At 47.3% G+C, this 57,671-nt stretch carries 45 protein-coding genes (2 of these 45 cut by a window edge); 33 read left to right on the forward strand and 12 right to left on the reverse strand.

Annotated features, from left to right (window positions below):
- On the reverse strand, positions 1 to 138 hold the 5' portion of the coding sequence (locus JNUCC31_RS26445) for a hypothetical protein (protein ID WP_192266097.1). The gene continues 162 nt to the left of window position 1, outside the view; the window shows 138 of its 300 coding nt (coding positions 1-138); it begins with the start codon at positions 136 to 138; the stop codon falls past the left edge of the window.
- A 219-nt stretch (positions 139 to 357) separates the two neighbouring features.
- Between JNUCC31_RS26445 and JNUCC31_RS26450 the strand changes: the two genes are divergently transcribed.
- The 3 genes from JNUCC31_RS26450 (at position 358) to JNUCC31_RS26460 (ending at position 4,305) form a co-directional block, all read left to right on the forward strand.
- Positions 358 to 2,382 carry a Na+/H+ antiporter gene (locus JNUCC31_RS26450; protein ID WP_192266099.1) on the forward strand — a complete coding sequence of 675 codons (2,025 nt, stop codon included), beginning with the start codon at positions 358 to 360 and terminating at the stop codon, positions 2,380 to 2,382.
- Positions 2,383 to 2,522: 140 nt separating this feature from the next.
- Positions 2,523 to 3,461, forward strand: a complete 939-nt coding sequence (locus tag JNUCC31_RS26455; RefSeq protein ID WP_192266101.1) for an aldo/keto reductase — start codon at positions 2,523 to 2,525, stop codon at positions 3,459 to 3,461.
- A 67-nt stretch (positions 3,462 to 3,528) separates the two neighbouring features.
- Positions 3,529 to 4,305 carry a polysaccharide deacetylase family protein gene (locus tag JNUCC31_RS26460; protein WP_192266103.1) on the forward strand — a complete coding sequence of 259 codons (777 nt, stop codon included), beginning with the start codon at positions 3,529 to 3,531 and terminating at the stop codon, positions 4,303 to 4,305.
- 97 nt (positions 4,306 to 4,402) lie between these two features.
- On the opposite strand, the gene JNUCC31_RS26465 is transcribed toward JNUCC31_RS26460, so the two are convergent.
- Positions 4,403 to 5,953, reverse strand: a complete 1,551-nt coding sequence (locus JNUCC31_RS26465) for a DHA2 family efflux MFS transporter permease subunit (protein ID WP_192266105.1) — start codon at positions 5,951 to 5,953, stop codon at positions 4,403 to 4,405.
- Between the two features lie 8 nt (positions 5,954 to 5,961).
- Positions 5,962 to 6,597, reverse strand: a complete 636-nt coding sequence (locus JNUCC31_RS26470; RefSeq protein WP_192266107.1) for an HlyD family efflux transporter periplasmic adaptor subunit — start codon at positions 6,595 to 6,597, stop codon at positions 5,962 to 5,964.
- Positions 6,598 to 6,795: 198 nt separating this feature from the next.
- Here JNUCC31_RS26470 and JNUCC31_RS26475 point away from each other — a divergent pair, with 198 nt between their 5' ends.
- The 3 genes from JNUCC31_RS26475 (at position 6,796) to JNUCC31_RS26485 (ending at position 8,199) form a co-directional block, all read left to right on the forward strand.
- Positions 6,796 to 7,266: a hypothetical protein gene (locus tag JNUCC31_RS26475; protein WP_192266109.1), complete on the forward strand. Its 471-nt coding sequence runs from the start codon at positions 6,796 to 6,798 to the stop codon at positions 7,264 to 7,266.
- Between the two features lie 126 nt (positions 7,267 to 7,392).
- Positions 7,393 to 7,599, forward strand: coding sequence for a YwbE family protein (locus tag JNUCC31_RS26480; protein WP_192266110.1), 207 nt, complete (start codon positions 7,393 to 7,395; stop codon positions 7,597 to 7,599).
- Positions 7,600 to 7,620: 21 nt separating this feature from the next.
- Positions 7,621 to 8,199, forward strand: a complete 579-nt coding sequence (locus JNUCC31_RS26485; protein ID WP_192266111.1) for a DUF4269 domain-containing protein — start codon at positions 7,621 to 7,623, stop codon at positions 8,197 to 8,199.
- A 14-nt stretch (positions 8,200 to 8,213) separates the two neighbouring features.
- Here JNUCC31_RS26485 and JNUCC31_RS26490 read toward each other — a convergent pair whose 3' ends face one another.
- The gene (locus JNUCC31_RS26490) at positions 8,214 to 9,653 is read right to left on the reverse strand and encodes a hypothetical protein (RefSeq protein WP_192266112.1); all 1,440 of its coding nucleotides are present in this window, start codon (positions 9,651 to 9,653) and stop codon (positions 8,214 to 8,216) included.
- 420 nt (positions 9,654 to 10,073) lie between these two features.
- Between JNUCC31_RS26490 and JNUCC31_RS26495 the strand changes: the two genes are divergently transcribed.
- From JNUCC31_RS26495 to JNUCC31_RS26590, 20 genes are all read left to right on the forward strand, one after another.
- Positions 10,074 to 11,891 (forward strand): sensor histidine kinase, encoded by a 1,818-nt coding sequence (locus JNUCC31_RS26495; RefSeq protein WP_192266113.1) that lies wholly within the window; start codon positions 10,074 to 10,076, stop codon positions 11,889 to 11,891.
- Positions 11,866 to 13,485, forward strand: coding sequence for a response regulator transcription factor (locus JNUCC31_RS26500; RefSeq protein ID WP_192266114.1), 1,620 nt, complete (start codon positions 11,866 to 11,868; stop codon positions 13,483 to 13,485). The genes JNUCC31_RS26495 and JNUCC31_RS26500 overlap by 26 nt, the downstream gene beginning before the upstream one ends.
- A 174-nt stretch (positions 13,486 to 13,659) precedes the next feature.
- Positions 13,660 to 14,655, forward strand: coding sequence for an ABC transporter permease (locus JNUCC31_RS26505; protein ID WP_192266115.1), 996 nt, complete (start codon positions 13,660 to 13,662; stop codon positions 14,653 to 14,655).
- Positions 14,656 to 14,672: 17 nt separating this feature from the next.
- Positions 14,673 to 15,581: a carbohydrate ABC transporter permease gene (locus JNUCC31_RS26510; RefSeq protein ID WP_192266116.1), complete on the forward strand. Its 909-nt coding sequence runs from the start codon at positions 14,673 to 14,675 to the stop codon at positions 15,579 to 15,581.
- 192 nt (positions 15,582 to 15,773) lie between these two features.
- Entirely contained in the window at positions 15,774 to 17,291 is a 1,518-nt protein-coding gene (locus JNUCC31_RS26515) for an ABC transporter substrate-binding protein (protein ID WP_228469782.1), read from the forward strand.
- A gap of 120 nt (positions 17,292 to 17,411) precedes the next feature.
- The gene (locus JNUCC31_RS26520) at positions 17,412 to 18,110 is read left to right on the forward strand and encodes a hypothetical protein (RefSeq protein ID WP_192266120.1); all 699 of its coding nucleotides are present in this window, start codon (positions 17,412 to 17,414) and stop codon (positions 18,108 to 18,110) included.
- Between the two features lie 357 nt (positions 18,111 to 18,467).
- On the forward strand, positions 18,468 to 20,195 hold the full coding sequence (locus JNUCC31_RS26525) for a sensor histidine kinase (RefSeq protein WP_323374347.1): 1,728 nt from the start codon (positions 18,468 to 18,470) through the stop codon (positions 20,193 to 20,195).
- Between the two features lie 74 nt (positions 20,196 to 20,269).
- Entirely contained in the window at positions 20,270 to 21,895 is a 1,626-nt protein-coding gene (locus JNUCC31_RS26530) for a response regulator (RefSeq protein ID WP_192266125.1), read from the forward strand.
- A gap of 124 nt (positions 21,896 to 22,019) precedes the next feature.
- Positions 22,020 to 23,705, forward strand: coding sequence for a type 2 periplasmic-binding domain-containing protein (locus JNUCC31_RS26535; RefSeq protein ID WP_192266127.1), 1,686 nt, complete (start codon positions 22,020 to 22,022; stop codon positions 23,703 to 23,705).
- 246 nt (positions 23,706 to 23,951) lie between these two features.
- Complete coding sequence (locus JNUCC31_RS26540; protein ID WP_192266129.1) at positions 23,952 to 24,842, forward strand: ABC transporter permease; 891 nt, start codon at positions 23,952 to 23,954, stop codon at positions 24,840 to 24,842.
- A gap of 30 nt (positions 24,843 to 24,872) precedes the next feature.
- Positions 24,873 to 25,751: a carbohydrate ABC transporter permease gene (locus JNUCC31_RS26545; protein WP_192266131.1), complete on the forward strand. Its 879-nt coding sequence runs from the start codon at positions 24,873 to 24,875 to the stop codon at positions 25,749 to 25,751.
- 34 nt (positions 25,752 to 25,785) lie between these two features.
- Positions 25,786 to 26,895, forward strand: coding sequence for a glycoside hydrolase family 53 protein (locus tag JNUCC31_RS26550; protein WP_228469262.1), 1,110 nt, complete (start codon positions 25,786 to 25,788; stop codon positions 26,893 to 26,895).
- Positions 26,896 to 26,930: 35 nt separating this feature from the next.
- Positions 26,931 to 29,003: a beta-galactosidase gene (locus JNUCC31_RS26555; protein ID WP_323374348.1), complete on the forward strand. Its 2,073-nt coding sequence runs from the start codon at positions 26,931 to 26,933 to the stop codon at positions 29,001 to 29,003.
- A 464-nt stretch (positions 29,004 to 29,467) separates the two neighbouring features.
- On the forward strand, positions 29,468 to 30,907 hold the full coding sequence (locus tag JNUCC31_RS26560; protein ID WP_192266133.1) for an NAD-dependent malic enzyme: 1,440 nt from the start codon (positions 29,468 to 29,470) through the stop codon (positions 30,905 to 30,907).
- 1 nt (position 30,908) lies between these two features.
- Positions 30,909 to 31,634 carry an HD domain-containing protein gene (locus tag JNUCC31_RS26565; protein WP_192266135.1) on the forward strand — a complete coding sequence of 242 codons (726 nt, stop codon included), beginning with the start codon at positions 30,909 to 30,911 and terminating at the stop codon, positions 31,632 to 31,634.
- Between the two features lie 253 nt (positions 31,635 to 31,887).
- Entirely contained in the window at positions 31,888 to 32,955 is a 1,068-nt protein-coding gene (locus JNUCC31_RS26570) for an FUSC family protein (RefSeq protein ID WP_192266137.1), read from the forward strand.
- Between the two features lie 144 nt (positions 32,956 to 33,099).
- Positions 33,100 to 33,561, forward strand: a complete 462-nt coding sequence (locus JNUCC31_RS26575; protein WP_192266139.1) for a pyridoxamine 5'-phosphate oxidase family protein — start codon at positions 33,100 to 33,102, stop codon at positions 33,559 to 33,561.
- 276 nt (positions 33,562 to 33,837) lie between these two features.
- Positions 33,838 to 36,213: an RNA polymerase recycling motor HelD gene (gene helD, locus JNUCC31_RS26580; protein WP_192266141.1), complete on the forward strand. Its 2,376-nt coding sequence runs from the start codon at positions 33,838 to 33,840 to the stop codon at positions 36,211 to 36,213.
- A gap of 357 nt (positions 36,214 to 36,570) precedes the next feature.
- On the forward strand, positions 36,571 to 38,427 hold the full coding sequence (locus tag JNUCC31_RS26585; protein ID WP_192266143.1) for an adenine deaminase: 1,857 nt from the start codon (positions 36,571 to 36,573) through the stop codon (positions 38,425 to 38,427).
- A gap of 441 nt (positions 38,428 to 38,868) precedes the next feature.
- Positions 38,869 to 39,741 (forward strand): hypothetical protein, encoded by an 873-nt coding sequence (locus JNUCC31_RS26590; protein WP_228469263.1) that lies wholly within the window; start codon positions 38,869 to 38,871, stop codon positions 39,739 to 39,741.
- Between the two features lie 172 nt (positions 39,742 to 39,913).
- On the opposite strand, the gene JNUCC31_RS26595 is transcribed toward JNUCC31_RS26590, so the two are convergent.
- Complete coding sequence (locus JNUCC31_RS26595) at positions 39,914 to 40,828, reverse strand: AraC family transcriptional regulator (RefSeq protein ID WP_192266147.1); 915 nt, start codon at positions 40,826 to 40,828, stop codon at positions 39,914 to 39,916.
- A 172-nt stretch (positions 40,829 to 41,000) separates the two neighbouring features.
- Here JNUCC31_RS26595 and yicI point away from each other — a divergent pair, with 172 nt between their 5' ends.
- The 4 genes from yicI (at position 41,001) to bcbE (ending at position 48,863) form a co-directional block, all read left to right on the forward strand.
- Positions 41,001 to 43,319, forward strand: a complete 2,319-nt coding sequence (yicI, locus tag JNUCC31_RS26600) for an alpha-xylosidase (protein WP_192266149.1) — start codon at positions 41,001 to 41,003, stop codon at positions 43,317 to 43,319.
- A gap of 140 nt (positions 43,320 to 43,459) precedes the next feature.
- Positions 43,460 to 44,470, forward strand: a complete 1,011-nt coding sequence (locus tag JNUCC31_RS26605; RefSeq protein ID WP_192266151.1) for a phosphotransferase family protein — start codon at positions 43,460 to 43,462, stop codon at positions 44,468 to 44,470.
- 18 nt (positions 44,471 to 44,488) lie between these two features.
- Complete coding sequence (locus JNUCC31_RS26610) at positions 44,489 to 47,377, forward strand: glycoside hydrolase family 3 C-terminal domain-containing protein (RefSeq protein ID WP_192266154.1); 2,889 nt, start codon at positions 44,489 to 44,491, stop codon at positions 47,375 to 47,377.
- Positions 47,378 to 47,561: 184 nt separating this feature from the next.
- Positions 47,562 to 48,863 (forward strand): bacillibactin exporter BcbE, encoded by a 1,302-nt coding sequence (gene bcbE, locus JNUCC31_RS26615; protein ID WP_192266156.1) that lies wholly within the window; start codon positions 47,562 to 47,564, stop codon positions 48,861 to 48,863.
- 80 nt (positions 48,864 to 48,943) lie between these two features.
- Here the strand turns inward: bcbE and JNUCC31_RS26620 are convergent, their stop codons facing one another.
- Complete coding sequence (locus JNUCC31_RS26620; protein ID WP_192266158.1) at positions 48,944 to 50,275, reverse strand: MFS transporter; 1,332 nt, start codon at positions 50,273 to 50,275, stop codon at positions 48,944 to 48,946.
- A 30-nt stretch (positions 50,276 to 50,305) separates the two neighbouring features.
- Positions 50,306 to 50,728, reverse strand: coding sequence for a MarR family winged helix-turn-helix transcriptional regulator (locus JNUCC31_RS26625; RefSeq protein WP_192273364.1), 423 nt, complete (start codon positions 50,726 to 50,728; stop codon positions 50,306 to 50,308).
- A 240-nt stretch (positions 50,729 to 50,968) separates the two neighbouring features.
- Here JNUCC31_RS26625 and JNUCC31_RS26630 point away from each other — a divergent pair, with 240 nt between their 5' ends.
- Positions 50,969 to 51,439, forward strand: a complete 471-nt coding sequence (locus JNUCC31_RS26630; RefSeq protein ID WP_192266160.1) for an RbsD/FucU family protein — start codon at positions 50,969 to 50,971, stop codon at positions 51,437 to 51,439.
- 7 nt (positions 51,440 to 51,446) lie between these two features.
- On the opposite strand, the gene JNUCC31_RS26635 is transcribed toward JNUCC31_RS26630, so the two are convergent.
- Genes JNUCC31_RS26635 through JNUCC31_RS26650 form a run of 4 tightly spaced genes read right to left on the reverse strand, consistent with a single transcriptional unit; the run spans position 51,447 to position 55,431 of the window.
- Positions 51,447 to 52,565, reverse strand: a complete 1,119-nt coding sequence (locus JNUCC31_RS26635) for a GerAB/ArcD/ProY family transporter (protein ID WP_192266162.1) — start codon at positions 52,563 to 52,565, stop codon at positions 51,447 to 51,449.
- A gap of 15 nt (positions 52,566 to 52,580) precedes the next feature.
- Positions 52,581 to 52,787: a hypothetical protein gene (locus JNUCC31_RS26640; RefSeq protein WP_192266164.1), complete on the reverse strand. Its 207-nt coding sequence runs from the start codon at positions 52,785 to 52,787 to the stop codon at positions 52,581 to 52,583.
- A 47-nt stretch (positions 52,788 to 52,834) separates the two neighbouring features.
- Positions 52,835 to 53,986 carry a Ger(x)C family spore germination protein gene (locus JNUCC31_RS26645; RefSeq protein WP_192266166.1) on the reverse strand — a complete coding sequence of 384 codons (1,152 nt, stop codon included), beginning with the start codon at positions 53,984 to 53,986 and terminating at the stop codon, positions 52,835 to 52,837.
- Positions 53,986 to 55,431 (reverse strand): spore germination protein, encoded by a 1,446-nt coding sequence (locus JNUCC31_RS26650; RefSeq protein WP_192266168.1) that lies wholly within the window; start codon positions 55,429 to 55,431, stop codon positions 53,986 to 53,988. The genes JNUCC31_RS26645 and JNUCC31_RS26650 overlap by 1 nt, the downstream gene beginning before the upstream one ends.
- Positions 55,432 to 55,642: 211 nt before the next feature.
- Here JNUCC31_RS26650 and JNUCC31_RS26655 point away from each other — a divergent pair, with 211 nt between their 5' ends.
- Together JNUCC31_RS26655 and JNUCC31_RS26660 are read left to right on the forward strand one after the other, a co-directional pair.
- A complete protein-coding gene (locus tag JNUCC31_RS26655; protein WP_192266170.1) occupies positions 55,643 to 56,140 on the forward strand; it encodes a GNAT family N-acetyltransferase in 498 nt (165 codons plus the stop codon).
- Between the two features lie 49 nt (positions 56,141 to 56,189).
- On the forward strand, positions 56,190 to 56,810 hold the full coding sequence (locus JNUCC31_RS26660) for a TraX family protein (protein WP_228469264.1): 621 nt from the start codon (positions 56,190 to 56,192) through the stop codon (positions 56,808 to 56,810).
- Between the two features lie 103 nt (positions 56,811 to 56,913).
- Here JNUCC31_RS26660 and JNUCC31_RS26665 read toward each other — a convergent pair whose 3' ends face one another.
- A protein-coding gene (locus JNUCC31_RS26665) for a non-ribosomal peptide synthetase family protein (protein WP_192266172.1) crosses the window boundary here: on the reverse strand, positions 56,914 to 57,671 show its 3' end. The gene runs 2,950 nt beyond the window's last position; the window shows 758 of its 3,708 coding nt (coding positions 2,951-3,708); its start codon lies off the right edge, out of view; the stop codon is at positions 56,914 to 56,916.

The following is a 57,671-nucleotide window of genomic DNA, read 5'->3' on the forward strand; positions in this document are numbered from 1 at the left end:
AGCACAGCCTACTTTGGTCACACTGGTAATGCCGGGAAAACGGTTGTCAATCCAGAAATGAGTGAGATAGGCAAGCTCACCGCGAGATACACGATCTTTCCACTCGGCTAACTCCTGCCGTTTAATTCCAAATGCCATAGACACCAAGTTCCTTTCCAAACGAGTATTGTCCTGAGCATATTGTAACATCTTATATACAGAAAGAATCAATCAGAAATCTTCAACGATAGCTGATATTCCTTATATCTTCATTGAGAATTTGATATGACAACATTTTTATAACCAACCTCGGTTTATGTTAAAATAAGGGTACACACATTGCATCTACCACTACATAAAGCGGAAGGGATTGTCATCATGGAACTGTTTATTGCCGTACTTGTTTTGTTGGTACTGATCGGTTTATCGAATATTTTGAACCGGTTCGTGCCATTTATCCCCGTTCCGCTGATTCAAATTGTACTTGGTGTGGCAATTGCACTGCTGCCTGCTGGTGTTCATTTGCCACTGAATCCGGAATTGTTTTTTGTCCTCTTTATCGCGCCATTGCTATACAACGATGGCAAACGAACGCCAAGACACGAGTTGTGGAATCTTCGGGCACCAATCCTGTTGCTGGCGCTCGGGCTTGTGTTTGTTACTGTAGTGGTGGCTGGGTACGCAATCCATTGGCTTATTCCAACCATTCCGCTGCCTGCGGCTTTTGCACTTGCGGCCATTCTGTCTCCAACAGACGCTGTAGCCGTTGGTGCCATGGCTGGTCGAGTTCATTTGCCCAAAAGCATACATAGGCTGCTGGAAGGCGAAGCATTAATGAACGATGCCTCCGGTCTGGTTGCGTTCAAATTTGCGATTGCCGCAACGGTTACGGGTGTATTTTCCCTGGCACAGGCTTCATTCAGCTTCCTTCTTATCGCCATTGGCGGGTTGTTGATTGGTGCTTTGTTATCGTTCCTGCTGATTCGACTCGGCGTCTGGATTCGGCGTCTGGGTATGGAAGATGTCACCATTCATATGCTGCTGCAAATCTTGACGCCGTTCGTCATTTATCTGGTAAGTGAAGAGATCGGTGTTTCGGGTATCCTGGCTGTCGTTGCAGGCGGTATCATTCACGCGATAGAGCGTGACCGCACGGAATCGGTACAACTGAAGATGCAGGTGGTGTCTGCCAGCACCTGGTCTGTCATTTTATTTATTTTGAATGGATTGGTCTTTGTCATTCTGGGGGTACAGATCCCGGATGTGCTTAGTACCATTTTCGAAAATGTTTCATTTGATAACTTGCAAGTGCTCGGCTATGTGGGCCTAATTTCAGTGTTATTGCTGGTGCTTCGTTTTGTCTGGATCTATCTGTTCTGGCAAGGGAATGAACATTTCCTCAAGAAATCATCGATTGGAAAGCCCAGGTTGAAAGAAATCATGATCATTACGTTGTCAGGTGTGAGAGGTGCTGTAACACTGGCCGGGGCATTCTCCATTCCTTATATCCTCCAGGACGGGTCGCCTTTTCCCGAGCGGGACCTCATTATTTTCCTGGCAGCTGGCGTGATTCTGTTCACCCTGATCGCTGCAAGTGTGTTTCTTCCGATACTGGCCAAAAATGATGGGAAAGTGGAGGAGGGCACACCTCTAACCACAGAGCGGAAAGCGCAGGACATTATGCTTAATGCCGCCATTCGTGCAGTCAAGTCGGAGATGAATGATGAGAACAAAGCAGCTGCACTTGCGGTCGTTTCGGATCTCTCGAAATACATCAGACAAGCTGCTGGTGAACTAAGTGCCGGTAAGCGCAAAGACATTTTGAAACAGGAAACAGCCATTAACCTCATTGGTACACGAGCTGAACGCAAGGAAATCGAGAACATGATGGATGAAAATATCATTGCGTCCGAAGCCGCCTTTAGATGCAACAGCTGGCTGGATCGTAAAGAAATGATGCTTGCGAATCGTACCAACACCCAGATGATGTTTTCACTTAGTGAAATTGGGCGAATGCTTGGACATGTGTTTACGCATCGCTCTCGGAAGCCGGATCAGCCATTTATGATTGAGAATGCCGATCTGTTCCGTCAAGTGAAGCTCCGTACCTCTGAAGCGGCGATCAAGGCGATCCGTGCTCATATGAACGATAGTAACCGGATCGTAGCACTGTCGGTCATCTCCAAATATGAACGGGTTATTGCCAAATTACGAACTTGGAACCAGGGGAAAACCGAAGATCCATTTGATCAGGAGAAGCTGGAATTGCAAATGGTGGCGATTCAGGAACAGCGCAATACCATACAGCAGCTATACGAAAATGGTGAAATCAACCGGGATGTAGCCGCAAAGCTCCGTCGATTTATTAATGATGTGGAAGCCACTGCGCTGAAAAACACTTAATCCGATAAATCCGATATTTTAAATAAGCATAAGTCTTTGATATACTATTTAAGTTACCAAGAAAGTTGTGTAAGTTGGCTCTAGTGTTGATCTTAAGAAGTTCAATTTATCATAAGCTCATAAAAGGAGATGGATGAGACATGGCAGAACAACGTACTCGCTTGGGCAAAACCGACCTGATTGTTAACCCGATTGGGTTGGGGGCAAATGCAGTAGGAGGACATAACATCTATCCGAATATGTTGAACGATGAGACAGGTAAGGAAGTCGTTCGCACTGCTTTGAAGCAGGGTATGAACTTTGTGGATACTGCGTTCATTTATGGGCCTGAACATTCAGAACGATTAATTGGCGAAGTGCTGAAAGAAACAGGTCAGCGCCAAAACACCATCATTGCAACGAAAGCTGCGCATAAATTTGTAGATGGGAACGTCGTGATGGATAACTCATCTGCTTTCCTCAAAACATCTGTAGATGAGGCATTGAAACGTCTACAGACAGATTACATCGACCTGTTCTACATTCATTTCCCGGATGAACGTACTCCGAAGGATGAGGCTGTAGGTACACTGAAACGTTTGAAAGACGAAGGTAAAATCCGTGCGATCGGAGTATCCAATTTTTCCATAGATCAGTTGCGTGAGGCGAATCGTGATGGAGATGTGGATGTACTGCAGTCTGAATACAATTTGTTCAAAAGAGAAGCGGAGAAAGAATTGCTGCCCTATACGGCAGAGCATAACATTTCTTTTGTGCCTTATTTCCCTCTGGCGGCAGGTCTGCTCGGCGGCAAGTATAACCGTGATACTACATTCCAGGATGGACGTGCAAAGAACCCGCTGTTCACCGGGGAAGCCTTTATTCGGAATCTGGACAAGGTGGAGCAGCTGCGCAGCATCGCACAGTCCAAGGATGCAGAGGTCGCACATCTCGTTCTGGCCTGGTATCTGACCCAGCCTTCCATTGATGCGCTCATTCCGGGCGCCAAGAAACCGGAGCAGGTCATCAATAATCTCAAAACACTGAAAGTTGAGCTGACCGCTGAGGAAATTGCAGTCATGGATCAGATTTTTCGTTAAATAGTTCTGGTGAATCTGGAAATGCTAACAGGGAGTTTACGTTTGAAGATAAAGAGAGGACATCAACATGAACCTGAAGGCAGCCCGATTCATCGGATTGTGCACCCTGATTATTTTGCTTGGAAGCCATTCTGCCTACGCCAAACCTGTGCAGAAGAATCGACAGTATTACGAGGAACGGGGAGAGATTGTGTGGGAAGTCCCCACACATGACAAACTCATTGCCCTAACCTTTGATGATGGACCTGATCCGGTCCAGACCCCGCAGATTCTGGCTTTGCTCCAACAATATCAAGCCAAAGGCACTTTTTTTGTACTTGGCAAATGGGCGGAGAAGTTTCCTGAACTGATTAAGCAGGAGCAGCGAGAAGGGCATGAAATTGCCAATCATACGTATGGGCATATGTACGCGGTTCGATCGACCAGGGCGGATAAGTACAGCCGTGAAATGAACACAGCGGAGAAATCCATTGTGGAAGCGGGTGCGGAACGTCCCTTATTGTTCAGGCCACCAGGCGGCTATTATAATGACATGGTCATTCAGGTCGCGAAACAACAAGGATATACCATTGTGCTGTGGTCCTGGCATCAGGACACGCGTGATTGGTCTTCTCCAGGCGTATCAGCTATCGTGAACAAAGTGCTGAAGAATGCCCGTAATGGGGATATTGTTTTGTTTCATGATAAGGTGGAAGGCAGATCCCAGACAGTTACTGCGCTTAAAACGATTCTGCCGAAACTTCAGGAACAGGGATATCGTTTTGTAACCGTATCGGAACTTCTGGCTGTGAAGGCGAGAGAAGCGGCAAAAGGTAACATGTCATCACCACCGAAGCGTCCATAAAAAATGAAAACCGCAGGTCTCCAGAGAGACTTGCGGTTTTTGTTATGCCGATTAGGTCCTACCTGGAGAGTAACTGATGCAAAGAGGAATTGCAGCGTTAGCGGTCTGGTTTGACTGGGCGAGGCCGGGAACGCGCACGTCGCAGAAACAGCGACAGAAACAGGCCAATGATCGAAATCCAGGTGGCTACAATGAACGCATCATTAATGCCTTCAATCGTTGACGTCTGAACAGCGATACCATAAAGCTGCTGTAATGCGAGACTGGAACCTTGTTCTGCCGGCATTCCAGTGGCGGCAGCCATCTGTGTGCCGAGCATGCCCACCTGCTCCGTCAGCGCCGCATTGGTTGTTGTCACGGTGTTGCTGTAATCTGCCAAATGAATGCCTGCACGCGTTGCCATCACGGTGATCAGCAGGGCTGTCCCGATGGAACCTGCCACCTGTCTAACTGTATTGGACATGGCTGTGCCATGGCTGGTGAGATGAGGTGGTAACTGGTTCAGGCCCTCGGTCTGCACGGACATCATGAGCATGGACATGCCAAAGCTTCTGAATGTGTATAACATCATGATGTGGCCATAGGAAGTCTCACCCGTCAACTTGCTGAACTCATAGGTGGAAATGGCGGTAATGATCAAACCGACAATGGCAAGAGGGCGAGAGCCAATCCGGTCAAACAGGGCACCTGAGATGGGAGACATGACGCCCATTAGCAATGCACCAGGCAGCAACAGCAGACCGGATTGCAGGGGTGAGAATCCCCGTATGTTTTGCAGATATATCGGCAGCAGCAGCATCCCGCCGAAGAGTGCCATGTTTATCGTTGCACTGACAAGTGTGGAGATAGTGAAAATATCGTATTTGAACACCCGGAATTCCAGCAAAGGATTTTTCATGGCTGTCTCTCTGAGGACAAAGAAAACGATAAAAAGCACACCGATAATTAATGTCAGCAGCACCGTTGCGCTGGTCCAGCCTTTATCTCCGGCAGAGCTGAATCCATAGAGCAGAAATCCGAAACCGATGGTGGAGAATAGTGCACCATAGCCATCAAATTTCGGTGAAGTCAGCTTGGACACGTTTCTTAGCCAGATAAAGGCGAACAAGATATCGAGCAAGGCGAGCGGAATGACCATGTAGAACAGAATACGCCATGTGTAATGCTCCACAATCCAACCGGATAGGGTTGGGCCAATGGCCGGAGCGAACATCATGGCAATACCCATTGTGCCCATGGCCGTTCCTCTTTTCTCTGGAGGAAACACGGTCAGAAATACGTTCATAACGAGCGGCATAATAATACCAGCTCCACTGGCCTGAACAATTCGTCCGATAAGCATCACTGTAAACCCCGGACTGATGGCACAGATCAGCGAACCGACGGTAAACAGCAGCATGGCTGTTACAAACAATTTGCGAGTCCCATAGGACTCGATCAAGTAGGCGGTAATCGGAATAAGTACACCGTTCACCAGCAAATAAGCCGTGGACAGCCACTGCACAGTCGTAGCCGAGACGTTAAAGTCGTTCATCAGATGCGGGATGGCTACATTGAGCAAAGTCTGGTTCAAAATGGCGATAAAAGCACCAAGCAGCAAGACAGCGATGGTTTTCCCAAGGGGCAGTTGATGATTTTGATTGTCCATCAGCAGCCTTAAATATGAACGCGCACAGTAGCGCTCATGCCGGGAACGACACCCAGTCCTTTATATCCTTCTATAGTAATGATGATCGGAATGACTTGAGTGACTTTGGTGTAATTCGCATTGGTATTCGAAGTTGGCAGCAGTGAGAAGGACGATGCAGTGGCAAGTCCGATCTGGTCCACTTTACCAGTCAATGTGGTGTCAGGAAAAGCATCGACATACACATCCACGATCTGACCCGTTTTAATCTTATCAATTGCGGTCTCTTCCACATTGGCTGTTACATACAGGTTATTGAAATCATAAGCCCGTGCGAGGGGGGTTCCGGCAGATACGAGCGAATTTTCCACAGCAGTCTGCTGTACGATTGTGCCGTTAACCGGCATCGTTATAGGTGTTGATTTGCCAGCAACGGAGATGGTCCCAAGGCTATCGCCTGCATTAAAGGATGTACCAACCTTGCCTTTCCACGATCGAAGCTCGCCGCTTACAGCAGAAGCTACCGAGATAGGCTGCCCGGTTACAAGGGCATTATCGGTTTTAACATAACTGGTGGATTGGTTGTAATAGTAGATTCCAGCAGCTCCGGCACCCAGAATCACCAGAATCACGATAATATTGATCAAAATGGCACGCGAATTCATGCAGATCATTCCTCCTCAATTCGTTTTCTTTAATCTCCCCGCAATTAGTAAACACAGTCTTCTGCTGATATTCCTGTTTGGAGCATTCCCGCTACTTTGCCGCTCTATACGAATGAAGAAGAAATATTATTCGCAGAATAGGGGCACCAATATATTGAATAACGCTGCCTACAGGCGGACGATGAGGAGGATGCTCATATGTTGATTATTTTGGCGGTAATTGTTGTTATAGGAGTTGTATTTCTATTGATTTATAACTCCAGATCCTCCCGCAAGGCTGCAGAAGCACGAGCTTCCAAAATCGCTGAGGTTGATCAGGGGCCTGTCCTTCTGCATGAAGAAGATGAAGTACAGAAGAAGGATCGCAACCACGAATCGGCAAAACATACAGCACATTTGGAACATGGTGAGCACAGACAAGCGGAGGTTCACCCGACAGAAGAAACAATGGAAAAGATCCCCGCAGCTCAGAAAAAAGAAGCACGGGGGACAGATGGGGACCAAGCTTATCGTCAAGCGTTGCTTCATTTCCGTAAACCGACGGAAACGGGGGAGAAACTACCTCAAACCGATACCAATGAGGTAGAGAAAAGTGCAGATGAAGTCTACCGATCCGCGCTGAAAGCAATGAAAAACAAGTCAGAAGGCACTTCATCCGACCGAAAATGACCGTCCTGCTGAATACCTGAACTTGTGTCGTGCCTTTCGTTTTGAATCCAAAACGTCTACAATAGATGAAGCTTTGTGATTCATTGCAGCATGATATGGAATACTCGGAAGAGGAGAGTGAAGCGCATGAACGGTCAACAGAGAGTAAACATCAAACCGGGTCTTGAAGTGGACATCGTACTGAAGCAGGATCAACCTACAGGGAAGCTGACACGTGGCATTGTCAAGGATCTATTAACCAAATCCCCTACACATCCGCATGGTATCAAAGTGCGTTTGACCAGTGGACAGGTTGGACGTGTCAAACAAGTGATCACAAGTGTGTCGGAATGATCCGATTTCCGAGATCATGATATGATTACAACCGCGGATCTGGCCTCGGGTAATGAGCGACAGCAAGACGCATACCACACCTTACAGGGGAGTGGATTGTTACAAAGGTTAGCTGCTCACCAGCCTTATCCGGCGGGTACGGTCCCGATAGATATCGATATCCCGGGAAGTGATCTTGATCTATTATGTGAGGCAGCGGATCTGGAGGCATTCGAAACTCTGGTGCACAGCGAGCTGGGCGGGATGCAGGGTTTTCAATGCAAACGTGGGGATGGTCGTGCAGGCCAGCATCCTTATGTGACTTGTTGTGTGAAAGTTGGTAACTGGCCTGTGGAGATTTTCGCCCAAACGACGCCTGTAATCAGGCAGAATGCCTATGTGCATATGCTGGTGGAGTGGGAATTGTTACAGCTATGGGGTGCAGCTGGACATGATAAGATTCGCAAATTGAAACTGAAGGGATGGAAGACGGAGCCGGCTTTTGCTTTTGTGCTGGGTATCCAGGGAAATCCTTATGAAGAAATGCTGCGTTTAGCGACATGGAACCGGGATAAGCTTAGAAGCTGGGCCCGGTTGAATACATCCTTTCAGTTTGAGTAGATTAGTGCAACACATCAAATCAGAAAAATGGCTACAATTGTAGTTACGGTTAATCCCAGCAGTACCGGTTTCAAATTGCGGCGTGCCAGTTCGAAAGGACTGACCCCGCAGATGGCTGCCGCTGGAATCAAGGCCCATGGAATCAAGGTCCCACCGCCAACCCATATGGCGGCGACCTGACCCAGTGCCGTCAATACAGGTGCAGAATCAGCCGAACCTGCAAACATAGATGCAATGGAGCCGACCAGGGATATTCCCGAAAATCCCGAACCATCCATTCCCGTGATCGCACCGGTGACGGTCATCGTTATCGCGCCCACCGTATCATTCAGTGGCACCAACCCAGCCAGAGCAACCCCCAGATCGTTCACAATACCGTGTGACTCATTAGGCAGAGGATGGTTAAATAATTCTGTAATTGCAGCATCCCCCAGATAAAAGAAAGCAGCAATCGGAATGACTGGACCGAACACTTTGAACCCGAACTGAAATCCTTCTATTAAATAGCTTGTTGTTTCCTCAGGACCTGTATGACGATGCGCGGCAAGCGACACGATTATCAGAATGAGCACGGCCGTTCCACCGATTAGCGCTGTGGCATCACCGCCTTGTAGTTTTAACACAAACATCAGGATGACATCCACTGCGAATAAGAGCGGGATGATTAGAGCGAAAGCCTCTTGCAGACGTCGAGGCATAGATTGACGTTGAACCTCCACTTCCCCGGGCAGGAGTGCAGAATCAGTAACAAGGGCAGGAGGAGTGATCGTTGCTTGACCAGGTACAGGAACGTGCAGATGAACAGCGGAACCAGACTTCATCTCTTTGCGCAGCATCCAGAATGCTGTAAATGTAGACACTGCTCCCATAACAATGACCAACGGGATGCTTGCGGTCATCACAGAGGTTACGGGAATACCAGCTGCATCGGCCGTAAGTTTGGGAGCCCCTTGGATAATATAATCTCCTGACAATGCGATTCCATGTCCGAACAGGTTCATGGCAATGGCGGCGCCAATAGGAGGAAGACCCACACGTACCGCTACAGGAAGAAGCACAGCTCCGATCAGGGCGACGGCGGGTGAAGGCCAGAAAAACAAGGATACGACCATCATGATCAGTCCAATTCCCCAATACGCGACCTGTGGAGAATGGATAAAACGGGTGAGTGGTGACACCATGACCTCATTAATTCCCGTCCGAATAAGCACTCGGCTCATCGCAACAATAATTGAAATGATAAAAATGGTACTGAGCAGTTCCTTGGTGGCATAGATAAAACTGCTGAAGATGCCGGCAACCGATCCGCTTAATGTTTCTGTCGCCAGAAGTCCAATGGTCATGATACCTGTGATACAAACGATAGTTGTATCTCTGCGCCGGACCATAACGGCAACAATCAGGATGATAAATGCAAGGTATACATAATGCAATGGGACGAGTTGAATATTCATCGTACATGCCTCCCTCCCCCCTGGTATTGACTCCAAGAAGTTCTATATCGTATGCATGTCACCACCGGGCGTTCGTGGAGTAAGGGGACATGGCACAGCTTTTATTTTTTAAGGTGAGGTTTCATCCATCAAGGGAGCAGGATTTTTTTTACAGAATGGAGAACTTATGTAGAACATACCGCATTGGATTTAATTGAAAGCCAAGGAGAAGTCACCAGAATTGACAAAGAGAGGTCACGGTAACGCATAGACAGAGGCAGGCGACCATAATTACAATTAACATGCTGTAATACGGAAAAAGTTGGAAGTAATGCATGAGAGAATCAACCGAAAAGGAAGAGATTTGGTTATTACTGATAGCGGTTACAACAATAAGCTGTGAAGAAATTAATTCCATATGGAACAAAAGGGCGGGAATTCATGAATTTTATCCGTTCACTGCGCTTTAAGTTTATTGTGGGTCTGACATTGATCATGCTGCCCTTGTTCTTGCTGCTTTATTACAATAACGTATACGCCATGAAGGTGGTACGTGATCAAGTATCTCTCACCAATATGAATCATCTTGCCAAGAGTGTAGAACAGAATGAGCGTGTGCTGCAGGAGACCAATCGTTATTTATACAGTCTGGGAGAGAGAGACCCGGATATTATCTCTTTGTTTTTCCTCGAATACGGTAGCGGCGATTATATTATTGCGAAACAGCGTATTATGAACAAATTCATGACAGATATCGGTTTCTATAATCTGATTGACTCTTTTTTTCTATACGATGCAGTGAATGATGATTTGTTATTGGCTACCTCCGGCAATTATGATGTCAAAAAGTCGGTAGTGCAGGAGAGTATGCCTGTTCAGATGCAGCAACTCGAGGGAGATATACAGAAGCCGGAATGGAGCATTGTTCATGGTGGAACATGGAATGCTCTTGTCAAAACAGTTCGCATTAATTCTCAGTTCTATGCGGGGGCACTCGTTGACATGAATGCGCTGAACCATCCAGAGCAGTTCACGGAATCCGGGGACCGGGGAGGGGCAGTCATTTTGGGAGCAGATGGCGGGGCTTTGTCTAATTCGGCGTTGAATCCGGCCCAGATTGAACTCGCTGCAGCCCATATTGCTGGGTTAAAGAACCCCTATCAGGTGATCTCTGAAGTGAATTCCAAAGGCAATGCACTTCAGTACCTGATGTTGGGCATTCCATCAGCCATGTCAGAGATGAATTATATCGTTCTGCTGCCGGAAGAGGACATGATGCGCAACCTGCCGTTCTTTCAGCGTATTATTCGCCTGCTCCCGATTGGGGCAGCTGTCATCCTGATCACTGCGCTGATCTTTCTTAGGCAGCTTCTGTTCCGCCCGATGAATGTGTTGATTCGCGGGATGAGAAGGGTCAGTCTGGGGGAACTTGATGTGAGACTGGAGACACCATCTTCATCAGAACTGGAGTTTGTCACGCATAGCTTCAATCAGATGACAAGTGAGATCCAGCATCTGAAGATTGATGTGTATGAGGAGCAATTGCGAACCCGGGAAGCGGAGTTCAAACAATTACAGATGCAGATCAATCCGCACTTTTACCTGAATTCATTGAATATTATTCATAGTCTGGCTTCATTGAAGAACCATGGGCTGGTGCAGCAGATGGCTGGCCATCTGGCTGATTATTTCCGGTTCAGCCTGCGTGCTGGCAAACGTGTCATCCGATTGGATGAAGAATTGGAACATATCCGTCACTACCTGGAAATCCAAAAGCTGAGATTTCCGAACAAGCTGGATTTTACATTGGATATTGAGCCTGATCTCGGGCATTATGTGGTACCGCCCTTGACGATTCAGCCTTTTGTGGAAAATGCCATTATTCATGGTTTTCAGCGGCGTTCAGAACCATTTGTAATTCGAATAAGAGCTTGGAAATCGAAAACGTTATCTGAGTCTCATTCAGACAGGGGTACTGAGGATTATTCCGTCCTCCACCTTTCCATAACGGATAACGGTGTTGGATTTGAACAAAACATACTGGAACGTCTGCAACTGGGGCAATACGCCGAAGATCCGGGTGGACAGCACATTGGAATCTGGAACGTGGCTTATCGACTGCTCGTGAAGTACGGCGAAAGTGCCGGATTGCAATTCATGAATGAGTCAGACGGGGGAGCAGCAGTCATGATTCATGTCCCTGCCCAGACGGAGGAGGAAGAAGGGAGAGCCTATGCGGAACCTATTGATCGTGGATGATGAAGTGTATGCCTTGCAGGCAATGGTCGAAGGGGTAGATTGGAGCCTGGCTGGAATTGACCAGGTATTCAGTGCTAGCGATGCTGAAGAGGCAAGAATGCTGTTAAAAGCCCAACCCATTGATATTATGATCTGTGATATTGAAATGCCGGGTGAAACAGGACTTGACCTGCAGAGCTGGGTATTGAAACATGATCCTGGCATACTGACAATCTTTCTGACGGGGCATGCCCTGTTCGATTATGCCCAGACGGCGATCAAGCTGAACAGCTTCGACTATGTGCTGAAGCCTGCTCCAGCGGATCAGTTGCTCAAGGTGGTGACACAGGCAATCGACAAAATTAAGGATGGAGAACAGTATTCACGCACCAATGAAGTATATGAGACCGTGTACAAACGTTGGCAAACCCACAAACCTCTCCTGACAGAGCGTTTCTGGAAAGATGCCGTCTCGCAGCGTCTCACCCTAACCCCGCAAAAGTTGCAGGAACTGGCGGAGGTCTATGGAGCTGAGATTGATCCGCAAGCTCGTGTTCTGCCGATTGTCATATCGGTTGAGGAATGGGTGCGGGAATTCGACCTGCGGGATGAGCAGGTGCTGGAATATGCGCTTCGCAATGCGGCCAAGGAGATGCTGCTCGGCGACAAACCCGGCGAAGTCTTTCAGGACCATAGCGGATTAAATATTGTGCTGGCCTACGAACAGGATGGCATCAGTCCGACAGCAAGTGAAGTGGCAGAAGGATGTCAGAGCTATATCCGGGAGTGCGGCTCCTATTTCTACTGCCGATTATCCTGTTATGTCGGAGTCCCGGTAGCGATTACAGAATTACAAGGCATGCTCTATGAGCTGATGGATATGGAGCGTCGCAATATTAACGAGCTTGAAGGGGTCTTCAATTATGACGTACAAGGCCGGGAACCGGAGGATCGCTTTTTGCCGATACCATGGTTTTCCGAGCTGTCCGTCCTGTTTGAAACCGGGAAGTTCGAAGACCTGCGCGAGCGTATTGATGAAATCTTTGAGTTGCTGGCTGCCCAGGAGCGGCTGTCACCAGAAATTCTGCGCTTGTACTATCATGCGATGCTGCATGTGGTCTATCCACTGCTTCATCAAAAAAATGTGTCCGTACGCAGCCTGTATCCGGGCGAACGGGAGCCGGAAGAAAGTGTTGTGACACGTTCGTTGCCCCAGTTGAAGCATTGGACTTCAGACCTGATTAGTCGAGCCATTCCGGTATTGTATCCGGACGATCACAGTCCAATGACCATTGTGGACCAGCTGTGCATATACATTGAAAATCATATTGGCGAAGAGCTGATGCGTGAAGAACTTGCATCTTTTGCCGGATTTAACCCTGCCTATCTATCTCGCCTGTTTCGAAAAGAAAAGGGCATGTCGCTATCCGAATTCATTCTCCAGCGGAGAGTAGCCAAAGCAAAAACGTTATTGTCCCAATCAACCGTCAAGGTAACGGATATCGCAGGCAAGGTGGGGTATTACAACTACTCTCATTTTACGAAAATGTTCAAAAAATGCACGGGCATTACACCACAGGAGTTTCGCAAACAGTCCCGAACGGTACAGATTTGACGCAGCATGCTGCGTCTTTTGTTTTTTCGTGACCTAAAGTCATAATTTGATAAGTGAACAGGTCACCACAGCAGATAGTGGTCCTGAGCGCCTCGCCGTATACTTGAACCACAGGAGACACAGCGGTGTTTCATCCTGAGGATGAAATTCAAGAGGAGTGAGGGAGAACAAGTTATGAAGACACAACCCCAGGCGGGTAAGGGAGCACGTCTATCAGCTGTACAGGGCATACCGGATGTACCGGTTCGTAAACGAAAGTCTGTCCTGTACAATCTAGGTAAATTCAAAGTTTTGTATCTCATGTTTTTGCCAGGCATTCTGTTTCTGCTGGTGAACAACTATATGCCAATGTTCGGTGTTCTGATTGCGTTCAAAAATGTGAACTATGCCGACGGTATTTGGGGCAGCCCGTGGAGCGGTTGGGATAATTTCAAGTATTTGTTCTCCACGAGCGATGCTTGGGAGATCACACGCAACACGCTCGCATATAACACCGTATTTATTGCGCTGAATTTATTTGTAGGTGTAGGGCTTGCGATATTGTTGAATGAAGTGAAGAACAAGGCGATGTCCAAATTGTATCAGTCACTCATGCTGCTTCCGTATTTTCTGTCGATGATTGTAGTCAGCTATCTGGTGCTCGCGTTTCTCGGCAAGGATTCGGGCTTCATGAACTCAACGATTCTTCAGCTCTTTGGCGGACAGCCCATTGACTGGTATTCAGAGCCCAAGTATTGGCCGTACATTTTGCCGCTGGTGAACATATGGAAGAATATCGGTTACTATGCCGTCATTTATCTGGCAGCAGTGGTAGGTATCGATGAGGAATATTATGAAGCGGCTGTGCTGGATGGTGCGAGCAAGTGGCATCAGATTCGCTTCATTACCGTTCCGTTTCTTGTGCCGCTGATCGTGATTATGACACTGCTGCAGATCGGTCGTATTTTCTATGCGGACTTCAGTCTGTTCTACCAGGTTCCACTGGAATCGGGAGCTCTATTCCCGGTCACGAACGTTCTGGATACGTATGTGTACCGCACATTCCTCATCGGGGGCGATATCGGGATGTCCTCTGCAGCTGGACTTTATCAGGCTGTTGTCGGATTTGTGCTAGTTCTCGTATCCAATACCATCGTCAGGAGAATGGACAAAGATAATGCATTATTTTGAGAGGAGGCAAGCCAGCTGTGAAATCACGTGATCCATTAGCCGTGTCGCGGCGTTCCGCGTCCTTCATTCACGGTATGTTTTTATTCTACGCCATTGCCTGCATCGTGCCGATCCTGCTTGTCTTCGCCATCTCATTCTCGGACGAGACGACGGTTATTGCGAACGGGTATAAGCTGATTCCGGAGAAGTTTAGTCTGACTGCCTATGAATTTCTGTTCAAGGACATGGATCAGATCATCCATTCCTATGGCATTTCCATTATTGTAACCGTGATAGGTACGATAACGAGTGTAGCGCTGACTGCATTGTATGCGTACCCGCTTTCCCGGAGGGATTTGCCTTATCGCGGGTGGTTCGCCTTTTTCATCTTTTTCACCATGTTATTCAATGGCGGGCTGGTCCCTTGGTATCTTGTCTATGTGAACGTGCTGGATTTGAAAAACTCCATTCTCGCACTGATCATGCCGCTGCTGCTTTCACCGTTCTTCGTGCTGGTGATGCGTACGTTCTTCGCCAATTCCATTCCGGTTTCGATTCTCGAATCGGCACGAATTGATGGTGCAGGTGAATTAAGAACGTTTACACGAATCGTGCTTCCGCTCTCCCTCCCGGTGATGGCGACCGTTGCGCTGTTCAGCACATTGAATTACTGGAATGACTGGTATCTTAGCATGATTTTTATATCTGATAACCGGACGATCAGCCTTCAGTACCTTATGTACCGAACGCTGCTCGATATTCAATATTTAACATCCAACTCCAATGTCTCTTCACAGATTTCATCACAGGGCGGATTGTTGAATCTGCCGAATAAAACACTGCAAATGGCGATGGCTGTTGTCGGTATTGGTCCAATTGTACTGGCATATCCATTCTTCCAGCGGTATTTCATCAAGGGCCTCACGGTAGGCGCAGTGAAGGGGTAACTCCGGCCGGTTAGCGGAGAGAGCAACGGATAACGAAGATGGACCTGAGAGGGCATATACAAAAAAAACAGCGAGATCAGACACGCCGGAGGGACGGCAAGGGAATGGACTTTTGCAGATGGGGTAACATGGCGAATTGGGGCAATCGGTTGCAGGGTCCAACATATGACGGGAGGGGTTCAATTGGTTAAAATGTTAAAGGTATGGCCACGTATGGGAGCAGCAGTTATGGCGCTGAGCCTGGTGTTGGCAGGATGCTCAACGGACAAAGGTGGAACCACACCGGCAGCCGAGGGCGGCGGTGCAGCAGAGAGCGGGGGCAAGCCCTATGAAGTGACGCTGTACTATCCGGGCACACCACAGAAAGATGTGGCTCTGGTCGAAGCTGAGATCAACAAAAAGATGGAGCCAAAGATTGGAGCTACCCTCAAGATCAATGCAATCGATTGGGGGCAGTGGGATAACAAGCTGAATCTCATGATCTCTTCAGGTGAAAAATCGGACATTATTTTCACGGCGGCATGGCAGAATTACACCGTCAATGTAGCGAAAGGGGCTTTCTTGCCGCTCAATGAGCTGCTTGACAAGTATGGGCAGGATATCAAGAAAAATCTTGACCCAGCCTTTTTGGAAGGTTCGCAGGTGGATGGCGTAAACTATGGTGTTCCTACCAACAAGGAATTGGCAGCAACACGTGGCGTACTCGTACGCCAAGATCTGGCTGACAAATACAAGCTCGATCTGACCGCAGTGAAAACGTGGGCTGACCTGGAGCCGCTGCTCAAAACAATTAAGGAGAATGAACCTGGTATTACTCCGTTTTATATGTCCAATACCAATGGTAACGGACTGCTGGAAAACCTGGACTGGGATTATCTCGGCGATGCATCCGTTCCTGGGGTAATCTCCAAAACAGCAGGTACCACCAAGGTAATGAACGAAGTGGAGACTCCTGAATTCAAGGAAGCAGCTGAACTGGCGCGCAAGTGGTATCAAGCTGGATACATCAACAGTGATGCCGCAACTTCCAATGTGTTCCCAAAAGATCAGGCGAAGGCAGGCAAGGCTTTCCTCTGGACCGACGGCATGAAGCCGGGCAAAGATAAGGAAGAAGAAGGGTACGTTGGATATCCACTGACCCAGATTGAGATGACACAGCCTACGATTACAACCGGTGATGCTTCGGGTGCCATGCTGGCCATTTCCCGTTCCTCCGAGCAGCCGGAGAAAGCCATGCAGGTCATTAACCTGCTGCATTCCGACAAAGAGATCAACAACCTGCTCAATTTCGGAATCGAAGGTACACATTATGTGAAAAAAGACGGCGAAGAAAACATTATTACTCTCCCGCAAGGAGTAGACGCCAACAGTCGCACATACAACCCGGGCGCACAATGGCAGCTGGGCAATCAGTTCCTGAACTACCTCTGGGATAATGAAGATCCGCAGAAATGGGAAAAGTTCAAGGAGTTTAATGCCAAAGGCGTCAAGTCGCCTGCACTGGGCTTTACCTTCAACAGCCAATCCGTCAAAAACGAAATTGCCGCGGTAAATAACGTGAACAAACAGTTCAAACCGGGCATGACCTCGGGCGCAGTTGATCCAAACGAGATGATCCCGAAATATCTGGAGAAGCTGAAAGCCGCAGGTATTGATAAAATTATTGCCGCCAAACAAGAGCAGCTCGACGCGTTCCTGTCCAAGAAATAGTTTAGCGTTAGAAGCCAAGACGTTTTCGGTTTATACCGGGAACGTCTTTTTTTATTTGGATTGTAACCCATAATAAGGAAAAATATGATATAATCAGGTGGCTGATTAGGGGGTGATCATGTGTCGAGAACCAGACTTGTGTTCTCTGTGATGTTTTTGATGTTTGGAATCATTTTTACGTTTAAGCATCATCTCGGCTTCTCTGTGGGGGACACGATGTTGTCTGCTATCGGGTTGTCGCCTTATACCACATCCTATGCAAGTGGTGTGCATATCACGTTATTTCTGGGAATGGGCATATTGGCGTGCAGCTACTATGTTACCCGTCAAGAAATGATGCCATTTTATCCGTCTCTGGCGAAACGGCTCTGGTTGATCGTACTTGTTATTGTCCTCAGTTATTCCTACATGACGGATAAATTGATGTATGTAGCCAAATGGGGAGCTTCCGGGATCAATGGGGTTTCCTATGTCCAAAATAACAGCTCCTGTACCTATGATGTATTGGATAATGGGATCACACGGGTAAACTGTGACCTGACACTCAAGAATTACAGCAGAGAACCTGTAGCAGCAGTGCTATTACCTGATTTGGCCCGCAGTTACAAATTCAAGGATGATCCGCTGTACGAATCCCTGAATTCTGTCCGGCTAACGCCTGTAAACGTAGAGATTGAACCGTATGGAACGTTTAAGGGTCAACTGGCGTTTTCCGGTTTGGCAGAAAGCCCGCTGCAAGTGAAAGGAAAACTAATCGATATTGTACTGGATGTCGCTGTTGATGGAGAGAATACCGTGTTTGATTACGATATTCCATAAAGCTTGGTAAGCAAAACAGAATGAATACATAAGAAGAATGTTATGAAGTAGATCCATATTAACGAGTCAAAAGATGAGGAAGGAGCTGGCGGTAGCCGGCTCTTTTTTGCGTGGAAGTTGCAATTAGTGCAGAAAAGTTGGTTTTGTCACCTTTATGCATGTACATGATAACGCTTACGATATATAGAGAATGGAATACACAATGGATTAAGTTATGAACGCGGATGAGCTGTGATGTGGACTCTTTCAGAAAAAACAGTTTATGTTTAACGCCTTCATCGTTAAAATTAGATTCTCTGACTAATGAAGGCAAAGTGAGGTAAGAAGATGTCATACCGGACGAATCTATTTTCGAAAATGGTCATTTTAATTTTGATTATGCTGGTTCCAGTCGTACTGCTGTACTGGTATTCGAACCATAAAACAACAGCCGTTTTGCGAGATGAACTCAATCGTTCCAACAGCAACCAGCTGGAGTTTTTTCAAAATCAAGTCAATACGCACATCGAGCTGTTATCTTCATGGCCAAATCTGCTCATTCATGACCCTGATATTGCGAGCTTCAGACGGATTTACGCTGACAGTAAATATTTCGATCTGGATACGATTAATCTCGTGAAACGGATTCAGAACAAGCTAAGTATTCAGGAAAGTTCATCGAATTGGACAACGAAGTTATACCTCTATTCCCCATCACTGGGCAGGGTCGTCTCTGAAAGAGATGCCCGCACCTACGATGAACAGGCACTGCGAGGAAACATATCATCCGGGTGGAATGTTCGCAAGATTCAGGACGGCGATGATGAGCGATTTATATTCAGCTGGATTACCGTATCCCCATATGGCATCAGTGATCCGGCAGCCAATGCCGAAACCGTAATCAAGCTGGAGTTCGACAGTGACAACATTCGTGATATGTTGGATAAATTTAAGGATGATGGACGCCATGATCCCTTCTATTATCGTGAAGAGTCAGGCGTTATTTATAACCGCACTTCGGATCGTGGTTTGACAGGTCAGCTGATGGACAAGCTGGCGATCGACAAGCTTAAGGATGTGGACAACCGTACAGTAGTCATTGACGGCGAGCCCTACATGGTTAATACGGTGAAGTCCAGCACAACAGGCTGGTATCTCGTGGATTACATGCCATTATCCGCAATTCTGAAGCCCATCCATCAATCTAATATCCTGTTTTATTCAGCTATGATCTGTCTGTTATTGATGAGCTTTGGCGTAGCATATCTGTTGTATGTCCAGGTCCAGGTACCTGTCAAACAGCTGATTCGGGGATTCCAACGATTGAAGCAAGAGGATTATTCAGTCCGAATCACACCCAAAGGACGGAATGAATTCAGCTTTTTGTCCGAACGGTTCAATTCCATGGTCGAGCAGATTCAACAGTTGTTTCAACATGTGTATCTGGAGCAGATTCATGTACGTGAAGCCCGACTGAAGCAGTTGCAATCACAGATTAATCCTCACTTTTTCTATAATTGCTTCTCATTCATTACGAGCATGGCGAAGCTGAAGCGTGTCGATGCCGTCGTTGCCATGTCTCATAATCTGTCCCGATACTATCGGTATACGACGAGGCAGGAGCGTGATGTGGTGCCGCTCACAGAGGAGATTGAGTTTGTGACTTGTTATCTGGAGATTCAGCAGATGCGCATGGACCGGATACATTTCAAGATTGACTTATCGGAAGAACTTCTGAGGCAGGAGGTGCCTCCGCTAATTATACAACCATTAGTAGAGAATGCAGTTATTCATGGTATTGAAGCAGATGCCGAGGCGGGGGGAATTCGGATTTCGGGAGAACAAAGAGAAGGCTTGATGATTCTTACTGTCGATGACGATGGACAAGGTATGGATGCACAGGCCCGCCAGTTGCTGCTTCACAAACTCACAGGCAGTATGGATCAGGAGATGGGCTGCGGTCTGTGGAACGTCAATCAGCGTCTACAGCTCAGGTATGGGGAACAGGCGGGACTTCGTGTTACGGAATCACCTCTTGGGGGACTGCGTGTTACCTTGTTGTGGCCTGCAGACGCCGAGAAGACTCTTCCGGAATACGAAGAATAGAGACGCTGGGTAGAAATGACAAGAAGAAAAGATCATAACACCTTTGTATAACTTAACAGATGGGAGTGACTAGCTTGATCGATATATTGCTTGTGGATGACGAAACGTATGTGACAGAAAGTCTGGAATTGACCATTCCCTGGGGAGAACTTGGGGTTACAACGGTTTTGCGTGCAGCCTCTGGGAAGGAAGCACTGCAGATCATGGAGGAGAATGCTGTAGACCTCGTCGTTACCGATATTCGAATGCCGGGTATGTCCGGACTGGAACTGATTGAAGAGGTAAGCAGCCGATGGCCGCACATCCGCTGCATCCTGTTGACCGGACACAGTGATTTTCAATATGCCAAGAAAGCCATTCAGCTGCAGGCTGCCGATTATATTCTCAAGCCGGTAAACGATGAGGAATTCATGGCTTCGGTCTCCTCTGCCATTTCATCCCTGCGGGGGGAATGGGATGAATTCGATAAATACCATCGGCTGCTGTACAGCCGCAAGTCGGATTATAAAATTTTACGGGAAAATCTGATGCACGATCTGTTACTGGGCCGCGAAATTACTGCTCGTGCATTGGGTGAACAGCTGGAAAAGTACGAGATTGCGCTTCAGCCGGACCAGCCAACGGTTATGATGCTTATTCGCCTTACAGGTCGGTTCTCGGCAATGGATCAGCAATCGCTGGATTTGATGGAGTTTGCCGTTGGCAATATCGCCGAAGAGGTGTTTGGTCCCCAGTACAATGTATGGTTTGGACGAGGTCCACATGAATGTCTGGTCATGATGATACAGAAAGAGGGCTGGACGGAGCCAGACTTAACGAATGTGGAAGAACTGAAGCAGCCCGTTGGGACTTTTCGCGAGCATGTTATTCGATACTTGCAAGGCGATCTGTCCATGGTGGTTACAGCGCCGTTTCCCTATGCTGATCTGACGACCGCTTATCGTAAAGGTTTGGGATCACTGGTACTGTCCGGGCCAGAGGAAAATACGATCATATACATGGATAATGAGCTATCCAAACGTCCGGAGAATGATGCAGCACAACAAGTGCTTGAAGAACTGTATAAGCCACCCGTGCTGCCTCAATTGCTTGAAACCAAGCAATGGGAGGCTGCGGCACGAAAGTTGAATGCCGTTTTTGATGCAGCGGACCGTGCATGTCTCTCCAGAGAACATGTGTATGAGATGTATTTGTCTGTAACGAATGCATTTATGTATATCGCGCACAAGCAGGGGCATCTCGTACATGAGATCGATCATGCGGGATTCGACCTGCTGCTGGCACATCAGCTGATTCAATCACCTGACAAGCTGCGCCGCTGGGCGACGGAGATGCTTGCCAAGCTGCAGGAAGAGCTGTCAGATCAGGAAGGTGTACAGAGTCGCAGGCACGTCATCAAGCAGGTACAGGAGATGGTAACCCGAGATACTGGGCAAGATCTGTCGGTAAAGATGATCGCGGACAAGGTGTATCTGCATCCCGTGTATCTGTCCAAGATTTACAAAGCCGAAACAGGTGAGGGACTGGGCGATTATATGATTCGTATGCGGATGGAGCGTGCATTGTATTTGCTCAAAAACACAAACAAAAAAATATACGAAATTACCAGTGAGCTGGGGTACCAAAATCCGCAATATTTCAGCAAAATGTTCAAAAAACATTATGGAATGACACCGAATGAATATCGGGATCAGGCATAATTTTAACATCATTCTCGTATATAGGTTGCCAAAGGTGCAGAAATCTTGTTTTCGTGACATAGGCTGAAAGACCCGGCAGGCCTATAATGAAAGGGTAACCAAAATGATTAAGGGGGAACAACTAATGAGAGCGAAATCTACAAAAAAGAGATGGCTGCCGCTCCTCGCTACAACAACGTGTCTTGCTGTCATCCTTACTGCATGTGGAGGAGGCAACAGTGGCGGTGAGAACGCGGGTTCGAGCACATCAGCCGTTGAAAACGAATACAAAGAAAAATATGATCCGGCAGTAACCATTACAACAGCATGGGGAATCGACCCTGAGCTAAAATTCAAAAATGGTGAATCCATGGAAAATAACGTGGCAACGAAGTGGGCGAAAGACAAATTCGGAATTGACATCAAATCCTTGTGGTCCGTAACAGATACAAATGGTGCTTTTGCAACCAAGCTTCGTCTTGCAATGTCTTCCGGTCAGGAAATGCCGGATGTTGTAACTGTTGGGGATAATCTGCTTGCCCAGGATCTGATTGATTCCGGCATGTACCAAGAAGTAGGCCCATTATTCGACAAATACGCTTCCGATACTTGGAAAAAAGCAATGGAGCAGGACCCTAATGTGTGGAACCAGTACAGCCGGGATGGCAAAAGAATGGGGATTCCCGTACTGGACTATGCATACAACAATGACTACCTGCTCTGGATTCGTCAGGATTGGCTGGACAAGCTGAACATGAAAGCGCCAAAAACCATTGACGAGCTGGAAGCCGTAATGGAAGCGTTCAAAAATAAAAACCCGGATGGATTGGCTCCAGACAAGGTCACTCCGCTGAGTATCGGTTTCAAAACATCCATGAACACATGGATGGGTGATCCATCCTGGATTTTTGGTGCTTACGGTACACTGCCATTCCAATGGAATGTGGGTACAGACGGCAAACTGGAGTATGGTTCCATCAATCCGGGCATGAAGCAAGGTCTGACCAAATTGAGCGAATGGCTCAAAAAAGGATACATCCCTCAGGAAGCAGCGTTATGGGATGAGAACAAAACGGCAGAGCCGGCAGTGGCGGGTACAGCAGGTATTATCCCGGGTCCTTACTGGATGAGTGGATGGCCGCTGAAGGATACGGTGAAAAATGCCCCAGGTGCAGTGTGGAAACCGATTGAGATTCCAACCGGTCCTGAAGGCAAAGCGATGCGTCACGGTACACAATTTGTAAACGGCGTTATTCTGATCAAGAAAGACATGGAACACCCGGAAGCATTCTTCACATACGAGAATTACCTGTTTGATAATTACGCAGATCCGAAACCTGGCAGTGAATATGATAACGGTCTGTTTGCAGGCTATGACTATCAATTGGATTCAAATGGAAAACAAATGCCGATTGAAGAAATTGATGGCGGGTATGTCAACGTAGTACGTTATTTGCTCGTGCGTGATGGCGCCCGTATTCCGGATGCACAGATGAAAGCCTTGATGAATCTGGCCAATGGAAAAGAACCTGAAACCAAGCTCGAAAAAGATGTTGCCGTGAACTATGGTAAAGAGACACCTGCCGCAGCGAAAGTGCTGCTGAGTCAGGAAGAAATCTCTTACAAAAACATGTTCACAGGTCCTACAACACAGACGATGAAATCGAAGCTGGACTATTTGAACAAAATTGAGAATCAAGCCTTTAATGAAATTATTTATGGCAAAAATCCGGTAGATTCGTTTGATACCTTTGTACAAACGTGGAAATCGGGTGGCGGTGATCAAATCACACAAGAGGTTAACGCATGGTATGACAGTGTGAAAAAATAAGTTTCAGAGGCGTGCAGACGGTACAAGTCTGCGCGCTTTTTTTGTCGTTATAAGAACATATTTTTCTTGTAAGAGGACGGACCAGCAGAGGGTGAATGATTGGAAATGCAGCGAGTCCAAAGTGGTTGCTTTTGTGCCATTTATATTGCTTTTATGTGCTGTTTGACCTATGCAAACGGTTGATATAATCGCAGTATAAGCCACTCAGGGAGTACTTGAGTAGGAAGAATTACAGGGGGAGCAATCATGAGAACTTTGAAACGAACTTGGCCATTCCACGTAATGCTGCTGCCAGCCATCATCTTTCTGATCATTTTCAGTTATATTCCCATGGGCGGCATTGTCATGGCATTTCAAAACTATAAGCCTTGGCTTGGCATAAACGGCTCGGAATGGGTCGGGCTGGATAATTTTCGATTTTTGTTTGAACGTGAGGACAGCCTGCAGGTCATTTGGAATACACTGATCATTGCAGTACTTAAACTGATATTTAATTTATTTGTACCCTTTGTTTTTGCCATTTTGTTAAATGAAGTTCGCAAAATGGCTGTACAACGAACCATCCAGACACTGGTATACTTGCCCCACTTCTTATCCTGGGTTATCCTGGGCGGGATTTTGATCGATCTGCTTTCGACGGGAGGCTTGGTGAACCGGGTGCTAGGGAGCTTCGGACTCGGGCCGTACTTTTTCCTTGGTGATAACAGCTGGTTCCGTTCGACGGTCATTCTGACAGATGTGTGGAAGGAATTTGGCTATAACATGATTGTGTTTCTGGCTGCTCTTGCCGGGATTAATCCTGCGCTCTACGAAGCAGCAGAAATTGACGGAGCTGGACGGTGGAAACAAACGCTGCACATCACGATTCCTTCACTTGTGCCGATGCTGATGGTGGTTGGAACACTGGCGCTCGGTAATGTACTCAATGCCGGATTTGACCAGATTTTCAATCTGTACAATCCGCTCGTTTATCAAACGGGTGACATCATTGATACATTCGTATATCGTTCAGCCATGCAAAATGGTGAGATGGGCTTCGCCACAGCAATCGGATTGTTCAAATCCGTGATCAGCATGATTTTGATTCTTGTATCCTACAGCCTAGCCAAAAAATACGCCGGATACCGCATATTCTAATCGAATGAACAAAAGAAAGAAGGGACCACGATGTATCACAAATCATTGCCTTATCGCGTGTTTAATATAGTCAATACCTGCTTTCTGATTCTGGTTGCCATCATGTGTATTGTACCGATGATTCATGTCCTGGCCGTATCCTTCAGCACGAAGGCAGCCGCCGATGCCAATCTGGTTAATCTCTGGCCTGTCGGCTTCTCGCTTGAAGCCTACAAAAAAACGATGAATAATCCAATCTTCCTGAACTCGCTTTGGATCTCCCTGCTTCGTACCGTCATTGGTACGGCGATTACCTTGCTGATTACCTTTTTGGCGGCGTACCCGTTGTCGAAAGAAAATAGTGAATTTAAAGGAAGAACGATATATTCATGGATTTTCGTTTTTAGTATGATCTTTAATGGAGGACTGGTTCCGTTCTATATGGTTATTCAGAAAATCGGCCTGATGGATTCCTTCTGGGTGCTGGTACTCCCGGGGGCAGTCAACACCTTCCTGGTCATTCTGATGCTGAACTTCTTCCGCGGTATTCCAAAAGAGCTGGAGGAAGCGGCCCTGATGGATGGAGCTAACCATTTCAGAACACTGTTCACGATCTTCCTGCCCATTTCCATGCCGTCCATTGCAACGATCGCATTGTTCAGTATGGTGTTCCACTGGAATTCCTGGTTCGACGGTCTGCTATACATGAATAACGCCAAGGATTATCCGCTGGCTACATTTATGCAAACGGTCATTATCGGACGGGATATGAGCAGTATGAGCATGAATCCCAAAGAAATGGAGGCTCTCTCGCAAACTACGGTAAGAGCAGCTCAGATTTTCATCGGAAGTGCACCGATTCTGATTGTGTATCCATTCCTGCAGCGCTTCTTTGTCAAAGGTATGACCTTGGGCTCAGTTAAAGGCTGAGCCTGCATCTAACATTGAATTGGAGGTTGATAAAGTGAGCCATTTAAAGGAAGAGACATTCATTCTCGGAATGGATGTGTCATTTATGGATGAAATTGAGCAGCATGGTGGGAGCTATCGTGATGAACATGGGCAGCAGGAAGACTTGCTGACCCTTCTCAAGATGGGAGACGCCAACGCCATTCGTTTGCGTATCTGGAATGACCCTGCAGGTGGATTCTGTAATCTGGAGCGAACGGTAGCAGTTGCCAAGCGGATCAAGGAGCATGGACTGCATTTCTTGCTGGATTTCCATTATTCTGATCGCTGGGCTGACCCTGCCAATCAATGGAAGCCGAAGGCCTGGGAGAAACTGTCTTATGAGGACTTGCAACGTGAGGTGTGTAACTACACGGCAGACGTGCTGAGAACGCTCAAAGACCATGATGCTCTGCCGGATATGGTACAAGTAGGGAATGAAATCACGCCGGGCATGTTGTGGGATGAAGGGCGAGTCAGCGGAGAAGAGCATGATACGGATGAACAGTGGGAGCGTTTTGCTGGCCTTGTGAAGTATGGTATCGCTGCAGTTAAATCCGTTGATTCGGAAATCAAGAGCATGATTCATATTGACCGCGGCGGCGATAATGCAGAGAGCCGCAAGTTCTATGATCGCTTTGAAGCGCTTGGGGTGGAGTTTGATATCATTGGACTCTCGTATTATCCTTGGTGGCATGGAACACTGGACGCATTGCGGGACAATCTGCACAACTTGGCTGAACGGTACGGCAAACCGATCAATGTTGTTGAAACGGCTTATCCTTGGACGCTGGAGCAGCCTGATGGCCACGAGTGGATTCTGAATCAGGAAGAATTGCTTTTGCCAGGGTATCCGGCAAGTGTAGAAGGGCAGACACGTTACCTGAAGGATCTGCTGCAAATTATCCGTGAAGTTCCCGGCGGTCTGGGTGCCGGATTCTACTACTGGGAGCCTGCCTGGATTCCGAGCAAGGAAGAGTGGTCCGTTGGCCATCCGAATAACTGGGGGAACCTGACGATGTTTGACTTCAAGGGCCATAAGTTGCAATCGTTTTCAGCGCTCAAGGCCGGGCAGGAAAATGACAAGGAATTGGATGAGCAGCCGAATGTTGCGTTGATCAAATAGATAAATCAAATTGAGATGAATAAGGAGTTGTCAGTATGACATACAAATATCCACCCGTAAGTTCGAAAGTGCCGCGCATGTTACATGGCGCAGACTATAATCCAGAGCAATGGCTCCGCTATCCTGAAGTGCTTGAAGAAGATATTCGATTGATGAAGCTTGCCAAATGTAACGTGATGTCTATTGGTATCTTTTCCTGGGTATCGCTTGAACCGGAGGAAGGCGTGTACACGTTTGAATGGCTGGATCAAGTACTGGATCGTTTTGCTGCCAATGGAATCTATGCATTCCTGGCTACCCCAAGCGGTGCAAGACCTGCCTGGATGTCCGCCAAGTATCCTGAAGTGCTCCGTGTAGGAGCCAATCGGGTTCGCAACCTGCATGGCTTCCGTCATAACCATTGTTATACATCTCCGGTATACCGAGAAAAGGTTACAGCAATCAATACAAGACTTGCAGAACGTTACTCGGACCATCCCGCAGTAATTGGCTGGCACATTTCCAATGAGTTCGGTGGGGATTGCCACTGTGATTATTGTCAGGACGCTTTTCGCGGCTGGGTGAAAAACAAATACGGTACACTGGACGAGCTGAATCATTCCTGGTGGACAACATTCTGGAGCCATACCGTAACGGACTGGAGTCAAGTGGAGTCACCTGCTCCACACGGAGAGACACAGGTCCATGCGATGAATTTGGACTGGCGCCGATTCGTTACGGATCAGACCGCTGATTTTATCGTACATGAAACGAAACCTCTAAAGGCCAAGAATCCAGATCTGCCTGTGACGACAAACCTGATGGAGTTTTATGAAGGATTAAACTATTGGAAGTTTGCTGACATTCTGGACTTCCTCTCCTGGGACAGCTACCCAACATGGCATGATGCAGACGAAGAAGATAAGCTGGCATCCCGAATTGCTATGATGCACGATATCGTTCGTTCAATTAAAGGTGGGCAGCCATTCCTTTTGATGGAGAGTACACCAAGTTCAACAAACTGGCAGGAGGTTAGCAAGCTGAAAAAACCTGGCATGCACCTGCTTTCTTCTCTCCAGGCGGTGGCACACGGTTCCGATAGTGTACAGTACTTCCAATGGAGAAAAAGCCGGGGGTCCAGTGAGAAACTCCATGGCGCTGTGGTAGATCATGTAGGTACAGAACATACGCGAGTGTTCCAGGATGTAACGGACGTAGGAACGGTCCTTGAAGGCATGGAAGCCATTGTGGGAACAGCGGTTCCGGCAGAGGTCGCCATCATCTTCGATTGGGAGAATCGTTGGGCCGTTAATGATTCACAAGGTCCGCGCAATATCGGGGTGAAATATGAGCAAACGGTTGAAACCCATTACGAAGCGTTCTGGAAAAAGGGAGTTGCGGTTGACGTTATTGATATGGATGCTGACCTGTCCAAATACAAGCTGTTGGTCGCGCCTATGCTCTATCTGATGCGTGAAGGGGTCGGGGAGCGTATTGAACGATTCGTTGAAAATGGCGGTACATTCGTAGCCACGTATTGGTCAGGCATCGTTAATGAGAATGATCTGTGTTTCCTGGGCGGTTTCCCAGGACCACTCCGCAAAACGCTCGGAATCTGGTCAGAAGAAATCGATGGATTGCATGATCGGGATCTGAATGGGGTGATCCCTGTGAAAGGCAACGCGCTTCAGCTGAATGCCGAGTATGATGCAATCGAATTATGCGACCTGATTCATCTGGAAGGGGCAGAAGCCTTGGCAACGTATCGCTCAGACTTCTATGCTGGCCGACCAGCGTTAACGGTTAACCGTCTGGGATCAGGGAAAGCCTATTATATAGCAACACGTACCAAAGCACCGTTTTACGACGATTTCTATGGCAGTCTAATCGCTGACCTGGGCATAGAACGTGCGCTTGAAACGCAGCTTCCTGCCGGAGTTACGGCACACATCCGTACAGACGGAACATCCGATTATGTTTTTGTGCAGAACTATACACCAGAGACGAAGCAAGTTCAATTGGACGAGCAGTCCTACAGTGATCTGTTGAGCGGTGATGGTGTGGAGGGCAGCCTGGATTTGCAACCGTATGACATCCAAGTACTGCGCAGAGCGTCTGAGCGTATATAATATAATATAATATAATATAATATAATATAATATTACTCATTTGGCTGAACAAGCTGAGCTATATCAGTTGAACTATACATTTAGACTATAACGGAGAGGACAGAAATAACCTGAAGAAGTGAAGCTACAGGCTTTCTGTAAGAAAGCTGCATCGGAAGCATACGCCTCGCCTTTATCACCGGATTTTACCCCTTGAAAAAAGGAATCAAAAATCTGGGGATAACAGCGATCGGAAGGTTGTTCTGTCATCGGAGTGGCAAGTGTAAATACTCTTTAGTTCAACTTATATAGCATACAGAAGGGTCACCCTTAACGTCTCGATTAGACGAAGAGGATGGTCCTTTTTGTATTATTAGATCAAGTTGAGTACTTTTTCTGGGCAAGATAAAGGATAAACGTGTCCGCGCAGCGAAGACAAACAGGTAACATTGTAACTCATGACTTTCAGTCTGGGAGGAATTGGAATGAATCAGAGGAATCTAGACGGCAACAGCTTCATTATTCGACTGGAAATGACAACAAAGGATATCAAATTTGGTGAAGTCGCTTCGGCCATCTCGGAAGCTGGCGGGGATATCATTGCCATCGACGTGATTTCGACCAATCAGGATGTAAGTGTGCGCGACTTGACTGTCGCCGTAACAGATGCACAAGATAACAGCAAAATTATAGAAGGGGTGCGCCAGCTCAAAGGTGTATCCATTATTAACGTATCGGATCGGACGTTCCTGCTTCATTTGGGCGGCAAGATCGAAGTTACTCCGAAGGTCCCGATTCATAACCGGGAAGATCTGTCACGCGTATATACACCGGATGTAGCCCGGGTATGCTCGGCCATTTCAGAAGAGCCTGGAAAAGCATTTTCGCTGACAATCAAACGGAATACGGTTGCCGTAGTATCGGATGGCAGCGCTGTGCTTGGACTCGGCAACATTGGACCACGTGCCGCAATGCCAGTCATGGAAGGTAAAGCGATGTTGTTCAAACAGTTTGCAGGAGTGGACGCTTTCCCAATCTGCCTGGATACACAAGATACCGAGGAAATCATTCGAACTGTGAAAGCGATCTCACCAGCTTTTGGCGGGATTAATCTGGAGGATATCTCGTCTCCGCGTTGCTTCGAAATTGAGCGTCGCCTGAATGAGGAGCTGGATATTCCGGTATTTCATGATGACCAGCATGGTACGGCGGTTGTACTGTATGCAGGTCTGATTAACGCGCTTAAGCTGGTAGGGAAATCCATTACGGATGTGAAAATCGTTGTCTGTGGCATTGGTGCAGCAGGTGTGGCTTGCAGTAATATTCTGCTGTCTGCGGGAGCGAACCGGGTGGTTGGTGTCGATCGTGACGGGGCGTTAGTAAGGACGAATTCCTATGATAATGAAGTATGGACCGACTATGCGGCTCGTACCAATCCGGAGCTGGAGACAGGCTCACTTCGTGATGTAATTCGCGGAGCAGATGTCTTCATCGGCCTGTCCCGTGGTAATCTGTTAACTCGGGAAGATGTGCAAACCATGGCAGCCGACCCCATTGTTTTCGCCATGGCGAATCCGGTACCGGAGATTATGCCGTCCGTAGTGGAGGACATTGTGGCTGTCATGGCGACAGGTCGCTCCGATTATCCGAATCAGATCAATAACGTACTGTGTTTTCCGGGGATGTTCAGAGCGGTTCTGGACTGCCGTGCAAGTGAAATTAATGAGGAAATGAAGCTGGCTGCAGCCCAGGCAATTGCTTCAGCCATTTCGGATGAAGAACGTACCCGGTATTACATTATCCCGAGTGTGTTCAACGATAAAATTGTCAAATCGATGCGCAATCGCGTGATTGAAGCAGCGGTCAAGACGGGTGTGGCACGGCGTATACCGCGTGAACAAGCCCGCGAAGGCGGGGAAGTGTAAGATGCAAGAGAAATCCCCTCAACATCCGAATCAAAGCGCGCAGCGATCGGGTCATGAGGATCATGTGGATGGAACATTAACAGGAGAGGCCATTCTTCGTGCGGCTCGCGCTTTTGTTCAGGGAGACGCTGCCGCACATACGGATGGTCATGACTGGCCTCATATTGAACGGGTCACCACACTTGCGGTTGAACTCGCACATCGTATGGGCGCCGATCCTTTCATCTGTGAACTGGCTGCATTACTGCATGATGTGCCAGATGAGAAGCTGAACGAAAGTCTGGAAGTGGGGATGGCGAAGCTGATTGCGTGGCTGGATAGCCAACCACTTGATGCAGATACACGGGAAGCTGTGGTAAACATCATCAGCACCATCTCCTTTGCAGGAGGACAGCGTCCTGCCGTTTCATCGCTGGAAGCCAAGGTGGTGCAGGATGCGGACCGCCTGGATGCGCTGGGCGCTATCGGTATTGCGCGTACGTTTGCTTTTGCCGGCGCAAGAGGTCGCGAGATGTATGATCCAGCCCTTCCTCCACGAGAGCAGATGACGCGGGAGGAATACCGGAATGGACGCAGTACTACGATCAATCACTTTTACGAAAAGTTGTTTAAGCTAAAAGATCTGATGAACACGTCCTATGGCAAGGAACTGGCAGAGCAGCGTCATGATTTTATGGTGCAATTCGTGGAGCAGTTCAAACGTGAATGGGAAGGAAGGTTTTCATAACCTTCGCAGATTGAGTTAAACATACAATACCCCCTACTTCCGAGAGTGGAGTGTGGGGTATTGTTTTGTGTACATAGAAGTAGTAGGAAATGGAATTCTACTCATCAACAGGATACAGGGCATGGTAACCCCAAGCCTTCCATGATACAATAAATCGTTCTCCTGAATTGATTCGGGCAAAAAAAGAAATATGGGGTAATAATGATAATGATCAAACGAACGAAATCAGTACTGAAGAAGAGGAGGGGTCACCATGTCATTTGGTGCACGTGTACTTAAGACGGGAATCGCGGTCACGCTGGCCCTGTACCTTAGCAGCATGTTCTTGAACCCGCAATCTCCCGTTCCCGCCGCAATCGCGGCCATCTTTGCCATGCAGCCATCCATCTACCGGTCCTGGAAGTATTTCCTGGATCAGCTGCAAACGACTACACTTGGTGCCATTGTCGCCTTGCTGGGAGGCATGGTGCTGTCCAATGAACCCATCGCCGTCGGGTTGATTATTGTACTGGTTATAATGATTTGTCTTAAATTGAATATGGGGGAGACAGTTGGTCTGACACTGGTAACCGTTGTATCCATTATGGAAGCATCGGGTGATTGGCATTTTGCATTGAATCGTTTCCTGCTGACGCTTGTTGGCATTGTATCTGCGTTTCTTATTAATATTACGGTATTTCCGCCCAAGCCGAAGATTCAGTTCGTGAAACAGATTCAGAGTGTGTTCAGTGGCATGTCACTGCTGCTGCGCACATCCATCTCGGATGAGATCAAGGAAGTCGTATTCCGGGATGAGAAAAATAATTTGGGTGGTTCGATTAAATCCTTATCCGACAAGTATAACTTGTTTGAGGAAGAGCAGAAGAAGATGAAACGTTCCAAATTCAGCGAGACCCGGCAGATGGTTGTGTACAAACAGATGCTGCTGAGTCTGCAAAAAGGATTTGATGTGCTGGATTCGGTAGAACGCCATTATTTTCAGGCGCAGCGGACACCAGAAATGGATCAGTTCTTTGATGCTCATCTGGAGCTGGTCATCAAATTCCATGAACATGCGTTACTCAAGTTCGAAGATAAACTGAAGCCGAACGGTGAAGAGGCGGCACAGTTCATTTTGGACAATGATCGTTTCATGGAACAGGCGATTGCTCAGTTTGATAAGAATCAGGATGGAATGTTGAGACTGTCCATTGTGGCTTCCGCGATCTATGATTACGGCTATCAACTGGAACGATTGAATCGGCTTGCCGAGCATGTACACGGATCCAGTGAAGACAAAGATTCGCAAGATACCATTTTGAATTGGCTTAAATGGCCCTAAACATGCAGTACAGATTGCAGTGATGAGGGATCATCATATACAATGGGAGCACAACTAGCCCGGACCGCGTGTCCGGGTTGTTTTGTATACATAGTGGAATGAATGCAACGAAATCCGAATCTAAATGAAACGAGGGATATAGAAATGAATGTACCAAAGCTAGACGCCAAATGGATAGAGTGGCTGAGTGGTGATCATCTGGAGCAGAAGCAGCATGAAGCGATGCAATTGTTAACGGTGTCCGAAGATGCCTGGCCCCATCAGGCAATGATCAGCATGGGAGAAGTGATTGCCATCAGTCCAACGCGGCTTAGACTGGCGTTATGGCAAGGAACCCAGACAAGTATGAATATGAGCCGAACAGGCAAGGCTACCTTGATTGCAGTTCATGAGCAACGTCTGCTGCATATTCGTCTGGAAGTGAGTCCGTTACCTCAGATTGGGGAATTTATGTATCCAAGAGATCGTTTTGAAGCTCAAGTGGTGAATGTACGTGTGGATCAAGCACCATATGCAGAGATTACTTCAGGCATAACATTTCAATTAAAGGATGAGTCTGAAGCGGTGACTCGCTGGAAGGAAACCATCGAAGAATTACGGAAATAAAGGGTGTCTAACCATAGCAAGGTCGTTCTTGGGTAATAATACAAGAAACATCAGAAAGACAAATCAGTTAAAAGAATAAATAAAAACAACAAAAAACGCCTCCGCTTGCAACGGGACGCAGTCACTGGTACAATAAAAAATGGTTTTCATAAAATTAGAACTAATTAACATAAAATTAAAATGTTTACTTTCTAATTAATTATACCATAGCCTTTTCGGGCTTGTCAAATGGGCTTTTTGAGGACACAATCCGGGGAAAGAGGGGCGTATTAACATATGAGTACAGACCAGCAATGGAGCGAGGAACAGCAGCGGGTCAACATTGTAACCGAACAGATTGAACGGAAAATCGACATCCTAGAAAAAGAGGTCGGTTCCTTCCGGGACGAAGTTGTGGGCATGAGAAAAGACTTCTGGGACGAAGTCACCATGAACTTCAGCGAAGCGGATGACGTGGGTGAGACCTCCACCAGCATGCGGCAGCAATCACAGGTTCTGTCTGACCGGGAGCGTAGTCATCTAAATACGGCAGCAGCACTGGACAAAATGAAACGGCTGCACCATTCACCTTATTTCGGACGCATTGATTTTAAGGAAGACGGCTTTCCGCATGCTGAACGCATTTATCTGGGGATTGCATCGTTGCTGGATGAGAACGAAGAATCTTTTCTTGTATATGACTGGCGGGCACCCATATCGAACCTGTATTATGATGGTGCGCCGGGTCCGGTTACGTATCATACACCAAGTGGAGAGATTAACGGCGATATTGAGATGAAGCGGCAGTTTGTCATTCGGGATGGACGTATCCGCTTTATGTTTGACACTGGAGTTACGATTGGGGATGAGCTGTTGCAGGCCGTCCTCAGCCGAACCTCGGATGCACAGATGAAAAGCATTGTGGCAACAATCCAAAAGGAGCAAAACCGAATTATCCGTAATGATCGGACTCGCATGCTGATCGTACAGGGAGCTGCGGGCAGTGGTAAAACATCCGCTGCACTTCAGCGTGTGGCGTATCTTCTCTATAAATACCGCGAGCATTTGCAAGCGGATCAGATGGTCCTTTTTTCGCCCAACCCGATGTTCAACAGTTATGTTTCCACCGTTCTGCCTGAGCTTGGAGAGGAAAATATGTTGCAAACGACGTTCCAGGAATATTTGGAACGCCGTCTGGGACGTGAATATCAGCTGGAAGATCCATTCATTCAACTTGAATACGTGCTCACCGGAACAGAAGATCCTCAGTACGAAGCGCGTATGTCCGGTATTCGATTCAAATCGTCTGATTCCTTCCTCAAGGTCATTACACGGTACAAGGACAGCATGCTAACGGAAGGCATGAAGTTCAAGCCAGTTCGATTCCAAGGGCGGGCTGTAGTCACGGCAGAGGCCATGGCCGAGAAATTTTACAGTTTTGAGTCATCCGTTAAGCTGGTGAATCGTCTGGAAATACTGCGAGACTGGATGCTCAAAGAGCTATCTGCGTTCGGTAAAGGGGAATTGGAGGCTCCTTGGGTAGATCAACAACTGGATCTGATGGAGCCCGAGGATCTGCAACGTGCCTATCAACGCCTGAAGCGAAAGCAAAAAGGGAAGTCGGACACCTTCGATGATTTCCAGCAGGAAAGAGAAATACTCGCCCGCATGGTTGTGAGTGATCGGCTCAAGCCTTTGCGCAAATGGATCAAATCCTTGCGTTTTGTCGATGTTCGTCAGCTGTACGCGCATTTATTCAACGATCGGGCTCAGATGATCCGCCTATTGGGGGAGGAAGCATTGCCTCCATACTGGGAAGAGATTGGGGACATGACTCTTCGCAGGATGAAAGCACAGGAGCTGGCGTATGAGGATATCACACCTTATTTGTATTTGCGTGAATTGCTGCTCGGGTTCCATATTAACTCCAATATCCGTCATGTGATTATTGATGAGGCTCAGGATTACTCTGCATTTCAACTGGCCTTTATGAAAAGGTTATTCCCTAGAGCTAAAATGACGGCACTCGGAGATTTCAATCAGGCTATCTATGCCCATTCCTCGGTATTGCGTGGAACGGGACCGCTGACTAACCTCTATGGACCGGAAAATACAGAAGTAATTGAACTGACGAGAAGCTATCGTTCAACACAGGAGATCGTGGAGTTTACCCGCGGCATGGTGCCTGGTGGTGACGAGATCGTTCCTTTTAACCGGAGCGGGGAAAAGCCGAAAGTGATCGTCTCTTCCAATGAGCAGGAGCATTTGGAAGTTATTACAGCCGATCTCCGTCACCTGATTCAGGAAGGGTACGAATCGGTTGCAGTCATCTGCAAGACGGCGGAAGAGAGCAAGGACGTACATGAGGTGTTAAGCAAAGTACTGCCTGCGGCGCCGAAGTTAATCAAAAAAACAACACTGGCCTTTGAACGTGGTGTGCATATCATCCCTGCTTATCTGGCCAAAGGTGTGGAGTTTGATGCTGTGCTGATCTATGATGGCTCTGCAGAACAATACGCCCAGGAGCATGAACGCAAGCTGTTCTACACCGCTTGTACTCGAGCCATGCACTTGCTGCACGTGTACTGCCTGGGTAAACCAAGTCCGTTCATTACATCTCAGTCCGAAGAATTATATGACATGGGTAAAGTATCTGCGGCCCAAGCCGATTAACTTTATCTTTCACGTTCGTGAAGAAGGCTTCCGTTCAATGGGACGGAAGTCTTTCTGTGTATTGCGGAATACGATGTGGGGAATAAGAAACTCCATAAGGTTGGACTTTGGTGTAAGAAATATCACAAATAAGGCTAACGTCGAAGTGCTACAGGCGATCATTACACTGTGCGCGAATTACAATGATACGGCTTCTGACATAAGATCAGATGGATTAGGTTTCATAGATAAAAAATGATCCATCATTTGTGTTGATGCACAATAGGTGTGAATTTTCTTTACACAGAGGGTCGGGACTCATATAATCGTAACAATCTATTTTTTTTGGATCGTTTATTTCATGAAGGAGGCAGCAACATGAACACACCATCTTTTGAACGCCCGTTAATGGCGGATTGTGTACCGGATCTGGTAGCAACAGCACGGGGAGACTTGCCTGCAACATTGGTCATTCGGGGCGGAACGCTGGTTAATGTAATTTCGGGTGAGATTTTACCAGGGATGTCCATAGCGGTACAGGGAGCCCGGATTGCATATGTAGGCAAAGATGTAAGCCATACGATCGGAGAACATACACGCATCATTGAGGCTGAAGGCAAATACATTGCGCCCGGATTGCTGGATGGGCACTGTCACATTGAAAGTACTCAAATGAAAGTAACCGAGTTTGCAAGAGCCGTTCTGCCTTCCGGTACAACCGGTGGTTTCTTTGACCCGCATGAGATTTCCAATGTGCTTGGACTGAAAGGTCTGCGATTAATGCTGGATGAAGCACGTACGACCCCAATGGCTGCTTATATGCAGGTGGCTTCCTGTGTTCCTTCCACACATCCGGGACTGGAGACAACAGGTGCGTATATTGGACCGGAAGAAGTGGCGGAAGCTCTATCCTGGGGGCCGGATATGATTGGTCTAGGCGAAGTGATGAACTTCCCAGGGGTTGTTTATGGCGACGAGACGATGATTGGTGAGATTCAGGCAACGCTGCGAGCAGGCAAGGTGGCCGACGGTCACTTCACCTGGGCAGCGGATGACTGGCGTCTGCCAGCCTATGCAGCAAGTGGCGTTACGGGGGATCATGAATGTGTTACGAAGGAAGATGTGGTGGAACGTCTGCGGCTTGGCATGTATGCCAAAATGCGTCAGGGCTCTGCATGGCATGACGTTGCGGAAACGATCAAAGCCTGCACAGAGCTTGGTTTGGATACACGCCGCATGATGCTGGTGACCGATGATCGAAGTTCCGAGTCATTGCTCAAGGAAGGTCATATGGATTTTGTCGTTCGATTGGCTATTTCGCAAGGGGTGAAGCCGGTCACGGCTTTCCAGATGGCAACCATCAATACGGCTGAACGCTTCGGCGTAGCCCGTGACGTAGGTGCCGTGATCCCGGGGAATATCGCCGACATTATTTTGCTCGATGGACGTTTGGCGGATGTCCGTGTAGGGATGACGATTGCCGCGGGGCATGTTGTGGCAGAGAACGGCAAAATGACAGCGGTATGGGATGGCTTCATCTATCCGGAAGAGGCGCTGAACACAGTGAAACTGGAGGCCAATATCCAGCCGAAGGACATGGAGCTGTCCGCGCCGATTACCGAAGGTATGATTGGAGCGAAAGTCATTCATGTGACAGAGAATCATGTGGATACGAAAGAAAAGCATGTGAATGTCGCGGTGGAACATGGTAATGTCGTCATTCCGGCTTCTGGTGAAATTTGCAAAATCGCGGTGCTGGAGCGTCATAAACAAACGGGAAATCGTGCTGTTGCGCTTGTAGGAGGCATTGGTTTTACATGTCCTGCGGCCATTGCCATGACCGTTGCTCATGACAGCCACAATCTGCTCATTATCGGTAATGATGACGCATTGATGGCTGAGGCAGGTAACCGGGTCATTAAAATGCAAGGCGGCGTAGCCGTTGTGACTACCTCCGGTGTGACCGAATTCCCATTGCGAATTGCGGGCTTGATGTCAACAGAATCTTTCGAAAAGGTGGCAGTCCAATCTGCTGCTGTCAGTGAAGCACTGCAGTCTGCTGGCTGTACGTTAAATAACGCCTTCATGACGCTGTCCCTGCTGGCGCTAGTTGTGATCCCGGAACTGCGTTTGTCCGACAAAGGTCTGGTACGCATTTCGGCAGAAGGCATTGAGCTGGTATCCCTGTTTGATGAAATGGTGGAGAATACACCGGCTGCACCAGCTGGGAACTAACGAATAACGAATCAACCACATCCGTTTGTCCTTGAAGCGGGAAGGAAAATGAAGGTCGTCTTAGGCGGCCTTTTTTGCGTTTAGATGGAAAGCGCTTTCTAGGTCTTCGGTCGTTTGTGGTTCATATGTAATGAATGACTCAAGATAGGTGTAAATAAAGCTTAATTTATAATATTTTCTATAAATGAGTCTTAAGGACTATAAATACAGAAGTGTGTATACCCGAAATAATGTTATATGATTCTTTCGTCGTGAGTCTTAGAGATGATGTTGCATATAGAAGCAATGTAAATAGTCGTACTTCGAATCTGTGCCTTTGAATGAATATAAAACGATAGAATTTCATCGAGATTTGCACGTCAGAGCTGCAAACATCAAAGGGAGTGTATAAATATGAAAAGCAAAAGGGGTCAATATTTAGTTTTGTTCATAAGTTGTTTCATGCTGTTAACGAGCAATACCTACACTTGCAAGGCCACTGCACTGGGTTCAGTTGACAGTTATGAAACCATCCATGGAACGGTACAGGGATCGGTGAGAGCAACCTGGTTATGGGACACCATGCAGATTCAAAGTAACCCTCAGCTCGTTCTGAAGTTTGCGACTGTGAACAAAATCAATACGATCTACCTACAAATGAATCGGGATGTGAAGCTTCCGTACTATACGGATTTCATTCGTATGGCCAGAGAGAAAAATATTGCCGTGGACGTCATGGATGGCAGACCTGCCTGGGGATTGACCGAGAGCCGGCAGCAAATTGCCGATTTTCTGAACTGGGTTGAAGCATATCAAAATCAAGTAGAGCCCAATGAGAAATTTGCAGGCATTCATCTGGACATTGAACCTCATGTTCATCCAGAGTGGAAAACAAATCAGGCCAGTGTGATTACACAGTGGCAGGGGAACGTTCAATATATAGTTGATCGGGCCGCTCGGATGAAAATGCCTGTAGCCGCAGACCTGCCCTTCTGGCTTGATGGTTACAAGATTCCGGGTTCAACGATGAATGTAAGCAGCTGGATGATCCGCAAGTTCGATTCAATCACCATTATGGCGTATCGGGATACGGCTGCGGCTATCTATAAAGTAGCGAAGGATGAGCTTGAGGAAGCGGCACTACTGGGCAAAACGGTATCCATTGCCGTGGAGACCAAGCAGAGCAAGGAAGGCGACTTTATCACCTTTTATGAAGAAGGTACAGCGTATATGGAAGCACAGCTCCAATTGGTTGAGAAAATGGCGAGTACACAATCGTCGTTTAACGGCTTTTCGGTCCATGAGTACAGCTCATGGGAGCTATTAAAGAAATAAATTCCATCCATCAGAAAGAAAAAGGTGCTTATAGCCGAACTGAAGTGCGACCTGTCAAGTGAACAAGTCGCACTTCAAACGAGCTGTGGCACCTTTTGTTTATAAGATCCACAAGTGGAAAGCAGTGAACGATCGCGGCTACAGTGTTCAGGAAACTTCATAAAGTTTACGACTAGATCAGCGCAGGTTCCATCTCCACTTTCTCATAAAACATTTTGCGGTATTGGGATGGGGTCGTATTCTTGTGTTTCTTGAACGTTGTAATGAAGTAGCTTAAATGCTCGAAGCCGACGTCCATGGCAATATCCACAATTTTGTGGTCGGTATTCTCAAGCTGATAACAGGCCTGCTGAACACGATAATAGTTGATATAGTCGACCGGGCTTTTCTGCACCATTTGTTTGAAAAAGCGGCAAAAGTGTCCTTCGCTCATATTGGCTTCATCCGCCAGTTCTTTCAACTTGAGTGGTTCGGGATAACGCTTGTGAATATAGCTTAACACTGATTTCAGGCGTTCCACTTTATCATGGCTGCCTGCCGAAACGGTTCCTTTAAGTGGGGCAGGTCTCATATGTTCAAACAATTGTGCAAAGATAAGATAGAGGTAAGCCTTCGTTGTCATCTCACAGGTGGCTGTCCCAGTGGCATGATCAGCGAAAATTCGTTTTAAATGATGAAGAATCTCTTGTCCCCACGCTTCATCGGCACGGATATGGTAAGGAGGAAGAATCGTTTTGTGTACAAGGGGGCCCACGAATTTCTCCTGTACAGCATCGAATGTCCGACTGCCTAACAGCTCCGGGTTAAATACAATGGACGAAAAAACGCAGGGGACATCACCCTTTAGATAGCCTGCATGAATCTCACCCCGATTGATAAATATGGCTTCGCCCGCCTGAACCTCTACCGTATTCATATCGATTTGAAAAACAGCACTGCCCTGAGTCACCATGGTGAACTCCATCTCATCATGCCAGTGGCAATCCAGAATGCTGTCGCCATTCAACTGCTGAATATCCGGGTACACACTGACGGGATACATGGCATTGCCGTGAATCCGGTTTTCCCGTAATCGTTCACGTTCCATAGGAGATTCTCCTTTTGCATCATTATTAATGTAAACGTTCCCATAGATTGGTGATGTTTATAAGGAAACGGATAAGAAATATCAAAATCGTGATATATTTGGTCAAAATATGAGAAGAAATTCGTTATTAATGTCAATATTATTATAGTATAACCGAAGGGGGAAAGAAAACATGAAATTTACTGATGGATTCTGGATGACTCGTGAAGGGTACCACATTCAAAACCCGACTGACATTCGTGATATTGTGCCAAAAGAGGATTCTTTGACCGTATATGCGGCAACTAAATATATTCGTACCAAAGGCGATACGTTGAATGGTACATTGCTTAAAGCGACGTACAGCTCACCTATGCCTAACGTTATCCGTGTAACCTTGAATCACCATAAGGGCGGAGTGAAAAAAGGGCCTGAATTTGAGCTTAACCATCAAGATGTGAACGTTGACATCTCGAAAAATGAACAAGGTGCTGTTTTGAAAAGCGGCAATCTGGAAGTTCAAATCGACAAAACGAATGGGTGGGACGTCAGCTTCCTGTATGGAGGAAAACGGATTACAGGTAGTGGTCAAAGAGCGGCTGGTTATATTACAGGTCCGAGTAAGGAAGCGTACTTCCGCGAGCAGCTTGATCTCGGCATTGGTGAATACGTTTACGGACTTGGTGAGCGCTTCACACCGTTTGTTAAGAATGGTCAAGTGGTTGATACTTGGAATGAGGACGGCGGTACAAGCAGCGAGCAGTCCTATAAAAACATTCCTTTCTATTTGTCCAATAAGGGATATGGCGTATTTGTAAACCATCCTGAACGCGTATCGTATGAGATTGCATCTGAGAATGTATCTAAAGTGCAGTTCAGCGTAGAAGGCGAGACGTTGGAATACTTCATTATCGGCGGTGACAATCCAAAGGATGTACTTGATAATTATACGAAATTAACAGGTAAACCAGCGCTTCCACCGGCATGGACGTTTGGTCTGTGGCTGACCACATCATTCACAACGGATTATGATGAAGCAACCGTTAACCATTTCGTAGATGGTATGGCTGAACGTGATCTTCCGCTGTCTGTATTCCATTTTGACTGTTTCTGGATGAAGGAATACCAATGGTCTGATTTCGTATGGGATGAAGCAATGTTCCCCGATCCGGAAGGCATGCTTGCACGTCTGAAAGAAAAAGGTCTTAAAATTTGTGCTTGGATCAATCCTTATATCGCTGAAAAATCCTACTTGTTCGATGAAGGTATGGAGAACGGTTATCTGGTAAAAACAGCGGATGGCAGCGTATGGCAATGGGATATGTGGCAAGCAGGCATGGCTCTGGTTGATTTCACGAATCCGGATGCTGTGAATTGGTATAAGAGCAAGCTGGAAGTCCTGCTTGATCAAGGTGTTGATTCATTCAAAACTGACTTTGGTGAAAGAATTCCGACAGATGTCGTGTACTTTGATGGCTCTGATCCGGTTAAAATGCACAACTATTATACACAGCTCTATAACAAAGCTGTATTTGAATTGCTCGAAGAAAAGATTGGCAAAAATGAAGCTGCCCTGTTTGCACGCTCTGCAACAGCAGGTGGTCAACAGTTCCCGGTTCACTGGGGTGGAGACTGCTCTTCTACTTATGAATCCATGGCTGAATCACTTCGAGGCGGTCTCTCTCTTGGACTTTCCGGTTTCGGATTCTGGAGCCATGATATCAGTGGCTTTGAGAGTACAGCAACCCCTGACGTATATAAACGCTGGGTGCAATTCGGACTTTTATCTTCTCACAGCCGCTTACACGGAAGTACTTCGTATCGTGTGCCTTGGCTGTTCGACGAGGAATCCGTGGACGTTGTTCGTGACTTTACCAAACTCAAAATCAGCTTGATGCCGTATCTCTACAATTCTGCGGTGGAGTCGACTGTAAAAGGTATTCCGATGATGCGCGCTATGCTGCTGGATTTCCCTGACGATCCAACAACATACAGCCTGGATACACAATACATGTTTGGTGATTCGATCCTGGTGGCTCCAATCTTCAACAAGGAGGGTGATGTTCGTTATTACCTGCCTGAAGGTACATGGACCAACTATCTGACAGGTGCTAAAGTTGAAGGTGGACGCTGGATTAGCGAAAACCATGACTTCAAAACACTGCCAATGATGGTTAAGCCAAACAGCCTGATTGCTGTTGGTGCTGTGGATAGCAAACCGGATTATGACTTTGCGGATAATGTATCCCTTCACTTGTTCGAACTGGCTGACGGCAACTCCGCTCAAGCGGTGGTTGTAAACCAAAATGCTGAGCAGGAGTTGGTTGTTAACGTATCCCGTAACGGCTCTGTTCTGGAAGTTCGTGCTGAAGGTGCAGGCAAACCATGGAATCTCGTGCTGCGTGGCATGGAGAGTGTATCCAGCGTGGAGGGCGGCTCCCAAGTGTCTGGTGCCAATGGTGTTGTCGTTACGGCAGCAGCAGGTACAAGCTCGCTTACCATTCAACTGTAATATGTATTGATGACAGAAGGGCGGTGCCGGAAGGTGCCGTCTGTTTGTTTACTGTCGAGCCATGGAAGTATGGTTCCAGCAAGGAAATGGTAGTATCATTTAAATTGCTAGCGACAGATAAAGATAGGGGATTAAATAAAATGATCACAATGAATTCAGGGTTACATCAAACCATTACAGCAGAGATGCTGCACCATCTGGTGGAGAAAAATTTTGGAACCGCTACCATCGTAAAGAATTTTGCTCTTCTGCATGGTGGACTTTTTAATACAACGTACCGGATTCAGCTTGAACATGCATCGGTTACGGATGTGATTTTGCGTTTGGCCCCAGAGCGGGTAGTAATGCCGTCCGGTTCTGCGAGCGATCCGTTATTTTCATTTGAACGTACGATGATGGCGGCCGAACCTGTTGTTTATGACTACTACCATAAGGTCGGCATTCCCGCTCCAAACATTATTGCCTGTGATGATAGCGGATCGATCATTCCGAGAACGTACATGTTTATGGAGTTTATCCCCAGCAAGCAGCTGGATCATCCATCGATTTCGGAAGCAGATAAAGAGCGATTATATCATCAGCTCGGCGCTTATACCGCTGTCATGCATCAGATTGAGGGTACCTCGTTTGGCTGGCCGCAGGGCGATGGGACGATTAAAGGCTCGAATCAATGGTCCGAGGTGCTGCACTCTTTTGCAGAAGAGACGGCCCTCAAAGCGTCACAAGCCGGGTATATGCCAGGTGTGGGACAAGAGATTGCAGATATGTTCATAAAAAATAAGGATTTATTTGACCAGGTGGCTGTTCCGGTTCTTGTGCATAATGATCTGTGGGAAGCTAACGTGCTTGTCCATGAGGAAAACGGGGAGCTAAACATTGCCGCCCTTATTGATGGGGATCGTTCCATGTTTGCCGACAGGGAGTTTGAAGCCATTTTATCGACAGAATCAGCTGCTTTTCATGAAGGCTATGGTCACCCACAGGATATGTCTGATGAGGGGCAGGCTCGCCGACTTGCCTATCGGATACTTTCCTCTTACTTTAATGCATATGTCCATGAGCATCAGGTAGATCAGCCGGAGACAGGACAGAAGTATTGCAAACGTACACGGAATCTATTGGAACAATGGAAGCAACTCAAACTTAACTAATGCGTAGGAGGGCTTAGCATGAAGGAGTATGTTCAATATCCAATGTGGGACGCAACATTGTCCTTGGAAGAACGGCTGGATGATTTGATCGCGCGTCTGACAACCGAGGAGAAGATTCGATTAATTCCTACTCGTGAAGCCGCCGTGCCCCGATTGGGAATACCTGGCTACAACGTTGGAGGTGAGGCGGCTCACGGGGTTGCCTGGATCGGCGAGGCTACCGTGTTTCCGCAACCTCTCGGTTTGTCGAGCACCTGGAATACGAGGCTCATGCGTGAGATTGGCTCCGTCATCGGAGATGAAGCCAGAGCATACCACCATCGTGCACCTGAACGCCATGGCTTGACTTTATGGGCACCAACCGTCGATCTGGAACGTGATCCGCGTTGGGGCAGAACGGAAGAAGGTTATGGTGAAGACCCCGTACTGACGGGTGAAATGTCGGCAGCGCTTGTGAAAGGCATGCAGGGAAATCACTCTTTCTATCTGAAAATGGTAGCGACGCTGAAGCACTTTTTTGCCAACAATAATGAGAAGGATCGGTTAAATTGTTCATCCAGCATCGATCCGCGCAACTTGCGTGAATATTATTTAAAAGCATTTGAGACGCCTTTCGTAGAAGGCGGTGCCTTGTCGATGATGACGGCATACAATTCCATCAACGGCACACCAGCCATTGAAAGTCCATATGTGAATGATGTGGTCAAGGGTGAGTGGGCCATGCCTGGATTTATCGTCTGTGACGGGGGAGACTTGTCCCAGACGGTCAATTATCATGGTTATCATGCCTCGCATGCGGAATCGGCGGCAGGTGCTATAAAGGCAGGCGTGGACTGTTTGACGGACGAGGTTGATTTAGTCGTATCTGCCTTGGAAGAGGCGCTTGAGCGGAACTTGCTGGAGGTCGAGGATCTTGATCGGGCCATTCGTAATATTTTTGGCGTGCGGATGCGGCTTGGCCAACTGGATCAGACGGGGCTTAATCCATACGCTTCGATAACGGAGTCTGTATTGTGTGCACCTGAACATGGAAAGTTAAGCTATAGAGCGGCTGCCGAGTCTATTGTTTTACTCAAAAACGAGGGTCTGCTTCCACTCCATGCAAAAACGTTGCAAAAAGTTAGTGTGATTGGCCCCCTTGCGGATGTGGTCTATACCGATTGGTACAGCGGCACGCTGCCTTATCGTGTTACCGCTCTTGAAGGACTGCGCAAGCAGCTTGCCGGAGCAGAAGTATCTTTTGTAGATGGGAATGATCGCATAATCCTGAGGACAGGCGATGGAAAGGTAATTACGCTTGGTGCTGAAGGAAAGCTTGTTGCCGCGCCGGAAGGCAGTGCAGAGACAGCCGAGTTCATCCATCAGGATTGGGGCTGGGGAAGTCACACGCTTCGCAGTGTGAAGAATAATCGCTATGTTTCGTTAACCGAACAGGGCATTTATCAGGCGAATGCACCGGAGATTGGTGGCTGGTTCGTCAAGGAAGTGATACAGATTAATTCACTAGCGGATGGAAACAGTACGATGCGTTCATGGAATGGGGTTCCGTTGGCGTTGAATGAACAGCAGGGGCAGCGGGTGCTTTCTCCAATGACGGAACAAACAGATGAGGACTTGGCGATTGAAGGAATGCAGGAATCTGCTGTGTTCAAGCTGGATGTGATTGCTAACGGAATAGAGCAGGCGAGAGAAGCTGCACAGAACAACGACGTCTCTGTCGTTGTTGTCGGTAATAGTCCGTATATTAACGGTAAAGAGGAAATCGATCGCCCTAGTCTGCTGCTTCCGCCTGATCAGGTTCGGCTGGTGAAGGAAGTCTGCAATGTGAACCCGAATACGGTGGTTGTCATTGTGGGCAGTTATCCATTTGTACTGCAAGAGTTGAAAGATGTGGCTCCGGCAATGGTATACCTGACACATGCAGGGCAGGAATTGGGAAATGCGGTTGCCGATGTTCTGCTTGGAAATTATGCGCCTGCTGGCAGATTAAACATGACCTGGTATGAGGATGAATCGCAGCTTCCTGATATCATGGATTATGATATCATTCTTAACGGTACAACTTATATGTATCATGAAGGCCCGGTTCTGTTTCCCTTTGGTCATGGGTTGACCTATTCAGAATTTGAGTATAAATCGATCCAAGTGGATCGGGGACAGGGAGCTTCTGGAGAAGATGTGCTGAAGATTGAGGTACAGGTCGAGAACAAAGGGCCTTATGACAGTGATGAAGTGGTTCAACTGTATGGACACGCGCGAACTTCCAGGGTGAAACGCCCGCAAAGACAGTTGATCGGCTTTCGGCGGATTCATGTTGCCTCCGGCGCTGAAGAGAAGCTCTCTTTCGAAATTCCTATGGAGAAGCTGGCTCTGTGGGATGTCACTCGTGACAGATATTGCCTTGAAACAGCTTCCTGGTCAATCATGGTTGGTCGTTCCTCATCAGATATTCGTCAGACAGCTGAAATTCACATCGAAGGGGAAATCATTCCTGCACGTGCGCTGAATCTGCCTACTTATGCGGAAAATTACGATGCATATGCAGGTGTTCTTCTGGATGAATGTCTGGAAGGGCGTTCAGCTGTCCGCGCAATTGCTTCAGGTGAACCGTTATATCGCGAAGGTCAATCCTCGTGGATTTCATTTTATGACAATGCCTTCCGACAAGCCCGTGCGTTTGAGGGCAGGGTCGCTGCTTTTGGAAAAGCTGGTACTCTTGAGATTCGAGCTGGAGGTCCGGAAGGGCCGTTGCTGGGGACCTGTGTCGTCCCGGGGCCTGGGTCTGTAAATGGAAAGGATCCCGAATGGAAAACAGTACGCTGTAACCTGGAGACGGAACATGAGATAGATCAGTTGTGCATGGTGTTTAAGGGCGGCGCAGCCCTCCAACAATTTGTGTTACATTAAGCGTCTATTCTCCAACTTCATGAAAGCATAGCTCAAAAAGGCTGTTCGGACACCGAATTCAGTGTCCGAACAGCCTTTTTGCGTTGTGATTCGAAGTGATGTTTTTTACATATCCCGTATATTCAACTGCAGAACAACCCACAATAACGTTGTAGTTTTCTGAATCTGTAAAGGTGGTTGAGGTATGAACGACAAAAAGTGGGACCTCGTCGCACTTGCTTCCATCCCGGTAATCATGACGCTGGGCAATTCCATGCTGATACCCATCCTTCCGCAAATTGAACGTGAATTGAAAGTATCCTCATTCAAAGTCAGCATGCTAATTACGGTTTATGCGGTCGTCGCAATCCTGCTCATTCCACTTGCAGGGTATCTGTCTGATCGTTTTGGCAGGAAAGCCGTCATTATTCCCAGCCTCATCATTGCAGCAGCAGGAGGCGCGGTTGCAGGAGGAGCAGCCTGGATGCTGAATGGAAATGCAGCATATTGGATCATTCTCGCCGGCAGGCTGTTGCAAGGCATTGGGGCAGCGGGGGCTTTTCCGATTGTCATTCCATTGGTTGGAGACATGTTCGATGATGAAAACGAGGTGAGTAAAAGCCTTGGGATCATTGAGACCTCGAATACTTTCGGTAAAGTATTAAGCCCAATTTTAGGTGCAGCTCTGGCTATGTGGCTTTGGTATTTGCCTTTTATGGCCATTCCGGTACTCTGTGTGCTGTCATTGGTCCTGGTTATTTTTCTGGTGAAAACACCGAAGAAAGATGAGGAACCGCCAAGCTTTCGTGAGTTTATTGCTTCCATTCGCAGTGTATTGAAAGTAAAGGGACGCTGGCTGTATGCCATTTTTGCAATCGGCGGTATTTGCATGTTTGTGCTTTTTGGTGTGCTCTTTTATCTATCGGAGACCTTGGAGTCGGAGTTCAAATTAAAAGGCGTACTCAAAGGTCTTGTGCTTGCCATTCCGTTGGCAGCCTTGTGTCTGTCGTCTTATCTTGCCGGGAAATGGATTGGGAAGAACAAGACAAGAATGAAATGGCTTGGGTTTATCGGACTTGCTGTTTTGACTGTGTCTCTTGGCGTTATCGGACTTTTCGACAATATATATGTGGTCGTCGGTTTGTTCACCCTTGGAGGTGCGGGCATAGGGGCCACACTGCCCTGTTTGGATGCCCTGGTTACTGAAGGTGTGGACAAGGAACAGCGCGGGACCATTACGGCCTTGTTTAGCAGCATGCGTTTTATTGGCGTGTCTCTTGGTCCACCAATCGTCTCATTATTGATCGGATCCCACCACTTTCTTCTATTTGGTATTCTTGCCGCGTCCGGAGCGGTAGGAGGGTTACTTACATTGCTGGCAGTCAAGCCGGATCAGGGGAATGAACCCAACTCAGGTACCGGACAGAAAAAGCATGAACGTAATCATGATGATGTCAAACAGCCTAGCAAATATGTACAGGGGCGGAGAAAGAAAAGTCCATTCTGAATATGAGACATAAAAAAATGCGTCTACTCTGGAGTCTAATTCCCTCACAGTGTAGACGCATTCCCATGGAAATCGTCATTTTATTTGGATTCGTTATTTTTCCGTTCCGTTGGTAGGCCGTCTTCGGTTACTGTTTCGTTCTTCTCATGTTGTCCCGTATTCTGCGCTTCTATATGTGTATGAGAGAGAAGCGGATGAACAGGCACACTGAACCCTCCGCTTCGTTTCCCCTGAATCAGGTAAATCAGCAGAAAAATAATCATAAATATAACAGAATAACGGTACATATCCGTATAACTGGTCATGGAGGCGATCGCACCAAGCAAAAGGGCACCCGTAGCAATCCCCAGATCCAGCGTGTTTAGAAACATACCGTTCGCCATACCGCGCTGTGAAGGAGAAACAATCTGAATCATCCACGTTTGCAGTGAGGACTGCATGGAGCCATATCCGATTCCGTATATAAATGCAGCAACAAACACAATGGACATGGAAGTGGCATAGGAAAGAATGATCAATCCGACTGCGACGAATATGGCCCCTGGAATCAGTAAAGCTTTGGGACCCTTGCTGTCATAGATTCGCCCTGCAAAGGGTCTGACCAACAATACAGCGAGAGCGTTAAACAAAAAGAACAACGCCGGGTTAGCCAAATGGGCTTCTTTGCCATAAAGGACGATAAATCCGACCAATCCACCATATGTGATAGACAGTAAACAATTCAGGATACTTGGCAGAACAAGCTTGCGGTTGAAAGGAGTTTTTGTCTTCGTGCCAGACACCGCAGCTGTTCCAGCGGGTGAAGTCTGTATCCCATCGACACTGTTCCTGATAGCTTTCTTGCGTGTCAGCGAATAGCTTAGCGGATAGATGACCGCAATAACTCCTGCTGTACATAACATCAGTGTCACGAACCCGGCGCCCTGTAATACCGTTACCCCAATAATGGGACCCATGGACATCGCTAGGCTGGTAGACAGGCCGAAATAACCCATGCCTTCGCCCATCCGTTTGACGGGCACAATATCCGACGCCATCGTTGGGAAGGCCGTACTACTCATGCCAAATCCGATCCCGAACACCATGCGCAGCAATAACAGGACAGCAATACCTGCTGCAAAGTAATATCCAAGTGTGGCAAGCAGGGCAACGGTCAGGCCGATATAGATCATGGCATTACGAAGACCCTTCTCCAATGCTTTGGCTGAATAGAGTCGGGCAGCAATGGCGCTGAGGGCAAAAAGACAGGTGAAGAGGCTGACTTCAAAGGCATTGGCGTGAAAACGATCCTGCACATAGGAAGGCAGTGGGGATACAATCATGTGAAGCTGCAGAAAGAGTAGAAAGTTACATACCATGAGCAGGATAAAATCGGTGGTCCATAGTTTGACTTGTGTTGAGTTTGACTTCATATTCATTCATTCCCCCTGGTGTAAAATTCGTTACAGGTTGCTGTTCATGAGGGAAAGAGTATGTTTAAATGCTTCCATCTGGTCTTCGGGAATACCTTCAGTAAGATTTTTATTCATTTCTCTTTCGAGCGGAACCAGCTGATCAAGCAATTTTTTTCCTTCTTCGGTCAAATAGAGCAAATAGGCTCTGCGGTCCTGTTCGCTGGTACGGCGATCAACCCAGCCTTTCTTTTCCAACAGGTCAATAATCCGTGCAGTTGTGGGCTGGTCTTTATAGACGCGCGTAGCAACTTCCTTCTGATTCACCCCTTCGCCTTTACCGATATTAAACAGAACAGAAAATTGCTCTGTCGTAATATCATAGGGTTTGAATTGAATAGCGAGTAAAGCCGAAGCCTTGCGGTGTGTCAAGCCCAGCATAAATCCAATGGATTGGTCGAGCGAGTAGTCCATCCCCATGTAAATCCTCTCTTTCTTTTAGCAAATTACTATCAATGCATTTACTTGTCATAACAACTATATGCCAAACAACTATTTTTGTCAAAGCAGATCTGAACTTGTTTTATGCAAAGCTTTGGAAATGCTGATAAAATAGAAATGCCACTGTATGCAAAAATGTAGGATACATGTTGGTGAGCTTACGAAGATGAATCTGCTCCAGCTGATCATGGAGCCGACCAAGGAGAGTTGTGTATGCTGAAAAACATTCCCGCAATAATACCTCCGGAACTGCTGAAACTGATGTCTGAAATGGGGCATGGAGATGAGATGGTATTGGCCGATGGCAACTTCCCTGCAGCCAGTCATGCCCAGCGACTGATTCGCTGTGATGGGTTGGGTACCGTGGAATTGCTGGATGCCATTCTAACATTGTATCCACTGGATACCTATGCTGAGCGGCCGGCAGCCGTAATGCAGGTTGTCAAGGGTGATCAGGTGGTACCCATTATCTGGGAAGATTACCGCAGGTTGATTCTTGACCATGAAGGGATCGCGGACCCCTTTGATCACGAAGAGCGTTTCGCGTTTTATGAAAGGGCTTCCCGAGCTTATGCAATCATCGCAACCGGTGAACGCGCGCAGTATGCCAATCTGATTTTGAAAAAAGGGGTCATTTTCCCGGAAACGGACTCTCCGCAAGCACAAAAGGCTGAATCGTACTAAATGCAAGTCACGGCGAGGGAGTGGCAGACGCTTTGCTCGCCTTTTTGTTTTTTCCAAAACGCATCCAGTATATAACAACATAGAATATAGGCATACATTCGATAAGCACGCCATATGCAGCAATGGCATAAGAACGAATAGCCATTTCATAGGCAGCCGCATCTTTTGCATATTGAAGTACAAAAGAGGCGGCCGTTCCTGCAAGCAGATAGACGACTGTTTTATTCTGACGGACCCCTGTTAGTTTGGCGAGGCAAACGGAGGCTACGTACAGCAGAAATGAACTGCGGGTAAACATCGTTGTAGACCAGATGGCAATCAGAAAAGGATCGAAATTATCCAGAAAATCGCCATAACGGGCAAAACGTATCATCTCCAGCAGCGGATAACGAAGACTACTGGCTTCATACGGTCCAAAACTCATCAAGGTAAACATCCAGAACACGATAATAAATATCGCAAGCGTTAAGCCTGCGAATAACATACTTCTCAAAAGTGGACGTCTGAAAGCAACAGCGGGGGCGAGGAACAGAAACATCATCCATTCAGAAAACCAGGGCATGGTTGAAAACGAACCTGTGATAATTTCTCCCAGATCATGATGAGTTAACATGGCGAGCAGAACATCCGTATTCCCCCCGCCCGTTACCGCAGGCATGATAATAGTGGACGTGAAGATTTGAACCAGAAATATGCCCTCTGACAAATAGACGATCGTAATCAAACCTGAGCGTGCCGAAAGACTGATACATAAAACGGTTATGGTTGCTGTTAGCCAGATGGGTGTCTCGGGCATGTACATGGATTGCAAAAAAACGATGAAATTCTCCACATCAATGGATATCAAATACAGGCACAGCAACACAATGAGACCGAGGAACAACTTGTGAATGACCTTGCCTACAATTTCTTCCCCAAAATCAATCCAGGGCCGATCCGGATGCACAGCCCCCAGTCTGTAAGTGAAAAACAGAAGAATCAGACTGATGGCGAACCCGCCAAGCGTGGATAACCATCCCTGATAACCGCTCATTTTGAACAATCGCTGAAGCAAAAACGCAATAGGTGCGGAATATAGAAAGACAAACATAAAGCGGTAGGCCTGTCCGGCAGATAGTTTGATCATGGCGTACTCCTTTCCTTAGCCCAAAAGGCGGTCTGCCCAGCCGAAGAGCAGCCTGATGATATCATTGGGATTAGGCCACCCCGGTACGGAGACCGCGAGGGTATTCCATACCAGAAATATCGCCAGCAGAATGAAATAAGCCCGTTTCATCCCCTTTTTGCTGGACTTGATCAGGGGCCACTCCAATATGTACAGCACGGCAAACAAAACAACAGCTACCATTCTATTTTCCTCCTAAGCGGCCTTGCGCTTGTCCTTCTCTGTTCTTATCAGAAGCTGGACTCCGAACCTACGAACTGGATGTTGATTTTGGTATTAACCTGAAACTGCAATTCGTTTTTGACATACTCATTCCAAACGGGCCGCAGCTGTTCCCAGATTCGTGGATATGCCCACTCCAGTCGGTAACCGAGCATCAGAATATCGGCTTCTTTACGTTGCCCCTTTCTTATCGCCTGTGTTAGATAGGCACTCACTTTTTCATTTGCCTTCTTTTCAATCGTTCGAACACCCACAATGTCTTTGACCTTGAGGATGGGAATCACGGAATTTATCTCTGCTTTTCCGAGTAAAGTAATGTCAAAAAAAGGACGTCCATTGACAAGCCTGACCTTGATTTTGGAATTCAAATTGTAGACTGTCATGCTCGCTTTTTCTTTGTTGGTTTCCACGGAGACGGCTACGGTATCCAATTTGCGATTGGCCCAGGCAACGCTCCTCGTTTCCTCAGCCGGAATAGAATCGACCATTTTCATCTGTTTAAAAAGAGCAGCCCCTACCTGACTGGTCCATTTTTTGCGAGCATTATTCTCACTTTCCATCGCAGTTTCTCTGCTTTGCAGCAAGGGGGCCGCAAAGCCCTGGTTCATTTTATCAGCGGTAAGTACACTGATTACTTGCGTTTTTAGCATATTTTCCTCGGTTGCAAATTCTCTTAGAACATCACTTGGTGTTTCTTCAAAAACGGGAGTTAGATCAGCTATATCTCTGGCTCTGCCCTTGGCAACCATGATGTAACTGCTCAGATGGAATAAGGGCTCACGTGAGATCCATTCCATCGTATCTTGAATTCCCTCTCTGGCGTATGCTTCTCCGAATACCACGACACGTGTGTGTCCCCAGGAAAGCTTGCGTGTGAGATCCGTTTGGATTTTCTCCATAGCATCAGCTATAGTGTATGCTGTTGCCGAAACGAGCGCATATGGATTTTTTCCAGATCCACCCGTACCTTCCGGTGAAATTCGATTGGGAAGTGGCATGCTTAGAGAAAGATCGATTTCACCCGGCTTCTCTCCTTTATCCACATACATGGCGGTTATAAAAGATCGTTCATTAATTTCGACTTTGGACCAGCAGCCACTGCACATTAAAACGCACATCAACACGACAATCAGTTTGAGGGGCATCACTCCATATTTCATCAGGTTTTTTGCCTCTTCTCATCCGTATCTACGTAGGCTGCCGGCCGCTTTTTCATCAGAAACCAGGGCACTCGAACGATGGTATCCTTGATATCACGCAGTATGAGAGGGGCGAAAGGCTGCATGTATGGAACGCCAAATGAGCGAAGACTGACCATATACGAATAGATCAGATAGATCGAGATCACTATGCCGAAGAGACCCAGGGTGCCACCCATAAAGAGCACCGGAAAACGAAGCAGCCTGAAGGCCAGCCCCAGCTCGAAGTGCGGGATGATGAAAGCGGCGACACCTGTGATGGAAACAACGATAACGAGTGGTGCTGATACGATTCCAGCCTGTACGGCTGCTTGTCCAATTACAATTCCGCCAATAATGGATACCGTCTGACCGAGCGGCTTCGGAATACGTATTCCTGCTTCGCGCAGACCTTCAAAGGTCACTTCCATAATGAGCGCTTCAATCAGAGCGGGAAAAGGGATATTTTCTCTCGCAGATGCGATGGTGATCAGCAGGTTGGTAGGAATGATCTCCGGATGAAATGTAGTTACGGCGACATAAAAGGATGGCAGCAGAAAGGCTATAAAGGCAAACAGCAGGCGGATCATTCGGATAAAGGACGCAGAATGAAATCGTTGATAGTAATCTTCCGATGACTGCATCAACGAGAAAAAAGTAACCGGAATGAGCAGGGAGAAGGGGGTTCCGTCCTGCATGACCCCAATCCGCCCTTCAACCAGTGCTGCGGCAACTGTATCAGGTCTCTCCGTATATTGATATTGTGGAAAAGGAGAGAGCGGATGGTCCTCAAGAAATTCGGACAAATAACTCACACCCAAACTGCTATCCATATCAATATTACCGAGACTTTCCAATACGTTTTCCAGAATATCCGCTTTGCATAACCCTTGAATATATACAACGAATACCTCGGTCTTCGTATATTTTCCGATGGTGAATTTGATCATCTTGAGATCGGGATGTTTGATTTTGTGCCGGAGCAGTGACATATTTACATGAATATCTTCAATGAAGGCTTCCTGAGGGCCGACAACCACGACTTCATTGGTGGATTCGGGCACCGAACGCCTTTGATAATTTTGAAGAGCAAAATGAATCATGCCCGAAATACCTTCGATATATAAGGCCGCATTACCTGACACGAGATCATCCGCTATAGCTTCTGCTGATTCCGAGTGATGGCTGTTGAGCGTGAAAAATGATCCGGTCATGACACGAGTGATGAAGAGGGGATCCATTTCATTTCGTGAGGCCTCCTCAAGCAGCGGTTTGATGATGGCTTCTCGCATTGTAGGAGTATCCACGATAGACTGAATATAGAGGAGTTCACAGTGAAAGGGTCCAACTTGAAAAGGCTGATAGATCATGTCGGCAACACCCAATAGACGAGCTTTAACCTGTTCATAGATATTATCTGTTTCCATTTCAGTTCCTCCTCCCTATGCTATAATGCTAAGCCGGTGACCTGACTATAGTGTGCGACGCTTCCAATGAAATATACTTTTTAGTTTGGATTATCGAAATATATTACAAACTTTGATGCAGATCATGAATGGGGAGATGATTAGCTGTGCTTTAAAATAAAAGGGTGGAATGAATCAATAAAAGATTTTATATTTCGAAGGAGCTGAGAAGATGGCTTATCGGATCAGACGGGCTGAGCTTGGCGATATTAACGAAGTGGCGCAGCTGTTCAATGAATACAGAATGTTTTACGATCAATCTACAGATCGGAAGGGGGCTAATGAATTTATTAGAGCGCGAATGTTGCAAAAGGAATCCGTAATTTTGATTGCAGAATCCGAAGTGAATACAGACGATGGAGATGAGAGCAGCTTCGAGGACAAGCCTTTGTCCAGTGGATTCGCGGGATTTGTGCAGTTGTATCCCAGCTTTAGCTCGGTGTCGATGAGGCCCATTTGGGTGCTGAATGATCTGTATGTACATTCGGAGCATCGCCAGCGTGGAATTGCGCGAAAACTGTTGCAAGCCGCAAGGCAATGCGGGCAAGAGAGTGGGGCCGTTCGAATAATGCTCTCAACTGCGATAAGCAACAAGAAGGCTCAGGCATTATATGAGTCGGAGGGCTATACGCTGGACACCGGATTCATGTATTATGAACTTCAAGTATAGAAACGTATGGAGAACCCAAAGTCAGGGTAAGCGGAGGGATTAGCACAAAATGATGCAGTGGATCGCTATGATCACCATGTTGATTGATCATATAGGAGCCGTTTTTTATCCGGAGGTAGGAGAACTGCGAATCATTGGTCGGATTGCATTTCCAATCTATGCATTTGCCATTTACATCGGTTATAAACATACTCGCAACGTAAAAACATACATATGGCGATTGTTCTGGATGGCCATGATCTCCCAATTGCCGTTTATGGCGGCTTTTAATCATTACTCGTTGAATGTGGTCTGGACCTTGTGGTCGGCACTGCTTATATTGCTCGTTCTCGATAAGCTGCCAGCCCGTATATTGGGAATTCCGATTGTAGTTGGGGCAGGATTGGTGATGGAGATCACCCATATGGATTATGGGATGTATGGTCTGCTCCTTGTATTGTTGTTCCGTTACTTCCAGGGACCAGTACTGGTGATGGCCCATCTGCTCTTAAATATACTGTATATTTTTCTGCACAGCAGCTCCGTTCAGATGTACAGTGTAGTCGCTACCGCAGGAATCGCAATTGCCCAGTATTATAACGCAGGGTTCCGTCTGAAAGGACCCCGCTGGATTTGGCGTTATTTTTATCCTGCTCATCTGGCTGTCATTGCGTTGATCCGCTGGATTTAAGAAGTCTTCATGAAGAAAGAAACCACCTCATCCGTCATCACTGACATTGAGGTGGCTTCTTTGTATTTATCCATGGATGCAACATGCATTCACTTTATTGGTCTTACTCTATCACTGGAGAAGTGCCCGAATGCGGTCGGACGGCTTTAGGGAAATAGCCAATCTCGATGGCATGCTCCAGCATTTTTGAGATGAACCGATCATCCGTTTTGGCGCAGGAGATTCCGGCTGGTTCCACATAGGCAGTTGTTACAGGAGAGGCATAGACGTATGCAGAATCCTTGGCACCGTCTCCTTCAAGCTGGGCGATCGCCAGTTGAAGCGCCTCAGGGTCCTTGCTGACACTGCCATCGAACAGCCAGTTGGTGTACTCTGCAAATGGCAGGGTCTCCACTTCATAACCGGCCCGGTTCACAGAACGGATCAGATCGTCATAGCTGATAGGCTCCGGATTACAGATATGGAATACTCGTCCAGCCGTATCCTGACGTAAAGCCAGATATGCAATTGCCTGACTCGCATAATCAATAGGTGTAAAATCAACCATCCAGTCGGCTGCCGGAGCCTTGCCCAGCAATAACATCGCTTTAATCATACGATAAAAGGCGTTGCTATCAATGTTGGATTGGAAACGTCCCGTTTCAGAATGACAGGTCAGATTACCTGCACGATAGATACTTACAGGTACACCTTCTTCAGCAGCAATCATAAGCACTTTCTCAGCTTCAAGCTTGCTGTCCGAGTACAGGTTGTCCACGTGCAGATCCGCAGGGAATCGGTCATATTGCAATGAGGACTCCCACTGTCCACTGAGTGCAAGATCTTCCGGTATCCCCATTGTGGATACATGGTGGAAGGAGG

This window comes from Paenibacillus sp. JNUCC-31, from assembly GCF_014844075.1.
Classification (GTDB): Bacteria; Bacillota; Bacilli; order Paenibacillales; family Paenibacillaceae; genus Paenibacillus.

Bases quoted from the DNA above. Each gene is read 5' to 3' on its own strand.
- JNUCC31_RS26450 (WP_192266099.1), top strand. From the start codon at position 358: ATGGAACTGTTTATTGCCGTACTTGTTTTGTTGGTACTGATCGGTTTA.
- JNUCC31_RS26455 (WP_192266101.1), top strand. From the start codon at position 2,523: ATGGCAGAACAACGTACTCGCTTGGGCAAAACCGACCTGATTGTTAAC.
- JNUCC31_RS26460 (WP_192266103.1), top strand. From the start codon at position 3,529: ATGAACCTGAAGGCAGCCCGATTCATCGGATTGTGCACCCTGATTATT.
- JNUCC31_RS26465 (WP_192266105.1), bottom strand. From the start codon at position 5,953: ATGGACAATCAAAATCATCAACTGCCCCTTGGGAAAACCATCGCTGTC.
- JNUCC31_RS26470 (WP_192266107.1), bottom strand. From the start codon at position 6,597: ATGAATTCGCGTGCCATTTTGATCAATATTATCGTGATTCTGGTGATT.
- JNUCC31_RS26475 (WP_192266109.1), top strand. From the start codon at position 6,796: ATGTTGATTATTTTGGCGGTAATTGTTGTTATAGGAGTTGTATTTCTA.
- JNUCC31_RS26480 (WP_192266110.1), top strand. From the start codon at position 7,393: ATGAACGGTCAACAGAGAGTAAACATCAAACCGGGTCTTGAAGTGGAC.
- JNUCC31_RS26485 (WP_192266111.1), top strand. From the start codon at position 7,621: ATGATTACAACCGCGGATCTGGCCTCGGGTAATGAGCGACAGCAAGAC.
- JNUCC31_RS26490 (WP_192266112.1), bottom strand. From the start codon at position 9,653: ATGAATATTCAACTCGTCCCATTGCATTATGTATACCTTGCATTTATC.
- JNUCC31_RS26495 (WP_192266113.1), top strand. From the start codon at position 10,074: ATGAATTTTATCCGTTCACTGCGCTTTAAGTTTATTGTGGGTCTGACA.
- JNUCC31_RS26500 (WP_192266114.1), top strand. From the start codon at position 11,866: ATGCGGAACCTATTGATCGTGGATGATGAAGTGTATGCCTTGCAGGCA.
- JNUCC31_RS26505 (WP_192266115.1), top strand. From the start codon at position 13,660: ATGAAGACACAACCCCAGGCGGGTAAGGGAGCACGTCTATCAGCTGTA.
- JNUCC31_RS26515 (WP_228469782.1), top strand. From the start codon at position 15,774: ATGTTAAAGGTATGGCCACGTATGGGAGCAGCAGTTATGGCGCTGAGC.
- JNUCC31_RS26525 (WP_323374347.1), top strand. From the start codon at position 18,468: ATGGTCATTTTAATTTTGATTATGCTGGTTCCAGTCGTACTGCTGTAC.
- JNUCC31_RS26535 (WP_192266127.1), top strand. From the start codon at position 22,020: ATGAGAGCGAAATCTACAAAAAAGAGATGGCTGCCGCTCCTCGCTACA.
- JNUCC31_RS26540 (WP_192266129.1), top strand. From the start codon at position 23,952: ATGAGAACTTTGAAACGAACTTGGCCATTCCACGTAATGCTGCTGCCA.
- JNUCC31_RS26545 (WP_192266131.1), top strand. From the start codon at position 24,873: ATGTATCACAAATCATTGCCTTATCGCGTGTTTAATATAGTCAATACC.
- JNUCC31_RS26555 (WP_323374348.1), top strand. From the start codon at position 26,931: ATGACATACAAATATCCACCCGTAAGTTCGAAAGTGCCGCGCATGTTA.
- JNUCC31_RS26560 (WP_192266133.1), top strand. From the start codon at position 29,468: ATGAATCAGAGGAATCTAGACGGCAACAGCTTCATTATTCGACTGGAA.
- JNUCC31_RS26565 (WP_192266135.1), top strand. From the start codon at position 30,909: ATGCAAGAGAAATCCCCTCAACATCCGAATCAAAGCGCGCAGCGATCG.
- JNUCC31_RS26570 (WP_192266137.1), top strand. From the start codon at position 31,888: ATGTCATTTGGTGCACGTGTACTTAAGACGGGAATCGCGGTCACGCTG.
- JNUCC31_RS26575 (WP_192266139.1), top strand. From the start codon at position 33,100: ATGAATGTACCAAAGCTAGACGCCAAATGGATAGAGTGGCTGAGTGGT.
- helD (WP_192266141.1), top strand. From the start codon at position 33,838: ATGAGTACAGACCAGCAATGGAGCGAGGAACAGCAGCGGGTCAACATT.
- JNUCC31_RS26585 (WP_192266143.1), top strand. From the start codon at position 36,571: ATGAACACACCATCTTTTGAACGCCCGTTAATGGCGGATTGTGTACCG.
- JNUCC31_RS26590 (WP_228469263.1), top strand. From the start codon at position 38,869: ATGCTGTTAACGAGCAATACCTACACTTGCAAGGCCACTGCACTGGGT.
- JNUCC31_RS26595 (WP_192266147.1), bottom strand. From the start codon at position 40,828: ATGGAACGTGAACGATTACGGGAAAACCGGATTCACGGCAATGCCATG.
- yicI (WP_192266149.1), top strand. From the start codon at position 41,001: ATGAAATTTACTGATGGATTCTGGATGACTCGTGAAGGGTACCACATT.
- JNUCC31_RS26605 (WP_192266151.1), top strand. From the start codon at position 43,460: ATGATCACAATGAATTCAGGGTTACATCAAACCATTACAGCAGAGATG.
- JNUCC31_RS26610 (WP_192266154.1), top strand. From the start codon at position 44,489: ATGAAGGAGTATGTTCAATATCCAATGTGGGACGCAACATTGTCCTTG.
- bcbE (WP_192266156.1), top strand. From the start codon at position 47,562: ATGAACGACAAAAAGTGGGACCTCGTCGCACTTGCTTCCATCCCGGTA.
- JNUCC31_RS26620 (WP_192266158.1), bottom strand. From the start codon at position 50,275: ATGAAGTCAAACTCAACACAAGTCAAACTATGGACCACCGATTTTATC.
- JNUCC31_RS26625 (WP_192273364.1), bottom strand. From the start codon at position 50,728: ATGGACTACTCGCTCGACCAATCCATTGGATTTATGCTGGGCTTGACA.
- JNUCC31_RS26630 (WP_192266160.1), top strand. From the start codon at position 50,969: ATGCTGAAAAACATTCCCGCAATAATACCTCCGGAACTGCTGAAACTG.
- JNUCC31_RS26635 (WP_192266162.1), bottom strand. From the start codon at position 52,565: ATGATCAAACTATCTGCCGGACAGGCCTACCGCTTTATGTTTGTCTTT.
- JNUCC31_RS26640 (WP_192266164.1), bottom strand. From the start codon at position 52,787: ATGGTAGCTGTTGTTTTGTTTGCCGTGCTGTACATATTGGAGTGGCCC.
- JNUCC31_RS26645 (WP_192266166.1), bottom strand. From the start codon at position 53,986: ATGAAATATGGAGTGATGCCCCTCAAACTGATTGTCGTGTTGATGTGC.
- JNUCC31_RS26650 (WP_192266168.1), bottom strand. From the start codon at position 55,431: ATGGAAACAGATAATATCTATGAACAGGTTAAAGCTCGTCTATTGGGT.
- JNUCC31_RS26655 (WP_192266170.1), top strand. From the start codon at position 55,643: ATGGCTTATCGGATCAGACGGGCTGAGCTTGGCGATATTAACGAAGTG.
- JNUCC31_RS26660 (WP_228469264.1), top strand. From the start codon at position 56,190: ATGATGCAGTGGATCGCTATGATCACCATGTTGATTGATCATATAGGA.